Consider the following 54,742-nt stretch of genomic DNA (forward strand, 5'->3'; position numbering starts at 1 on the left):
TTAAAAATGCTGACTTAATAGATTTACTGGCCAAAGTTAAAATGGGTCTGGGTGTCTAGTATTTGAACAGTATCTAGGTGGGCTAGCAGAAGTTAAAAGTATTATTCTGGAATGAATAATAGAGGGTAAAATTTGATGAAAGAAAATGAGATTGTTGAGTATTACCGCGATATTCTAACGATGGCCGCTGATTTGATTCCGATTGAATGGGGGAAATTAGTTGTTGGAGCGAATATCAGTAGAGATGATACAAAGTTATTATTCTTTTTCTACAGTACAAAGGATGAGCCACAGAATTTTTTAGCGGGGTTAATGATTCCGGAAGAATTTGAAATAGACGGAGAAGATTTTAGCGAAGGAGTTTACCAGATACTACAAAAAATTGGCGACTTACAAGAATGGTTTGTTGACAACGGGCAGGAGCCGTTTTATGAATTAATGTTACAAATAAATAGTGAAGGCCATTTGGAAAGTGAGATTGGTTATATAGATTGGTTTGAGAGTGACTCATTTACTGATTCTGATCAACTTAAATTTTTAAAGGATAAGTATCTTGGTATTACACCTAAAAGTTTATATGCGAGAAATATACTGAGAAAAATGCAAAAGTACGAACAACAGCATAGTTTAAAATAAAAGATATGAATTGAGGCAGTTAATCGCTAATCGAATTGGTAAGATTAACTGCTTCAATTTTACATAGAAAAGCCATAAACTTTAATTAGAAATTGGTTGACTAAGGTTTAAGCTGGAGGAAAAGTCATGGCAGAAGATTTTCATGAAATGGATGAGAAAGAAATTGAAGTAGCGATGAGCAGGTTCTTTTCTATTACACATGGTGAGTATCTCAGAGATGTATTAAATTGTTTTGCTGAAAAAAGAGGCTATGCACAAGAGTACATCTATATTGGATTCTGTGATGATAGTGATGATGAAGAGGATGAGGAAAATAATGATCCGTTTCTAAAATTAGATGATAAGCATGTCTTAATAGAGCAAGATGCTTCAATTTCGTTTACAGGGAAAGATGAATTTGCCTACTTGGATTTTTCAACTTTCTATAAGTATATGGAAGAAGAGGTTAAAGATCTTGTTAAACGACGCCGAGAAAATGCTGACTTGTTAAACTTACTAGCCAAGGTTAAGGAAGGCCTGGGATTGTAGTAACTATCTAATTACACGCATGTTTTATTGCTCGGTTGGTTATGTGAATTAGGATAATGAACGTGCTAATACTTTCTGGCATGCTATGGAGAATATGTACTGAAAAGCTATTTAATGATTAAGATTAATAGTTTGGATTCTTTGGAAAGCAAACTTCGGTACGGTACCAAGCGTATCTGGCTTGAAGAAGAACATTAAAAATCTGAAGAAGTATAAAGATGAGCATAGATAGTGGTTTTATAAATGCGATAGGAGGTAGCAAGACAATGATAATTGTTAAACAGCTTGACCCGCCAGACCTGTCATATGAAGATCCATTCGTGTTACTCAGTGATGGTGTGATTGAAATCTGGGTTTATGCGGACGAATTTCATCATAAAGTCGGGGATGAATATGAGCAAATATTGTTGCCGCTGTCAGGTGATGATGCGTATACAAAAAATGATAATACTTATGCAGCCAAAAGATTGGAAAATGATGACTACGCTTATGACTTGGCTGGGGAGATAACGCCGGAATGGAACTTAAAAGTTGGTGAATTTGTCATTGATTCACCAAATGATACTTTTGAGGGCTTTGAGATCGGTGATTTTGTGCATGTGCAATTTGATAGATTAGATATCTGGGATTGTGAACAAGTGCTGCAAAAGCGGACGAACTAACAAGTGCGGATGAGACCTGAATGGAATTAAATGTTGGAAATATAAAATAATAAAAATAATGAGCAGTAATATTCATATGATGAACAAGAGTGAAATTGCTAACTATGATAGCGATGTATTTTCACGCGGTTCGGTATGGTCATTTAAGAGATGCGCTAAGTCTTTTTGCTAAAAAACAAGGATATGGACAAGAAGTTATCTTTGTCACGTTTTTGCCTGACTTGGATACCGAGGATTAAGCAGAGAGTCCCTGTGTTTTAGACGATAAACAAGTGTTGCTGGAATTAGATGCTCCAGCAGTGGACGTGGACCAGAGAGCCTATGTAGACTTTCCAACTTTTTACGGATATTTATCTAAGCGTATAACAAGAATAGTGAACAAATTTCCAGAAAAAAACAGATTTATTAGAGCTATTGGTCAAAGTTAAAGTAGGGCTGGGTATCTAGTGGTTTTTATGTTATCTAATCGGACTAACAGAGACTAAAACTATTATTTTAGTTATTAAATACTAGGGAGATATTATGAACGACAATTTTCATATGATGACAAAAGCAGAAACTGATGGAGTGATGTCAATGTATTTCAATGTAATTAGAGGCGGGTACATGCGCGATGCATTGAAATACTTTGCTGAAAAATAGGGGTACGGGCAAGAAGTTATCTTTGTGTCATTTCAGGATGATTTAGATGATGAGGATCAATCAAGGCTTCCCCAAAGATTAGATAATGACCATGTATTACTAGAATTCGATTATCCAGCTGCAGACGTTAACGAATATGCATATTTAGATTTTAAAAGTTTCTATCGGCTTCTGGATAAACATGCAAAAAAATTCGTGGAAGAATATCCAGAGGACAGCGAATTATTGAATTTACTAGTTAAAGTTAAAGCAGGACTGGGTGTTTAGTTTTTTAAGAATGGCTGCTGCACTATTTCAATTTTCAAAAGAACAAGGGGGATTAACTAGAATGCACAGATTATTATCAATCTCAAATGATGGAGTTACTCGTGATTTGGAATTAGAGAATGTTGATACTAAAAGGATTGACGTTTGTTTTGATGATTCGATGACGGTAAGCATCAATAATACTTTTGAATTTATGCAAATTGGGGAAGTTTATGACTGCAAAATAGCATTGTTTGGTGATACAGAAAATAGGCATATTGGTGAGTGGAATAAATACGTTATTCTGCAGGATAATATAAAGATTCGTGATGAAACGTTTGTTAAAGTTAGTTTAGAAAATAATATTTATTATATCTATCAAGAGCAAGTATTGCCGTATCTTACATCAGGGGATTTTATGTTTGAATGTATTAGAAAAGACTTGATACAAGTAAATGATATGATCAATCGAGATTTATATAAGTTAAATCGGGATTAATACAAAAAGATAATACTGGAGGATTAGGTAGTGGCTGAAGACTTTCCACAACTGAATGAGGGAGACACTAAAATAGCAATTTGGAGACTTTTCTCTGCAATGAACGCTAGACAACGTGAGCAAGCGTTGAAATCATTTGCCAAAAAGCAGGGATTTTCCCAAGAGTATCTATTTGTATGGTTTCAATCAGATTTCGATGAAGATGAAGAGAAAAGTAGCGTTCCTAAAAGATTGGATAATACTCATGTATTAGTAGAGCAAGATTATCCTTTATCGCCCGTAGATGAGTATGCGTACATAGATTTTCCGACTTTTTATAAATATGTGTCTTCAAAAATCCAAAAAATTGTTAAAGAAAGCCCAGAAGAAAGCTATCTTTTGGATCTGTTAGCTGCTTTGGAAGAAGCTCTGGACGAAAAGGAAGAGAACCATATTTTGATGGATAAAAGGGATGCAGCCTATCTTATCGGAGATCTTTTCAGTATGTTAGGTAGGCGTAGCTCAAGAAAAGCATTGGCTGGCTTTGCAAATAAAGAAGGCTGTGTCGAAGACGATATATTAATATCCTTTAAGGCTGACTTAGACGAATATGAGCAGACTCAGATTCCAAAAGTATTAGATGATAAACATATCTTGTTAGAATATGATGATGATGTCAATGAAATTGAATATGCGTATTTGGACTTTCCAACCTTTTATGAGTATCTTGCTAAAGAGGTTGCGGCTATGGTTAAGTCTCGTCCGAAAGATGTCGATTTATTAGACTTTTTAGCCCAGATTAGAATGAGCTTGCTTGTCAATCCAACTATCAAAAAACATGCTGTAGCTTTTGAAGTAGAAGATACTCCATAAGAAAGTGGTTCAATGTATGAGGTGATGAGCATTGGTGAAGGCTGGATGGACAGATTTATTTCATTAAGAAATGTGCGAACAAATGTCACTGAAGCATGTTTTGATTATTCCATGGCGATTGATGGAGATAATTTTGAATTCATGAAGGCTGGTAGTACTTATCATTGTAAAATAGTGCTGTTTGGCGATACTCATCTAAATGGAATTGGGGATCGAATTGAGTGCACCATTTTGGATAAAAGTGTAAAAATTGGCAATTGCATACTAATGAAAGTGTTGAGTGGCCAAGAAATCTATTACGTGTATCCAGATGATGTAAAGATATATAGTTCTGCTGAAAAGTTCATATTTGAGTACACTAGAAAAGATTTGGTTCAAGTTAATAATGTGATACATGCTGATCTCTTAGATTAATTGTTATAGAGAGTAGCGTTTTAGTTTTACTATGAATTTTTAAGATAAGACAATCTTGATGATGTGATTGTTGACTTAGACATGGAAATTCCAGTTGAATTTGCATCTGTTATTTAGTATGGAAAGGGGGCAAGCATGTTGATTGTTGTATTGATTTATATAATGTTGTTAGCCATTGTACTTGGATTAGGTTATTGGAGTTATGTCATAGGTAGGAGGGAATGGTCTGATGCAGCGGGAGACGTTATTCCGGTGACGTATTTTTTCGTTGGGCTACTCTTGGCAGGTATGATCCAAGGTTCTATGCAAGAGACGGTTACGCTGATAGTAGGCGGTTTGTTACTTAGCGTGGCTAACTTTGGTTTGTTTTTGTGGGGAAAGCATCGCGCTAGTAAAGCGTAATTACTAAATAAATAGCTGATACTCGATCATGCAAGTTTGGCGAGTATTGGCTATTTTAGAAAGATGAATTTTATCAAGTGTTTAAGTGGTATTGTTGTTGCTTTGGTTAGTTATAATATTTAATATAATGGTTTTTATAAGGGGAATACATAGGTCATGAGTGAAGAATATATTTTGATGGATAACAAGGAAGCGTCTGATTTTATCGGGACCTTTCTTAGTATATTTCAAGGTAGGTACGGATTAAGAAAATCATTGGCTAACTTTGCGATTAAAGAAGGCTTTGGTGAAGAAATAATATTTATATTCTTTAAGGCTGACTTGGGTGATTATGATCAAACCCAGATTCCTAAGATGCTGGATGATAAACACGTTTTGCTGGAGTATGATTCCGATGTGGATGAGATTAAATATGCCTATTTGGATTTTCCAACCTTCTATGAGTATCTAGCTAAAGAGATTACGGAAATTGTTAAAGCACATCGGAAAGACAGTGACTTATTGGGTTTCTTAGCCGAAATTAGAACGAACCTAATCGTTAACCTACAAGACGAAGTAGTGCCGCAATTACATTGGTATAACAGTGGATTTAGGTATATGGGAGATCGACATATAGTTGAAAATCATGCTGAGGCATTTGCGGCAGATGGTATACCGCAAGAAGAAATTGAAAGTTTGGTGAAAGCTGCGGTCGGTCCTGAAGGTCAACTAGTTAGTTACCCTGAACTAGGTGGAGGATTGCATAGAGTGTATGGAGTAATATATCAAGGACGCCAGCACTTTGTTGCAGTGGCAGTTGCTAAAAATGGTGATATTATTAGCGCCAGCCCGTCTGCACATACTCCAGAAGATGATCCGTATGAGATTAGGTTGATGTTGGATTACGATCGTTATCCAGCATGGCTATATGACTCGAAGGGAAATTTAATAACTGCTAACTTACCGATAGAATTAAAACAAAATAAAGTGTTAAGTAGTAAGTTAGCGGCACTTCAGGACCAGTATGATGCGCTATTCATAGATACGGAAGATGGATTTAAATGTAATGGTTTTGAATCTAAATATGATGAAGCGGTCTTTTTGGACGCGTTTTATGATATTCAAAAAGAGTTGGAAGCAACCAGTGAATACTTAATAACTAATAAAATAACTGGTAATTATGTCATTAAAAACGAAATTTCTTTAATTAGGAAAAATGAGGTTGCGGAAGTTAAAGCAGCTAGTATTGCCAAAGGATGGTATGTAGTTACGATCCAAGGAAAAGATATTAAAAATGAACATGCACTTTTTGATATTTTAGGACAGAAATTCAAGATGCCAGATAATGGAAATTGGAATGCAGTGGCTGATTGGATGACGGATTTAGGCTGGCTAGGAACTCCAGGAGTTGCTGTTATTATTGAAGACTATCCCAGTCTAAGAGCAAATAAGGATGCCAATGAAGCAGTTATAGAAATGTTTGCAGAGGATGTTTTGCCATTCTGGGAACGCGATGTCATAAAAATTACAGTTGGTGGTGAACGGCGACCATTCAATGTTTATTTGGTTGAATAAAAAGAACGAAGAGTAGGTTGTTGCTTGAAATAAAACTTTCAAAGATAGTGGGGCGATTCAAAATATGATATTTATGAAGCGGATTGATTGGCTGGATATTGATACCGGTGAGGCGTTTGTGCTTTTATCAGATGGTGTAATCGACCTTTATTGTTTTGCTGATCATTTGCCATCTGAACGGAAAGACGGCGACGCTTTTTCTGGCGAAATATTTGAATTTGAAGCAGGCTTTGCAAAGAGCCAATTCGATAATCAGAAAAAGAGTCACGCTGAATTAATTCAGAAGACCGATCATGCCTATAATCTGTTTGGAGTAATCGATAATGACTGGAATCTTCGAGTGGGTGAGTTTGTGATTGATATGCCTGATGAGATGTTTGAAGATTATCAGATTGGTGAGTACGTGGTCGTTGATGTGCCACGTTTGGATATGGAGTTTTGAATTCAAACTGTGTTAATTCAAACATCTGTCTAGTCCGAATATGAGGAGGAGCAGTTATGAAAATTGACCAGATAGCAAAGTATCAATTTCTTAATGCTGGTCTGTATTTACAGGAAACTACCAAAATTAGACCGGATAGATTGGTCATTGTGTTACATGCAATCAGCAGTGAGCGGGTTAGATTCTGGATTCAATTTAGTGGACACATCCTTGGCAGTCGCTCGGACTATCTCTATGTTAGAGAAAAAGACTTTGAGTATATTGAGGATAATGCAGGGCAGGATTTTCTCTATGAAACGATGATTGCCGAATGTAAAGAGTCTGCATATCTGCGAGAGGTTACTCAAAATGTGCAAGATGGTAAGCAGTATCACCATTTTATTGTCTGGACGGATGAAGACCGCTATTCAGAGGTTGTCACGACTAATCAGCCGACCATATTTATAATTAAAGTGAACCCCAAAAAGCATTATGTCAGCTATCATTGGAGGCGGATTTAGTGGAGCGATGGAAAATACTGTATCGACAACCGGATGGTGCTTCAGAGTACGGCAACATTGAATATGTTACTAACAATGGCTTTTGTCAGGTACAGCTCAAAGCGCTTGGAACGGTTGAACGGCTACCGTTGATGTTCAAATTTAAAGATCCAATCTATGCTGTACATGAGCATGACGATATTTTTCAGGAACATCAAAATAGTAAAGAAGCCTTAATATCACAGTTAGAGAATGATTCAGATACGATCCTTTTTGAAATTCGTAATTCTGAACTAAAGCATTGGTTGACGCAACATAAATTTGAAAACGAGGATACAGAACTGAAAGGCGTCCATCATTATGTCATTCGGACTAGAACGGGGAGTGTTGACGTACTCTGTGGTGGTATCAAAAAAGAGAAGGATAGCCGTGCCCAACATGATAAGCGCGTTAAACATGCTGTTCATATAACCTTGTATGGCTAGCAATTTAATGTGCAGTTATGATCTGAAAGCCTAATTAAACGAGGGGTGTTACTTTGAACGATAACTTGATTTTTAGCCGTAACTGGGAAGATACGTCCATGGTGGAACTTAAAGTGGAAGCGCAGAATGAGTATGTCCATGTTTGGCAAACTTGTTACACTCAGAACGAGTTTTTGGCTGAACAGGCCAGCAGAATAAAGCACTTTATGAGTGAAGCAATTCTGAGTTTGATGATTGTCTTTGGCCAGCTTGAGGGCAACGCAACGCCATCTTTTTCAATGAAGGTGATCAAAGTGGATCAGTCAGGTCACCTGCAAGTGGAACTAAATATGGAAAATGAAGATGATGATCAGCGCCGGCATCGTTGTCAGCTGTACGTTGCTACTGAAGTGGGGCAGGTGCTAGATTTCTGTCAGCACTTGTTAGCGTTTAGCGAGCATCAGACTGATAGGGTTGAATTGAATAAAAATAATTTTTAGGTGTAATGAAAGCTAGCGTAACTCATATAGAGTGAGGGGGGATTACAGATGGGAATCATGAAGGATGAGTTGTCAGAGATTTATAGGAACTCGCAGGGAAAAAGCTTGAACACTATGTTTAATGAATTCGTCCATTATGTGAATGCCCATCATCATATCTTTTTGAGGTACGCTACCGAGGAATACCTGGCAGTGATTGAGCGAGCGCAAGCAAAAGATTATATTCTAGGGACAGCGGATATTGATTTCGAGCGTGGATTCACCTATGAACGCAATGAATTGGAAAAAAGCCCGTTTGCAAAAACAATTTGCAGGCAAGTTAACTCAATCATTTTTGATATGGGTATTTATCGACTATCGGAGTCATGTCCCGCTTGCGATTATAATCTTCTACTAGGATCATCAGTAGACCACAAACGGCTAATGAAGTGCTGTGAAGAGTGTGCGGTTGTATACGCTGTACCGGGTAATGAAGCCATTCGGTATCAAGATAAGGAAGAGATTGTTCCGGCTAACAGATGGCAGGTAGCGGCATACTTGAATCAGGGTATAACCCTAACCCCATATGCAAGATTAGGTATAAATCAAGAAGACAAAATGGCGTTACATGATTTACAGGCTAACCATGTTAATTATAATTGGCAAACTATCTATGTTGGTGTGAAAGAAGCGCTTTTTACGTCTAAGTCCCTTACTGATTATGCAGTAGAGCTAATGGAAGCTGGATCAGATGACGACTGGATTATCGAGTTAGCTTGGGGTGTAGTCCCTGATGAATTACAGGCGAACCTGCAGCAACTAAAGGATTGCTACTTTCCAAACTTACAAGATAACGATGCAGAATATCAATTGGAACTGCGTAAGCTTAGATTTGTTGCATTATCACAGTTGAATAGCCGTGTCAGGGATGTTGATGAGTTACTGCTACAGATTGCGTATTTTTATGATAATCATGGCTATCCTACAGACATGGTAGATTTCATTTATTACATGCCATCATCAGAGCCACCGATGACAAAACGGGGACTTTTGGCACGGTTCCGACACTTTTTAGCGCTTGAAAAACGTAAGCTTAATTTGTAAGTGGAATTGTAACGATAATTTATAGAAAGTTACGAGTGCACACCGATGTTAGCAGTTAAAGTAGCTGGAGAATATTTCGATAAGCAAGCTAAAATTACGTATAATGGGCAAGTCATTCATGATGGCTATATTGAAGACCTGGTGACTTCGTTAGATGGGGAACTTGAATTAGAGTTTAACTATGGAGCACAGCAGGTTAGCTCGGTAATCGTCAAGCAGTTTACAAATAAAATTATTTTTATCCCAACTGAATTCGAAGCGTTCGATGCCGATTATCAGTATGTGCCGGTATGTCTTACAATTGGAGAATTTGGCAAGCTATGGCAAATAATGGGATATGGAGAAAGTCTTGAAGATAGTTTGAAGTTTGTTTCACCATTGACTAATAAGGATCTTGAACTGGTCTGGGTAGCCAATAGCGGTGTTAAAGGAAGATTCATGAGCAGCGTTGAAGAAGCAAAAAAACAGCTTAATGCGGACTGCTATTATGTAGATGATGAAGTGGTCGACACCGGTGTACTTTTTCAAGATAATCAGCTATTAGCGTCGTCCAAAATTGTCATTGTGGATCAGAAGACAGTACATACGATTACAATCTATCGTAAGCCATGGGAGGAGTGGCCTGCCTTGTTGCAGGATCAGACAGGGCACTTGTTTTTAAACACGATGATGCCTTGTACGTTAAAATTAGCTATGTGATTAGGGTTAAGCAGATAAAGTGACGCCAAAGGAGAAAAATGAAGGTCAAATATGAACCACTTGAAGATGAATTGGTATTGGATTACTATGTGCCAATTTCAATAGATTTTCCAGAAAATATACATCCACGGAATTCAATGCTCCATTATTATCGGTTTATCAATAAATGTGAGTCTCATATCGAGTTGGGTATTGATGTCGATAGTCAAAAAATTATCAGTATTGTGATTATTTCCATAAATGACATTAAAATGAGGATGTTTGAGTTTGATGGCAACGTTAATATTGTTAATCCTAATTTTAACTTAGAGGTCTTTAATAACAATCAGATAGTGGCTACTAATGAAAGTGATTTTGAAATGTGTCTCGGTGCGGGAGAACTATTCTTTCTTTTAAAGGATAGACAGGTTGCTACGATTATCCATCTTTCCAAACATGTTCAGCTTTTGTTAGATCATGATGATGATATTGTGGGATTACGGTTTATCAATTTTAATAATGAAGAGTGGCGTACCTTCATAAGTCATTTAAAAGAGGCGGGATGGCTTCAAGAGAAAGGTGGATAAGCATTGTTAAATAATATAGGTGTTAATGTAGTAGCAGCGGTGCTTACGGTCGGTGTTGGTTATTGGACGTATAGTGTAAAGAAAAATAATTATTATAATATGATTATTCCGATAGCGTATGTAGCCATGTTCTTTGTAGCAATGGAGGAAGCTTCTGGTATAAGCGTAAGGATCACACTAGTCGTTGCGTCTTTGATGATTGGGGTACTCAGTTATCTGTTGATTCAAGAGGAACAACCGAAAGTGCTGCAGTTAGAATGGCTAAAACTTGGCGATCACCAACGAGGTTACCGGCATATTGTTGCGAATCACGGTGCGGCATTTGCGGCAGATGGTATTTCAAAGACCGAGATTGATGGCCTAGTTAAACGGGCTTTCAACAGTTGGTGGAATATTGGTGACGGTGGTGATGGGAAGGGTAGTCGGTCTCATTTACGGCTTTCAGCTATTTATAAGTTTCGTCGGCACCGGATTGTGATTATTTCGTCTGTCGGGCACGGTATCATTACCGTTTATCCGGGTGAGCATAAAAACTGGCAGGGTAATCTGCAGGAAGTTCGTTTGATGTTAGATTATGGATGTTATCCAGTATGGCTGTACGATGAAAAAGGGCGACTGATCGTTAATGATTTGCCTAAGCAGTTAAGGCATAATCGCCGATTGGACGCAAAATTGTTGGCACTGCAAGAGCAGTATGATAATTTGTTCATTGATACCACGGATGAATTTAAATATAAAGGTTTTAAAGATCAGCGTGAAGAGCGTGAGTTTTTGCATGATTTTAGTAATATTCAGAGAGTGCTAGGGGTCAAGACCAAGGGTAAGTATGTTATTACGAATAAGATCAATGAAAAAGAGGTTGTTGAGCCAGCGAAGGCAAGGACAATTGTGAATGTTAAAAAAGCAGTTGTTAAGCCCAATAAAGCTGTAAATAGGGCTGCTAAACCAGTCGTAAGTTCAAAAAATCCTGTGACGAGAGTCAATCAAAACGGTCAAAATACTAGTGTTACGCTGGATACTGAGAAAACTGTAACGCCTATCAATAAACCGTTATTGAAGAAAATGCCGGTTTCTACTGTGGAAACGATGAATGAGGAGCTGGTTGTCCTCTATGATAGTTTCCGCATTGAGCATCTGGATACCTTCTTCGATAAGTTGGTTGCGTACATGGTACGTTATGAGGAAGAACTTTCGCCATTATATGATGTTAGTTTTCTTGAAGCTAAAGACTGCATTCTCGGTCATACGGATGAAGACCTCACAAAGCTGATTGCAAAAGATCGAAATTTAGTGGCACGTTGGACGATTCATAATACTACGATTCGGACACATGTTCTCCGGCTAATTAATGATATCGGGCTATACGTGTTGGAAGAAGACTGTCCCATTTGTCGAAAGAGTAAGTTACGATTAGCGACTACAACAGATCGGCAACGAGTGATTAAATATTGCCTTGAATGTAATTCGCAATTCTATGACGATCAATTTTTCAATGGCGACGGGGAATCCTTGCCAGCAAGTCGTGATCAGGTAATGACTTATTTGCAACATGCGGAGCAGTTGAAGCAGGAAAAACAGGTTGAAGAAGCTGCATTACCAAAACGTAAGATCAGAATGTTCATGAGCTACGGTAGCTCCTGTTTATGGGTTTATGATAAAGATAACAAGTTAGCGGTCAATGGCCTACCAGCTGAATTGAAGACAGATTCAGAATTACGTCAACGGATTAAAAAATTGGAGCAGTGGCATGCTAACCTGTTTTCAGATGGAAAGTATGACGGATTTGAAGATAAGCAGGATGAGCAAGCCTTTAATACTGAATTCAATGCGGTCTATGAAGAAATCGCTGAAAAGTTGAAGGGTAAGTATCGCGTGCTTGCGTAATAATGAGGGGTTAACGGGATGAAAGGGTATTAAGCGAGAAACTTTGTTGAAGCCCAATAAAAGTTTCTTTATGGATCGAAGCATCTATGATTATCCAGATGCCTATCATTAGTGTTGTTGTCGATATTGTCTATAGCTAAGTGATAAAAGTATTTTCAAAACAAACGCACACTGCCAGTCATATTTCTGAACTGGCAGTGTGCGTTTTATATAATCGTATTTTTATCCTTGTCCATCCTTAAAAGCCGGATACAAGGTCATCCCACCATCAACAAACAGGGTGATCCCAGTGACGTAGCTCGATTCGGCCGATGCGAGCCACGCCGCACCAGCTGCAACTTCGGCGGGTGTACCGATCCGATTCATGGGAATCATTGATACGGTCTTATCGTACTGCGCTTTGTCTGAAAACTTAGCTGCGTTGATTGGTGTGTTGATGGCGCCTGGGCCAATTGCGTTCACTCGAATATTATCCTTGGCATATTCCATGGCGATCGTCTGGGTAAAGAGCTTGACGCTCCCCTTAGCAGCTGCATAACTGGCAAAAGTCGGCCATGGAATCTTCTCGTGAACAGAAGACAGGTTGATGATATTTCCAGGCTTCCCCTGAGCTTTAAAATAGGCTAGGGCAATTCGTGATCCCAAGAATACGCCGGTCTGATCAACGGCCGTCACTTTATTCCAGTCGGCCAGGCTCAGTTCATGCGTAGGTGATTTGATTTCCATGCCAGCATTGTTGACCCAGACGTCTAAGCCACCAAAGTTGTCCACAGCGGTGGTTAGTAACTTTTGAGCTCCAGCTTCAGTACTGATGTCAGCTTGTACAGCGATGGCTTGACCGCCGTTATCAGTGACGGCTTTAACCGCGTTAGCGGCACCTTCTGGATCACTGTGATAATTGATGATGACGTGCATCCCTTCGCGACCAAAACGTTCAGCGATAGCGTGGCCGATACCTTTAGAGCCACCAGTGACGACGGCTACTTTACCTTTTAAATCCGTATACATAGATGAAAATCTCCTTTCAAAAAATAGTGGTAATAATTGCACCGAAAACAATCAAGCATAGCCCGGATAATGTTGTAATTACTTCGAGTCGGGCTTTGTGTTCGCCTAATAATGCGATTCCGCCTAACGTTGAAATGACGACTGAAAGCTGCGAAATGATGAATGCGGTATTTACCCCGTGTAATCTAACTGACAAAATATAGGTTATGGCGGCTACGGAAAAGATTAGGCCACCGATGACGTTAGCCCAACTCGCTTTTTCTGCTAGAATTTTCGGTTGACGTGTAATTAGCGTATAGATCAAGACGGTAAGCAACATCCCGATTGATTCGGGCAAAAAGATGTTCAATCCAGATGAAGATAAGGCCCGTGGAATGGTATTGTAAATCAGGTAGCCAAAAGTGGTTAGAACCAGCATTATAATCGTTTGGCGCTGGCCCTGTTGCTTGTTTTTCGCGTTAGTACTGCGAACAGCGGTCAGGATAACACCAATTATTAGGATTAAGATACCCAACGCGCCGATGATTTTAGCAGTAGGTGTGGGCCATTCGCCAAATAGGATGACCCCAATTAAGGCCGTGCCGGCTAATTGTAAGCCGGTTGAAATGGGCATTGTTTTTGAGACGCCGATCTTCTGGTAACCCTGATATTGCCCCAGTTGACCAATAATCCAAAAACCGCCAGCTAACGCGGCCAGCAGTGCCGTTTGCAAGTTTAACTGTGGTCGTTGAAATAGTAGTAGAATCAGACTAGCAAGAGCAGTCCCAACAGCGGTGCCAAAAATCTGGTTGAGTGGCTGGCCGCCAAGTTTAGTGACGGCAAGCGGCAACAGGCCCCAAGCCAAAGCTGGTAATAATAATATGACAATGGACACGTTTATCAGCTCCTTACTGACTCGAAGGATAGTGTAACGCTACTTCCATGCTTGAGGCCAAGCTTTCCATATGGTTAAGATAGTGACCTAATTGAGATGAGAATAATTGTGGATATAGGGCTGATAGTGGCGAATTAGTGAGGGTAAAATCATTTTGATAACTTGACTATTAGTAATGGCGCTTTCTAAAAATATTGATGAGAATCAATCAGTTACATTTGAGTGAAAAACGATAGGAGGCACTTGGAATGCTGCACTACTTTACGATACTTAAACATGAAGAAGAACCATTTGATTTACAGGAATTTACTAATTTTGCTGAATTTCACCAAACACACCGTCATATCACGATGGACGATGAGCTAATTCAGAGGATGTCAAATTCGTTTAACTGGTTAAAGTCAGAATGGCCAACGGAAAAGCAGCATCCTGGTTTAGCGTACTACGGGGATTCAGTGGTGCGAGGAGCCGACGTCGTGCAACTTCGGAAAATTATGATTGCTTGGCAGCGGATTTTTGAGTTAGCACCAACCAAGGTTCGCGGCAGTAGTTACTACGATTGGAAGAAGCAGCGAGTCGAATACGAAATACGTGATCAAAAGGATATCTTGGTGCAATATGCGGCGGCAATCGAACTATTAACCACTGCTTGTGACGAGCACCGGACGATTGTTTACGAGGGTATTTAACGGGTATGCGGCAGTGAGATAATCGACTGACTAAGAATTGAGGAGGAACAGCGATTTGCAACATTATTACTTTACGATGATTGCCGAAGAAAGCTACGCTACTTATGATGTTTTACATCGAGCAGAAGACTATCAAGCAGAACATGACACGGTTATGATGGGCATTAACTTAAATTATTTCATGCGCCAGTCGTTATTCTGGATTGATGCCTATTGGGAAGGCATCGGTACCCGGAATGGATTGCCAGATGACCGTGCTGCGGTGATTGATCATCGAAACTTACCATTGTTAACGAAGATAGTGGCTGCCTACCAACAGTTGTTTGAGTTAGCACCTGAGACAATTAGCTTTTACCAGCCACGTGATGATGAGGGCCATAGTTATGATTATCAACCAGAAGAGTCACGGACAGTTATTTTAGCGCAGCTCAATGATTTACAGCAATTGCTGCAGCAGGCTGGTGAACAGCAGTATGATCTTTTATATAGAGGAATCAACGAGTAACCAGGGAGTGTTTTAAAACATAGAAACGGCCGCAAACTGAACCTAGTTTGCGGCCGTTTTGAGATTAGTGACAAGCTAATTCGCGTAATTTCCGTGTGAAGCAGGCATAGCGTTTCACAATTCGCTACGCCTAAAGCTTGGTCATTACCGCACTCAACGTCATTGTGGCTGTCGTCATAATTTTGTCCGCATTGTCGTGGTAAGTGAATATGATGTCAGGACAACTCTCAATCAGTGGTACGAGTTCTTGCCACAATTGAAGGTCTTCGAGCGGCTTATCAGCCAATTGCCAGTTCTCTTGGCGCCAAGTTAGGTAGTGCTGCTTGGTGAGGTGTTCCGCAATTACTGGCGAAGTGGTGTGAATATGAATAGGCAAGTCATGGCGTTTTAACATCTTTAATGCGTGGATGATAGCGGTCAAGGTTAGCGCAGCTTCTGTCTGACCGTAGCCACCGTCAGTGAGCGCTTTTTGGTGCTGATCATAACAAAGGATCACAGCCCATGCTGAGGGAGTAGTGGCGGTGACCTGAGCGTCATGGTGATCGGTACTAGCCGTATAGATATGAATGGTTGACATTGACGGTCCTCCTGAGTTTGTCTGGACTTAGCAGCTGGTTACTAAGTAAGTTCGTAAAAGAAGTGGCCATTCATTTCAGTTTTTGTAAATCAGTAGCTTCAATCGAACATGAAACTATAAAAGTTACAATTATTTGCAAATTACGGGGCGTATTACTTTGATTTTAAATTCATTATGCTACGATTAAATACATGAATAATAAGGGTAACAGTAAATAAAGCGGGTAGAACCGGGAGGCAATTATGCAGACCTTGATACAGACATTTATGGAGCGGCGTGGTGATTTAGTGACCGCGCTGTGGCAACACTTAGGAATCTCACTGGCAGCGTTAGTACTCGCCATGATAATCGCAATTCCGTTAGCCATCTGGGCCGTACGGCGACCACGGTGGGCGGAGGGACTTTTACAGTTGACCAGTGTCTTACAGACGATCCCCTCGTTGGCACTATTGGGGTTACTGATTCCGCTAGTCGGAATTGGGACGGTGCCCGCAGTGATTGCGCTAGTCATCTACGCATTATTGCCAATTTTTCAAAATACTTACTTAGGGATTTCAGAAATCGATGCTTCAATTGAGGAAGCAGCCGATGCTTTTGGGATGTCGCGGATGCGTAAATTGTTCAAGGTGGAATTGCCGATTGCAATGCCACAAATTATTGCGGGGATTCGGACAGCTTTGGTACTGATTATCGGGACCGCAACCTTAGCAGCCTTGATTGGTGCTGGTGGTTTAGGGACCTTTATCATGCTTGGGATTGACCGTAATGATACGTCGTTACTGCTAATTGGGGCAATCTCATCAGCTTTACTAGCCATCTTGCTGAGTGCCTTGGTGCGCTGGTTCCAGACGGCCAAACCACGTCACGCGCTGATTGTTTTTGTCGGTATTCTAGCGTTACTTGGTGGTGGCGGAGCATATAGTGTCTACGCTAACCGAGTTGAAACGATCACGATTGCCGGTAAATTAGGTTCGGAACCTGAAATCCTGATCAATATGTATAAACAATTGATTGAGGCCGAAGACAGCCATGTCCACGTGACATTGAAGCCCAACTTTGGTAAGACGACATTCCTATTCAGTGCGCTCAAGCACGATCAGATCGACATTTATCCAGAGTTCACGGGTTCTGTTTTGGAGACGTTAGTGAAGGGTGAGAATCCTAAGAATCAAACGGCTAACCAGACGTACCAATTAGCTAAAAAGCGCCTTGCTAGTCAGGATCAAATGACTTACTTGAAACCAATGGCATACAACAACACTTACGCATTAGCAGTGACGAAGAAATTTAAGCAGGAACATCACTTAACTAATATCAGTGACTTAACGCAGGTCGAATCCATCCTCAAACCGGGGATGACCCTCGAATTTATTGATCGTGACGATGGCCTGAAAGGCTTGAAGAAGGCTTATGGATTAGACGTTACGGCTAAGTCAATGGAGCCGGCTTTGCGCTATGAAGCCATTAATAAGGGCCGAATCAACATGGTCGATGCCTATGCGACTGACAGTGAGTTACGGCAGTACAACTTAGCCTTGTTGAAGGATGATCAGCACTTCTTCCCAACTTACCAAGGGGCGCCTTTGATGAAGACCAGTTTTGCTAACAAGCATCCTAAGGTTGTCAAAGCTCTGAACAAGCTAGCCGGTAAGATTTCAGAAACGGATATGCAAGAGATGAATTATGAAGTTAACGTCAAGAACGAGTCAGCATCGACGGTAGCACATAACTACTTAGTCAAACACGGTTTATTGAAGGGAGGGCGTTAAGATGACCACTGCGATTGAATTTCAACACGTCAAGAAGACGTTTAACGACCAAACAGTGATTCCGGATTTGAACTTGACGATTGATCAGGGCGAGCTGTTCGTTTTAGTGGGGACGTCTGGGAGTGGTAAGACGACTTCCCTCAAAATGATTAACCGCTTGGAGCCGCTATCAGGCGGTAAGATTCTCGTTAATGGGACCGATGCAACGGCGGTTGGTGTCCGTGATCTGCGTTGGCAGATGGGCTACGTGCTCCAGCAGATTGCGCTCTTCCCAACCATGACGGTAGCGCAAAACATTGCGGTGATTCCTGAAATGAAGGGAACGCCTAAGAAGGAAATCAACCAGACCATTGATGAGTTGTTGGATGAAGTTGGCCTAGCACCAGCCGAATATCGCGACCGAATGCCATCAGAACTATCCGGTGGTGAACAACAACGAATCGGTATTTTACGGGCGATCGCGGCTCAACCTCAGATTGTTTTGATGGATGAACCGTTCAGTGCGCTTGATCCGCTGTCACGACAACAGTTACAGGAACTCGTGCTACGATTACATGCGCGCTATCACAATACGATCGTCTTTGTTACTCATGATATGAATGAAGCCTTAAAATTAGGTAATCGGATTGGGATTATGCGCCATGGTCAGTTACTTCAAGTGGATTCACCAGCTGAATTGGCGCAACATCCGGTCAATGACTTTGTCCGTGATTTTTTCAGTGCGAGTCGTGCTAAGAACGTCTATGATATTTACGTTGGTCGTGTCGGTCTGGTTCAGGGCTATTTGGACGCTAAGCCGGATGTCACGGCGGGAAAGATTCAGACGTTTGACCGCCAAGCGACCTTGCGAACGGCCTTTACCGCACTGGCCGACCACGATTACATTGCCGTAACGGAAGATAACAATGTGGTTGGTTACTTGGATCGTCAACGTATCATGGCCTACTTGAGCCAGCACGAGGAAGTTTAGTTAGTTCGGAATTAGATGACAGTCTGTGTATCGATTGAAGGAGGAATTCGGATGACGAAACAGTATGATGTGATCGTAATTGGTGGTGGACCAGCTGGGACCGCATTAGCAGGTGGCTTACACCAGCAGGGTAAATCAGTCTTGATTGTCGAGGCTGACTTGTGGGGCGGTACCTGCCCCAACCGTGGCTGTGATCCTAAAAAAATCTTACTGAGTGCCGTTGAAGCTCAGCAAGCAGCCCGGCACTTGCAATATCGCGGTTTGACCGGTGAGCCGCAACTTGATTGGCCAGCCCTGATGACCCATAAACGGGGTTATACCGATGGCATTAATGACGGCACTTTGAACGGACTCAAAGCCCAACAGATTGACACCTTACATGGTCAGGCGGTCTTTCAAACCGACGGGCAGTTAGCCGTGGATGGACAAGTGGTGAAGGCAACTGATTACGTGATTGCAACTGGTCAACGCCCCGCAATTCTACCAATCAAGGGGCAGGAATACTTTAAGACTAGTACGGACTTTTTAGACCTTGACCAGATGCCTAAACGGGTGACGTTTGTCGGTGGTGGCTACGTTGGTTTTGAGTTGGCAACGATTGCCAACGCGGCTGGAGCGGATGTTCATATCATCCATCACAATCAACGGCCATTAAAAGAATTTGACGCGGACCTCGTTCAAGCATTGATGAATAATCTGACGGCGGAGGGCATTACCTTTGATCTGGATACGGATCTTCAGGAAATCACGCGTGAAGATGATGGATTACACTTAAAGGCCGCTAACGGGTATGAGTTAACAACGGACCTCGTAATTAGTTCGGCTGGTCGGATACCAAATGCGGATCAACTCGGGTTGGACAATGTCGGTGTGACTTACGATCGTCATGGGATTCAGGTCAACGATCATTTGCAGACTGCCAATTCACATATCTATGCGATTGGTGATGTCAGTGATACGCCGGTGCCTAAACTAACGCCAGTAGCTGGATTTGAAGCACGTTATCTCGTCAAAGAATTGACTGATGCTAATGATGCCATCAAGTACCCTATGATTCCAACGCAGGTCTTTGCAGAACCTAAACTAGCGCAGGTTGGTATCAGCGCTAGTGTTGTGGCTAAGCAATCCGCACAGTACCGAGTACAGAGCCTTGATATGACCAAGTGGTTCACGTATTACCGTTTTGGTGCTCGCCAAGCTCTAGCTAAGGTCGTCATTGATCAGACTACCGGCAATGTTGTGGGTGCTACGTTCTTGAGTGATGTGGCGGACGAGATGATCAACTATGTCACGTTGCTGATTGAGAAAAACGTGACGTTACCAGAATTACAGCGACTGATTCTCGCTTACCCAACGCCAGCAAGCGACTTACAGTATTTATATTAAGTGAGTTAGGTGTGGGTCAGTAAATGGCACTGCGATTATTAATATTTAGTCTAAAAGGAGCTACGATTTTTTATCGCAGCTCCTTTTTTGTGATGTGTTGGTATTAGTAAGGTAATTATTTTTGGACGAGCTAGTAACAAGATTTGATCGTTGAAAGCCCATCAGAACGGTTGAATTTTTAGTTCACAGTACCAACTAGTCGTAAAGTGAATTCAATTGTGTAAAATTTAATTTGTTAAAACCTATTCACAAACGATTATCTACATGCTATGATGCCAATGTAAATAAAAGATAACGCTTCCATAAACGGAATTTAGTTAAGGAGTGACGTACAATGACCGAAAAATATATCATGGCAATCGATGAGGGGACGACCAGCACGCGGGCGATTATTTTTAATCACGCGGGGCAAAAGGTCGCGGACTCGCAACGTGAATTTCCACAGTACTTTCCACAACCGGGGTGGGTTGAACACAACGCTAACGAAATTTGGAATGCAGTCCTGTCCACAATCGCAAATGCGTTTATCGAATCAGGGATTAAACCTGCTCAGATTAGTGGAATCGGGATTACCAATCAGCGTGAAACCACGATTGTTTGGGATAAGCAGACTGGATTACCAATTCACAATGCCATCGTCTGGCAATCACGGCAAACGGCTTCCATTGCGGAAAAACTCGTTAAGGATGGTCACGGTGAACTGATTCACCAACATACCGGACTAGTGACCGATGCGTATTTTTCTGCGACCAAGATTCGGTGGATCTTAGACCATGTCAAGGGCGCACAGGAACGAGCTGAAAAAGGTGAATTACTATTCGGAACGATCGATACTTGGATCGTCTGGAAGCTGACTGGTGGGGCAACCCATGTCACGGACTACTCCAATGCCAGTCGGACGATGTTATTCAACATTCATGATTTGGCTTGGGATGACGAGATTCTCAAGTTACTCAATATTCCTAAAGTGATGCTACCTGAAGTAAAGACTAATTCTGAGGTTTACGGCAAGACGAAGGACTACCACTTCTTTGGTTCTGAAATTCCTATCAGTGGGATGGCTGGTGATCAGCAAGCCGCTCTATTTGGGCAGCTGGCCTTTGAACCAGGCACCGTTAAGAATACTTACGGGACTGGCGCCTTCATCGTGATGAACACCGGTGAAAAACCTCAGTTGTCAGATAACAACTTGCTGACAACGATTGGTTACGGAATTAACGGCAAGGTCTACTACGCATTGGAAGGTTCAATCTTCGTGGCGGGCTCAGCTATTCAGTGGTTACGCGATGGGATTCGCCTAGTCGAAAGTGCCCCAGATTCTGAACGCGCAGCGCGTGAATCGCACAATGAGAACGAAGTGTACGTGGTACCGGCGTTTACCGGACTTGGTGCTCCTTACTGGGATTCAGAAGCACGCGGCTCGGTCTTTGGCCTAACGCGCGGAACGACACGGGAAGACTTCATCAAAGCGACGTTACAAGCTTTAGCCTACCAGACGCGGGATGTAGTCGAAACGATGAAGAAGGATGCCGGAATCGACATTCCGGTCCTCAAAGTTGACGGTGGTGCCGCACGGAATGACTGGCTAATGCAGTTTCAAGCAGATATTTTAGACACCCAGATTATGCGCGCCGCTAACTTGGAAACCACCGCTCTAGGAGCCGCATTCTTGGCGGGCTTGAGCGTGGGCTATTGGAAAGATCTTGATGAATTAAAGGTATCTTATAAACCAGGAACAAGCTTTAAACCACAGATGGAAGAAGCACAGCGTACGAACTTGTATGAGGGATGGCAAGCAGCCGTTAAGGCGACCCAAGTCTTCAAGCACACCCCATATCACGCAGGTAAATAGAGGAGGACGAAATCATGGCATTTTCATCAACAACACGACAACAAAATATTAATCGTTTACAAAATGAAACTATGGATCTATTAATTATTGGTGGTGGGATTACCGGTGCTGGGGTTGCGATTAAAGCCAGTGCAATGAACATTAAGACCGGTTTGATCGACATGCAAGACTTTGCGGAGGGAACTTCTCCGCGGTCGACTAAGTTGGTTCACGGTGGGATTCGCTATTTGAAGACATTTGACGTCGGGGTAGTGGCTGATACGGTCAAGGAACGGGCAGTCGTTCAAGGGATTGCACCTCATATCCCTAAGCCAGATCCAATGTTGTTACCCATCTACAATGAAGGTGGCGCAACCTTTGATATGTTCTCAGTCAAAGTTGCCATGGACTTGTACGATCAATTGGCAGCGGTTACGGACCCTAACTATACGAATTACACGTTGTCACGTGACGAAGTTCTACAACGAGAACCACAACTAGACCCAACGAACCTAGTCGGTGGTGGTGTTTATCTCGATTACCGTAATAATGACGCGCGTTTAGTAATTGAAAACATCAAAAAAGCTCATGAAAATGGCGGTATCATTGCCAGTCACGTTAAGGCAACGGGACTCTTACATGACGCAGATGGCCGCGTGATTGGTGTGATGGCACATGATCAAGTAGCTGGTACTGATTTTGAGATTCATGCCCGGATCGTTATCAACACGACCGGTCCATGGTCAGATACGGTGCGGCAATACGATCAGGATGCTAATTTCAAACCACAGATGCGGCCAACTAAAGGGGTACATTTGGTGGTTGATGCGGCTAAATTACCAGTACCAAAACCAACTTACTTTGACTCTGGCGACCAGGATGGCCGGATGATCTTTGTTGTCCCTCGTGAGAACAAGACCTATTTTGGGACAACTGATACCGACTATCACGGTGATTTTGCCCACCCAACGGTTACCCAAGAAGATGTTGATTATCTACTAAGTATCATTAACCGCCGTTTTCCAAGTGTGAAGTTAGGTATTAATGATATTGAATCTAGCTGGGCTGGGTTACGACCACTGATTGCTGCTAACGGTAGCTCTGATTACAACGGTGGCAATTCCGGTAAAATCAGCGACAAGAGTTTTGACGATGTCATTGACGTTGTTGATCAATTCGAGAGTCAGAAAGCAAGTCGTGAAGACGTTGAAGAGGTCTTGAACGATCTTGAAAGTTCATTGGCAGAGGATCGGCTCAGCCCATCAGCAGTATCTCGTGGTAGTGCTTTAACTAGCAGTTCGGATGGCTTATTGACCTTAGCTGGTGGTAAGTTAACGGATTATCGGAAGATGGCTGCCGGTGCGATGGCACTGATCAGAAAATTATTGGCAGATCAATTCGATGAATCGTTTAATGCAATTAATTCTAAGAATTTACCCGTTTCAGGTGGAGATATTGATCCTAACAACGTAGCAGCGACGATTACTTTTTACGCTAAACAGGGAACAGATCACGGTTTGACCAATGATGAAGCCCTTCAGATTGCTAACCTATACGGCTCAAATGCAGCTCGGGTCTTCAGTCTGATTGGTAAAGTTGAACCAACCCACGGCTTGAGCGTCGCTGAAACCATCAGTCTACGCTATGCGTTGGACGAAGAAATGACGTTGACGCCAGTTGATTACTTACTGCGTCGAACGAACCACTTACTGTTCATGCGTGACAGTTTGGATAGCGTCAAGGATGGGGTCATTGCAACGATGGCCGACTACCTTGGTTGGGATGCAGCGACAACGCAAGCACAAACGGAATTATTGAATCAGACAATTGCAGAATCTGACTTGGCTGCCCTGAAGCAGGGATAACGAGGTGGTATGATGAAAGATCCATTGACGCTACAATTATTGGGGGAATTCTTAGGGACCTTTATCTTGATTTTACTCGGTGACGGGGTTGTTGCCGGTGTAACACTCAACAAATCGAAAGCGCAGAATGCTGGCTGGATTGCGATTGCACTCGGTTGGGGTCTTGCGGTGACGATGGGGGTTTACTCCTCGAGCTTTTTAAGCCCAGCACATTTGAATCCCGCAGTTTCGTTAGGGATGGCAATTGCCGGAAAGTTCCCTTGGGCTTACGTGTTACCGTATAGTGCGGCTCAGATTGCTGGTGGTGTTTTAGGTGGTATCGTTGTCTGGCTACACTATTACCCACATTGGCGTGAAACCAAGGACGCCGGGGCTATCCTGGGAATCTTCTCCACGGGACCTGGAATTCGGGCTTACTTCTGGAATTTTGTCAGTGAAGTGATTGGCACGTTCGTATTGGTCTTTGGCCTACTAGCCTTCACCAAAGGTCAATTCACAGCGGGACTCAATCCGTTAGTTGTCGGCATGTTAATTATTGCAATTGGTCTCTCACTAGGTGGGACGACTGGTTACGCGATCAACCCAGCACGGGACTTAGGTCCGCGGATCGCACATGCCATTTTACCGATTGCGAATAAGGGCACGTCCGACTGGGCATACAGTTGGGTACCGATTGTGGGACCACTGGTTGGTGGTGCGCTAGGTGCCGGTTTGTTTAACCTATTGCCATAACGAAGTTCTAGTAACTCAAATGATTGATAATAGCTTTACGAGAATAAGCAGTGTGTCGGATGATAAAAGCCCGGGGCGCCGCTTATTTTTGTGTCATTGAATAATTATTGAGGATTAATGTTGACAAGAATCCTCGGTGAGTATATACTCACTTTTGTAGATGAGTGAGTGGTTACTCACAAAGCAAGAATGACAATTGGGAGGTTCTAAAAATATGAAAAAAGCAATTATTGATTTACAACATTTAGCTAAAAACTTTGGCGATCAAACTGTTCTAAAAGACATCAACTTGACCGTTAATACTGGTGAGATTGTCGGTTTGATTGGACCATCCGGTGCTGGTAAGTCGACGGTTATCAAGGTCGCACTTGGGATGGAAGTCGCTGATGGTGGCTCCGCTAAGGTGTTCGACACAGCCCTACCTAACCGGCAACTGCTTGGTCGGATCGGTTATATGGCCCAGACGGATGCACTCTACGATTCCTTATCAGGTCGTGAAAATTTAAAGTTCTATGGTTTGATGAAGGGCATTGCCAAAGCTGATATGGAAGCAGCGGTTCAACACGTGGCTGAAGTCGTTGATTTGACGGATTATTTGGACAAACGGGTGGCCGGCTACTCTGGTGGGATGATGCGTCGGTTATCGTTAGCCATTGCCTTGCTGGGTGATCCAGATTTACTGATTCTCGATGAACCAACCGTTGGGATCGACCCCGCATTGCGGCGTCAAATCTGGGCTGAACTTGGCCGCTTGCGCGATGAAGGTCGTAGTATCTTAATCACGACTCACGTGATGGACGAAGCCGAACTAGTCGATCGGGTGGCCTTATTGCTCGATGGCAAGGTCATGGCGTTTGATGAACCGGGCGTACTGAAATACGAATACGGTGTGAACAGTATTGAAGATGTCTTTTTGAAAGCAGAGGGTGTTGAATAATGCGGACAATTGCAATTATGAATCGGGTTCTCAAAGAACTCTTCCGTGACAAACGGACGTTGGCGTTGATGTTTGTAGCCCCAATCTTAGTGATGCTACTGATGAGTGTGATTTTTAACACCAATTCTTCAACTGATGTCAGTGTCGGGACGATCGGCGTAACGAAATCGTTGAATAGTGAAATCGACGGTATCAAGCACGTGTCAGTCAAGAAGTATGACACTAAGACGGCCGCTAACAAGGCTTTGAAGGATGAAAAGATTGACGCCATTATTAAGAAGAATGGCAATAACTACCATTTAATTTATGCGAATACGGATTCTACGAAGACTGCGGCCGTTAAGATGGCGTTCAGCAACGCGTTGACAACCACAAGCGTGAATAAGCTGAAATCAGCGTTGAAGAAGAGTACCACGGCAACGGTTAAACTTCAGGCGCAGATACAGGCGATTCAGAAACAACAGGCGGCTGCAAGCACCAAGGGCGCTGCAACGAGTACCAAAGCGACTGCAACCAATCAGTCAACTAAGAGTAGTGGTCAAACCACGCCTAAGATTACCAACACGTACGTTTATGGCGACAAGAATACGGGCTACTTCGCTAAGATGTTACCAATCTTGATGGGCTTCTTCGTTTTCTTCTTTGTCTTCCTGATTTCTGGGATGGCGTTATTGAAGGAACGCACGACTGGGACGTTGGATCGACTATTAGCAACGCCGGTTAAACGGTCATCGATCGTCTTTGGTTACATGTTAAGTTACGGGATTTTAGCAGTAATGCAGACGATCGTCATTGTCTTAACGACGGTCTGGTTATTAGGGATTGAAGTTGTTGGGAGCATGGCTAGTGTAGTCGTGATTAACCTGTTATTAGCGCTAGTTGCTCTAGCGTTTGGGATCTTACTCTCAACGTTTGCAAACTCAGAATTCCAGATGATGCAGTTCATCCCACTGGTCGTTGTGCCACAGATTTTCTTCTCCGGTTTGATTCCACTGGATTCGATGGCAAGCTGGATCAAGGGTATTTCCTACATTATCCCGTTGAAATACTCGGGTGACGCCGTGGCAGCAATCATCACTCGTGGCACGTCATTGATGGATCTAGGATTTGATATCGGAATGTTACTCCTATTCTTAGTCGTTTTGACGACATTGAATATCGTTGGGTTACGCCGTTACCGGAAAGTTTAAGCAACTGAAGTCAGCTAAAAAGCGGTGCATGGTGGTATTGACGATTGATAGTCACCCCAGCATATCGCAATGCACAGGAAGGAGTTCACGGATGAAGATTAATAATGTGGAGACCTTGTTTGAAAAGACCTTACAAGACTCACAATTATCCTTGAAACAGCAGGACGTGTTAAAAGCTAGTCTGAAACTATTTGCCATTCAAGGCTTTGACCGCACCACTAGCAGTGAAATTGCTGCGCAAGCCGGCGTTTCGGAAGGTACTGTTTTTAAACAGTTTAAGACGGAGCAGGGGATTCTCAAAGCCTTGCTAGAACCCTTTATCGAGCAAGTTATTCCGATGGCTGCTACGGAATTTCTAAGTGAAATTAAGCTAAATCAATTCAGCGACTTTGAATCGTTCTTACACTATGTGATTCAGGATCGGATGACCTTTGCGGTGGCAAATTTGCAACAACTTAAAGTGTTCTTGCAGGAGATTATTCATAATCCAAAGGTACTAGAGACACTGTCAACCAAATGGGCAACGATGGTTAGAGGTAATATTAATCGTTTGCTAGGTTACTTCAAGCAGCAGGGCCAGTTGGTCGATTGGCCAGATGAGCGCATTATTCGTTACTTTGTTAGCACTGTCTTGGGGTACATCCTGCCGTTAGTCCTGTTTGATGTGACGGGGGCGTTTGATGTTGAACAGAAGAGTGCCGAAGCAACGGAATTTCTCGTTTGCGGGCTAACCCCTAAATCAGAATAGTTTAAAATGGCTGAAACAGCTGATACTTGATTCAATGACTACTTTGTTAGCGAGTATTCAACTAGCAATCTTCTCGAACTAATATTTATGATGCTTATCATAAGTATTAACCAGTCTAGCCGGACGTTCTTGATACTTGGTGATGTTTGCCAAGGATCAAGACGAGGGTTAAGACCGCTTCTCAGGCTTAACCCGGTCCCAAGCTGAGCTAGTACTGACTACCGGAGGCGAAAGCTATGAATAATTTTGGCTTTTCAATCTTTAAATAGGATTAATAACTACAAAAATAACCGCTTGGAATATGTATTCCAAGCGGTTATTTTTGCATGTTCAATGTAGGCCATAAGTAATTAGGCCACGCTAATTTGTGGTTACGATAAGATTTCTGGATCAATACGGCGATCCTTAAAGTAGTATTCCCGGTCGTGTTCATTGACTGAACGCAGAATGTGAGCTGGATTACCGACAGCTACGACGTTATCTGGTAAGTCCTTGGTCACAATACTACCAGCACCAATGACGACATTATCGCCAATCGTAATGCCAGGTAGGACGATGACGCCCGCGCCAAGCCAACAGTTAGCCCCGATATGAACGGGAGCATTATATTGATAACCCTGTTCACGGAGTTCTGGGATGATGGGGTGGCCAGCTGTAGCAATCGTTACGTTAGGTCCGAACATGGTCCGGTCGCCGACGTAGATGTGGGTATCGTCAACCATCGTTAGATTGAAATTGGCGTAAATACCAGTTCCAAAGTGGACGTGATGGCCACCGAAGTTACTGTGAAACGGTGGTTCGATGTAGCAGTCAGGTCCGATTTCAGCAAACATCTTGCTGAGTAAGACTTGTCGCTTAGTCATTTCAGTTGGCCGAGTCTGATTGAAATCGTACAGTTGATCGAGACAGGCCTCCTGTCGTTTAACTAGGTCTGGATCTTCTGGTAAATACAATTCGCCGGTGTGTAAACGTTCATTGTTAGTTGTCATTAGCTCAGATTCCTTTCGGGTTTATGCAGCGCAGTAATCAGCGCAAGTCCGCTTAAAATCAGTGTGATCCAAATCAAAACGTTGGCGGTTAAAGTTTGTGGTCCGATTTTCCCCAGCTGATTCCAAACGAGTGGTGCGAAGAAAGCACTGATAATCGTGGCAATCGTCAAATAGCTGCTCAACGTATTGACTTGGCTGGCGTCAAGATTCGCATTACTCGTGAAGACGAGGTACGGACCAGTGTACGAATAGATAAAGTTGAAAAAGATGGCAGCACCAATGGCCCAATTAGCGTTGGGCGCTAACCATAACAATAATACGGATACCGCTGCTCCGGCATAACCTAGCGTTAACGTGAAACGGTGTAAGTAGCGGTAAAGGTAACCAAACGTTAGCCCAGCCAGCAAGCCACCGAGATTCATCGCCGCTAAGGTTAGGTTGATCGTAGCCGAGCCACCAAAGTGCCGGTTAGCGAAGTAACTCGGCAGCTTTAATTGGACACCCCAGATCAATAGGTAGGTGATAAAGGTTAAGCCTAACAAAATCCATTGACGTTTTGGTAATGGTGTTGAGCGGGTTATTTTAGTGGTATTGGCCTCTGGTTGAGCAGGTTCTGGCACGAATCGGGCGACTAACAGTGCGATTCCTAGCAATAAACTGTATAGCCAGAAGACGGCGTGCCAACTGAGTGCGGTCAGCAGCCCAGCTAATCCTAGTAACACGGCGTTACCTAATGCGGACAAACCAGTCTGATAACCTAATAACCGTGCCCGCAAGTCACCCGTAAAACTGTGGGTGATCAAGCTAATGGCGTGTGGTGAAAAGAGCCCGATACCTAGTCCCAACAGCACGCGACTAGCCATGATGAGGCTAAAACTAGTTGTCATGGCAGGAATACAGCCCATGATGGCACTCAGAATCAGTCCGCTGATGACAACGCGCCGTAAGCCCCATTTGCTAGTTAGCCATGGGTTCAGCAGCAGTGTGAGCAGCGCACTACAATTAGCAATCGTCACAACCCATTCGATTAAAGTCGTAGGGACTTGTGGAAAAGCTTGTTTGAGCTGTGGAATAATTCCCGTGACAATCGTCGTTATCCCGGTGACTGTGGATAAACTAAGAATGCTGACGGTTGTCGTTAACCGTGGTTGCATCTTAAGCATCCAGCCAGTTGGTTAACCACTGGAGAACACCTTGTTCTTGATTGTTGCCAGTAGTCTGATCGGCAACGGCGGTCACGGCTGGTTGAGCGTTTGCCATGGCAACGCCGCAGCCGACTTCGCGTAACATTTCAAGGTCGTTGCCGCCATCGCCAAAGGCTGCCATGTCAGCTAAATCAATGTTCAGCACTTGTCCAAGTTCCTTTAAGCCAGCAGCTTTGTTGGTGCCTGGTTGGATCAAGTCAATGTCGCCGTGACCACTACTAGTAGGTTCTGCTAGACCGTCCAGAGCTGTCCGTAGTTTAGCGACAATCGTATCGGTCTGTTCTGGTGGGCAACTGATGGCGAATTTGAGCATGTCGTCATCGACTGTTTCAAAATCAGCGACAACCTCGAGATGGTGGTAATAGTGACGCATGTTTTCCACATGTTGTGGATCAGTTGTGGTTAACGTGTAGGCACTCTTGGCCCCACAGACCAGAATCTTGAGATCAGGCATTGCTTGAATGATCGTCAGGATCTTAGCGACTGTCTCTGGCTGGAAGGCGTGTAGTGCGTAAACTTGGTTAGCATCACGGATGTAGGCGCCATTTTCAGCTAAGTAGATCATCTCAGGATAGTCCTTGAAGAATGACCGTAGTTGGAAGTATTGGTTGCCACTGGCGATTACGAAGCGTGTGCCTTGAAGCTGAAGTCGTTGGTGTAGCATGGCGAATTTGGCTTCGTCGTAAGTCATATCATCCCGTAGAAAGGTGCCGTCCATATCTGTTGCAATTAATTTAATCATGTTGTATTCCCCCGTAATTTAGTTGATGGCCGTAGCTTACCACGGAAATTTAGGGGTGAACGGACATTTTTACAGGCAACTAGTATCAATTCGGTGATAGCGAGCAAAAGCCTGCCGGTAATCAGTCGGAGTCAGCCCTTTCCACGCCTTGAAATTACGGTTGAAGGTCTTCCCATTCGCAAAGCCACAGCTAGCGGCAATGTATTCAATCTTGCGGTCTGTCTCTAATAATAAGCGGCGGGCATTCATCAAACGAATCAGCCGGATGTAACGGTTGACCGACATTTGAACGTTGGCATTGAACTGCTGATTGAGGGTCGTTAATGAGACGTGAAACTCGTCAGCCAACGTATTGCCCGTAATGGCTTCCGCGTAGTGTTGATTAATAGCACTCATGACCCCATCGGTTAAGGTTAAGTTGGGATTGACATCGGTTTCATCCAGCGGCACCGTAAACGTCTGCCCAAGCGTTGCTAAGAGACTGTAGAAATGACTCAAAATGCGTAAACGCAGCAGGTCATTCGTGGGTGTTGCCAGCAACTCATGAATCGCAACGAGGTGCTCGCGTACTTCGGCGTAGGCTTGTGGGTGGGCGGTCGCAGATTCAGCGCCATTTAACGTTAATTGCCAGTTGGCGCTGGCGGGAATTCGGTTCTGTAAGAAGTCGTCGTCAATAATTAGGCCGAATTCGACCCAGTCGACTTGTTCGGGACCGGTCGCGCTGTGGACAACCCGCCGATTAACCGTCCAGAGGTCACCAGGGCGGTATTCGGTCGTGTGTCCGTCCGTAATGAACTTGAGCGTGGTACCGTTAACGAGGTAGTTCAGTTCGATTCCTTGATGCCAGTGTGGTGCCACCGTAATGGCAGTTAGTGGATCGTGTTCGTAATATTTGAATGGCAGACGCGGAATCGTCTGGACCGTTTCATGGACAATTTGCATAATTCTTCCTCACTCTTATGATTAAAATCTTGAAAAATCGCACTGGTTACTTTCAAAAATCGGCCTTACTCGCTGGTGGAACATGCTATATTGAGATTAAATAAGTAAGGCGTAACGGTGGCATACTATAATTGTAACCGTATTCGCGAATGAAAGGAACTATAACTAATGAACATTCGACTAATTGCAATTGATATTGATGACACGCTCCTCAACTCTGACGGTAAATTATTGCCAAGTACGGTCAGCATGGTGCACCGCGCAACGGAACAGGGTATCAAAGTAGTGCTGTGTACAGGACGGCCCTTAGCCGGTGTTAAGCCATATTTAGATGAATTAGGTATTGCTGGCGATGACCAGTACGTAATCACCTACAATGGTGCTGTTATCGAAAGTGTTGCCGGTCGAGTCGTTGCCAAACACCTCGTTGAAAATCAGTACTATCGCCAAATGACGGCGTTTAGTAAGGAACATCACGTGCCATTTAACGTGTTGGATGCGGATAGTACCATCTATACGGCTGATCGTGATGTTAACTGGGTGACCGTTGTGCAGGCGTGGGAAAATAAGGCTGGATTGCTAATTCGTGACCCAGACGATTTGCCGGATGACTTCCAGATTGCTAAAGGATTATTTGTCGGCGAAGGGCCACAGTTGGATGCGGTCGAATCCTTAGTTAAGGAAACGTTTGGCGATCAACTCTACGTTGTGCGGGCAGCAACTAACTTCCTTGAATTAATGCATGAAAACGTGAATAAGGGTCAAGCTTTAAAAGATTTGGCCGGTGTTTTGAACTTTAAGGCTGAAGAAGTTATGGCCTTAGGTGATGAACGTAACGATTTGCCAATGTTCGACTTTGCGGGTACCGCTGTGGCGATGGGCAACGGTAGCGAAGTTGCTAAATCACATGCAGACTACGTGACCGGCACCAATGATGAAGGCGGCGTGGCGGATGCGATTCGGAAGTTAGCACTGACGGATTAAGGGATTGAAAATAGATTAGTTATCATTGAATATAACGGGAAAATGGTTGCCAGTTGTTTTGGCGGCCATTTTTTTGATAGAGGCGATTTATTGAAAGAGAAAGTTATGGCGCTGACTACATGAAAATAGTGGTTTAATTCGTATTTTGTAGTAACTAAATAATTGACAACTACGAACAGATGGTATACTATCTGTTCGTAGTTCATAAGGAGTTATGGTGATGAATTCCATTGAAGTCAGGATTACTTACACCAAGACATTCAATAAACAGTGGGCTAAGTGCAAGTTAACCGTGGAAGATAAAGTCGATTTGGAGTCACAGATACAGGATTTTTTAAATCAATCACCAGAAAACTCACATGGCAAGCGGTATCCCGGTGAATTTATTCAGCAAACTGGTGGTGCACTTAAATTGCGTTATACACCCGTTGCTGATAATCAAGGAAAGAGCGGGGCATACCGAACGATTTATTTTGTTGCCGCAAGGGATCATCTCATATTTCTGATGGTCTATCCTAAGAATAAAAAAGTAACCTTATCGAATAGCGAAAAAGCTGATTTGAAGAAACTAACTGAAGTATTCAAGAATTGAGGTAGGAAGATGTTAAATAAAAAGACAGCTCTCCAACAAAGTATTGATGAGGCACGAGCATTTTTGAACGGTGACGAAACTCAGGCTGAAACGCATATAATTAAAGTGATGCCCGCACCTCAATATGATGCGGAGATGATAAAAGCGGTTCGGCGTGACTTGGATGTGACCCAACGAACCTTTGCGAGCTACTTGTCAGTATCTACAAGAACGGTCGAATCTTGGGAAACGGGCAAGTCATTTCCGAATCGTAGTGCCAGTCGGTTGATTGAATTGATTGTGAAAGACCCCAATATTATTAAATTGATCGAAGTTTAGTGAAATGCGATATAAAGTAAGTCAGTTAAAGTAGTTTTAAATGAATAGACTAAAAAATCCGTAGTAGGCGCTAAGCGAGCGCTACTACGGATTTTTATAATGGATTATTTAAACGCGTACCTGATGCTCAATCGTAAATAACGTTGGATCTAAATGGGCAATCAAAGGTGACACGTCATCAACGCTGAGTAGCGTCAAGTGGTGCATGGCCCGCGACGCAATCGTATAGAGAATCCCGACTGAAGCGTCGTCTGGATAATTAACGGCTGAGACATCGTAGGCGATCACGGCGTCGAATTCCAACCCCTTAGCAAGGTAGATCGGCATGACGATTACACCCTGTGGCATCGTGCGATCACTATCAGTCATTAAAGTCGTGATAGTGTGGTGCTTCAGGTATTGGTAGACACGTTTGCTCTCTGTTAGGTCCTTAGTTAGGACAGCTACGGTGTGAGTCGTCTTCAGCTGATGTTCGACCTCTGTTAACAAGCCAGTTAAGGCGGCATCTTCGCCGTATCGAATCATCACTTTAGGCAGGTCACCTTCACGAGTAAAGGCTTGAATCTGGTCGCCGTCAGGTAGTAGGGCTTTGGCGAAATTTGTAATCTGTTTAGTTGAGCGGTAACTCTTGTTCAACGTAATTAGGTTAGCGCGGCGAACGTTGAACGCGTTCTTCAACCGTTCCAATAATTGTTGTGGCAACTCGATATCCTTGAACAAGGCTTGTTCACTGTCACCCAACAACGTGAACTTAGCGAGTGGAAAGGCGTGCTTGATGTAGAGTAGTTGCGCTAATGAGTAGTCCTGCATCTCATCGACGAAGATGTACTGCATGCGACGATTCTGACCACTACCAGTCAAGACGTCGCGCATCATTAAGAGTGGGGCGCAGTCAACCAGTGCCATCTGGTGATATTCAACGGCAGTTTGGAATGCCTGGCAACGTGCCTGCCACTGTTCAGCCGTGATGTCACTTGGTTGGTCCACTTGGTTGAGAAAGTCATTGTACTGTTCATAGGTGTCCAAGAAGTAACCGTTATAGATGGCATCGTAGACTTGGCGCAAGCGTTTGTTCACAATTTCTTTACCGATGTAAAAGACCTCATCGTCTAAAGATTGAAAATCGCCGCGATGTTTGCCGGCTAACAAGTCATGGTAATCCTCATCGCTTAGCTGATCGATGATATCGTTGACCCAGTCTGATTGGGCTTCGTCATCAATGCGGTGTTTAAGCTGTTTGATCAGGGTGTTCTTGATTGCTAAGAAGCGGTCAGCTGGTTGCATGGCTTTCGGTAGGTCAGTCGCAATCGTAGTAATACTTTCCTTGGTGAAGAAGGTCTCACCGTTGAAAACGATATTACTGAAACGTAACTGATCAGCGGGTAAGTTGTGACAATAGTCAGTTACTTGTGCCATAAACGCGGCGCTTTCCTGATACGTTCGGATTGCAGGTGCCAATTGGTCAGCTTGCCGATCGTTTTCGTAGCGCTCAAACAAACTTTCAACGGTCAAGCCTTGGAAGCGGGCGTTCAGAAATTCGGCTAGCGTGACCTGGCGCATGTTACGTTCACCCAGACTAGGCAGCACTTCTGAGATATAGTGGCTGAATAAGCGGTTTGGTGAAAATAGAACCATCTGATCTGCTTCTAATGAAGCCCGTGAGTGGTAAAGCAAGAAGGCAATCCGTTGTAAAATTGCGGAAGTCTTGCCAGAACCCGCGACACCTTGGACGACTAATAAATCGCTGACGGTATCACGAATAATATCATTTTGTTCCTTTTGGATCGTTGCAACGATATTTTGCATGTAAGAGTCGTTTTGTTCGCCAAGAACGGATTGGAGAATTTCGTCACCAACCGTTTCGTTAGTATCGAACATATTCTTAATCTGACCCTCGTTAATCTGAAATTGCCGTTTTTTAGTTAGTTCAGTTGTTTGTTGTCCGGCTGGCGTCTGGTATTCGACATCGCCCAACGTCCCGTTATAGTAAACGGATGAGATCGGGGCGCGCCAGTCGTAGACTAAAAAGTTTTGCTTGTTGTCGACAAAAGATGCTGTCCCGATATACAACTTTTCAGTGTCTTCATCGGCACCGTCTTGAATATCGATTCGACCAAAGTATGGCGAGTTGCGCAAGTCTTTTAGGACCCCGACTTGCCGTTTTAAGATGGCTTCGGATTCAACTGCCCGCTCAACCATTTGTTTCTGTTGTTGTAACGCAGCGTTAGTTTCGATACGGTCATCGACTTCAAACGTATTGACGGAGTTATTATCACCATAGTTTTTCTGAATCACGTCGGTGTCACGATGGGCCTTGGAAAGTAAGTTATCGGTCTGTTTGGACCGTTGCTTAACTTGCTCAATGACCTGATCGACTCGCCGCTGTTCTCGTTGTTGTTCCTGATCTGATATTGTCACTAGAATGGGCCTCCCGTCGGATAATCGTCTGAATAGCTTGAACAATTTTAGGCGGATTTAGGGGCGCTGTCAATCAAAGGGCTCGTAGTTTGGGCATAAATTTTAATAACACCTACTTTAATGATTAAATCAGGTTAAATGAAGGTCTGAAAGGCTATGATTGATAACAGGGTACTTGCAACTATTGCTAAACTATTCTAATATAATTTTAATAATTCTAATGAAAGTGGGTGATTTAGATGCGAGTAACATTGGCACAGCTTGATATTCAGTTTGGTGATCCGGATGCGAATTACGATCAAGTTGAGATAGCGATTCAAAAAGCAATGGAGCAGACGGTTGACGTAATCGTTCTACCTGAGATGTGGAATACCGGCTACGCACTCAACCGGCTAAACGTCCTAGCCGATGATGACGGTCAACGAACGCTGCAATTTCTAAGTCAGCTGGCCCGACAATTCAAGGTCAATATTGTCGGTGGCTCAGTGGCGGTTGCGCGCGACGGCCATTACTATAATGAAATGCTGGTTGTTGATCGGCAAGGCGAGCTAATCAGTCGCTATGACAAGGTGCACCGCTTTGGCTTGATGGCAGAAGATCAGGTCATTACGGCGGGGCGGACCGAAAACGTGTTTACGCTGGGTGACGTTTCAGCTATGGGAGCAATCTGTTATGATATTCGCTTCCCAGAATGGTTACGCAAACAAGCTGCGCGGGGACCACAAGTCATCTTTGTGAGCGCGGAGTGGCCGACTAGTCGTTTGCCACAGTGGCGCTTATTACTGCAGGCGCGAGCAATCGAGAATCAAGCGTTTGTCGTAGCGGTCAACCGGGTTGGCAGTGATCCAGAGAATGACTTCGGTGGTCAGTCGTTAGTGATTGATCCACTAGGACAGATTATGGCGATTGCCGGTGCGCATGCCCAGTTAGTGACGGCGCAACTAGACCTAGATCAAGTCAAACACGTTCGCGGACAGATACCGGTGTTTGATGATCGGCGGCCGGAGTTATATTAAGCAGTTTAGTGTGAGCAAGTATTCAGAGAAAGTGGTGGTTTGATGGAGTTTCCAGAGTCACAGGTGTTGCAGCAATTACCGAAACAGTTCTTCGCTAGTCTCGTACAAAAGGTCAATGCCAAGGTCGCCAGTGGGGCGGATATCATCAATCTCGGTCAGGGTAATCCTGATCAACCGACACCTGAATTTGTTGTGGATGCACTCGCGCAAGCGGCTAAAGATCCGGCAACGCATAAGTACGCTCAGTTTCGTGGACAGCCTGAATTTAAACAGGCTTGTGCAGATTTCTATAAACGTGAATATGGGGTACAACTTGACCCAGAGAAGGAAATTGCGGTCCTCGGTGGAACTAAGATTGGCTTAGTCGAATTACCCTTTGCCCTGATGAATCCCGGTGAGACGATTCTGTTACCTGATCCGGGTTATCCTGATTACTTCTCGGGTGTCGCCTTGGCGCAGGTCAAATTGGCGACCTATCCATTACTAGAACAGAATAACTTTTTGCCAGATTACAGCAGTTTTGATCCGGATGTAGCGGCTGCGGCCAAATTGCTGTACCTTAATTATCCGAATAATCCAACCGGTGCGGTAGCCAACACTGACTTCTATGATCAAACCGTGACTTATGCGCGTGACCATCAGATTGGGGTAGTCAGTGACTTTGCGTATGGTGCCATTGGTTTTGATGGGCAACGCCCCGTTAGTTTCTTGCAGAGTGAAGGTGCCAAGGACGTCGGTATTGAAATGTACTCATTTTCCAAGACGTACAACATGGCCGGTTGACGCTTAGGCTTTGTGGCCGGTAATGCAGACATGATTGAAGCCATCAATTTGATTCAAGATCACCTATTTGTCAGTGTCTTTCCGGCGCTTCAAAGAGCGGGGATGGCGGCGTTGAATAGTGATCAACGAGCAGCGCAAGCCATCAGTGATCGTTATGAAGGTCGTCGCAATGCGTTATTAGCGGCAGCAACTAAGATCAACTGGCCCGCATATCGCCCGGGTGGCACTTTCTATGCGTTGATGAAAGTACCAGCAGGATACACTAGTGAGCAGTTTGCTGACTTATTATTAGACCAAGCAAGTGTAGCGGTGGCGCCATGTAACGGTTTCGGTGCTCATGGTGAGGGCTACGTGCGGATCGGCTTATTGGTCTCGGAAGAACGGTTAGTTGAAGCGGTGGAACGGGTCGGCCAACTGAATTTATTTTGACAGTGTGCGCGCGAACCTTTACACTAGACTTAAATAATCGTTGAAGAAAAGAACAGTAAGACGTCCAACAACAGAGACTTAGTGAGTGCTGAAAGCTAGGGTGGACTGATGAAATGGCTTTTTGGAGATTCGGTGTAGACCGGGAACCCACCCTTATCGGTTAATGAGTGGCAGGAACAAGTTTTCTGCAATTTAGGTGGTACCACGGTAATGCGTCCTAATTGACTAGTTGTTAGTTGATGGGGCGCTTTTTTAGTGCCGACAGAAAGGAATCTTAATATGACAAAAAAAGTAATTTTAACGGGTGACCGCCCAACTGGTAAGCTTCACATTGGCCATTACGTGGGTTCATTACGGAACCGTGTGGCTTTACAAAACTCTGGTGAATACGATTCTTTCATTATGATCGCTGATAACCAAGCTTTGACCGATAACGCCCATGACCCTGAAAAGATTCGTAAGAGCTTGTTACAGGTTGCGATGGATTACTTGGCCGTTGGGATTGACCCTAACAAGTCAACCATCCTAGTTCAATCACAGATTCCTGCTTTAACGGACATGATGAACCAATACTTGAACTTAGTAACGGTGGCGCGTTTGAACCGGAACCCTACTGTTAAGACTGAAATCAAGCAGAAGGCGTTTGGCGAAAGTGTTCCTGCCGGATTCTTTGTTTACCCAGTCAGTCAAGCTGCGGATATTACAGCGTTCAAGGCAACGACAGTTCCAGTTGGTGATGACCAAGAACCAATGTTGGAACAGACTCGTGAAATCGTGCGGAGTTTTAACAAGACTTACCAAACTAACACGTTGGTTGAACCAGAAGGCTACTTCCCACCAAAAGGTTTGGGCCGGATTCCTGGTTTAGATGGTAACGCTAAGATGAGTAAGTCATTGGGCAATGCCATCTACTTATCTGATGATGCGGATGTCTTGAAGAAAAAGGTCATGTCAATGTATACCGACCCAGATCACATTCACGTTGAAGATCCTGGTAAGGTTGAAGGCAACGTTGTCTTCACATACCTCGATATCTTTGATGATGACAAAGCTAAGGTCGCTGACTTGAAGGCCGAATACCAACACGGTGGCCTAGGTGACGTGAAGATCAAACGTTACTTGATGGAAGTTCTGGACGGCGTGTTACGCCCAATCCGCGAACAACGTGCTATCTACGAAGCTGATCCAGCCCAAGTCTTACAGATCTTGAAGGACGGAACGGCTAAAGCTAACGTGGTTGCTGAACAAACTTGGCAAGAGATGCAAGATGCCATTGGGATTAACTACTTTAAATAGTTTGTAATTGAGTTTAAATGACGCTGAATGACCATTGATGATGGTGATTTGGCGTTTTTTAGTTTAAGTTAGGTGTTTTTTACGTAAATCATATTGTTGTATGTATTTTTTTTGAAACGTACAATTGTTGGAGTAGTTTATTAGTTATTTGAAATATGCTAGTGTATACTAAAGATACACAGGAAGGGTGATGCAAAATGAAAGTACGTACTGTCGGAAATTCAACAACTATAACGATTCCCAAAGATTTTAAGGTTGCAAAGGGAACCGAGTTTGAAGCTGAACAGCTTAGCGATGGTTCGATTCTTTTTAAAATAAAGCATCGAAATCCGTTTGAAGGCACCTGGTTTAACGACGACCTTAGTCAAATTGATGTAACGAGTCAAGCGGAGGAACTGGACAGTGAATGGAACTAGTTCATATATTCCGCACAAAGGTGATTTGGTATTAATTAATTTTAATCCAAGTACTGGTCAGGAAATTCAAAAATACCGTCCTGCGTTGGTAATTAGTAACCAGAAGTATGCTAAGTTAACCAATTTAGCCGTGGTCTGCCCCATAACACACGCTGAAAATAATCGATTGGCGAGTTCTGGACTGTTGATTGCTATCGATGTGGAACGTGTAAGTGGATTTGTTAACCCATTACAGTTTCATACCTTTGATTTTAAAGGGCGTGATATGCGATTAATTGGCAAAGCTGATGATGTGCTTTTGAATTCAGTGGTACAAACAGTTAATGATATTGTTAGTGCGCGCGAGTTAGATGGCTAAGAACTAACTTTGAGTTGAATTGATTAATTTAAAATAATAAATAAGTATGAGCCTCAATCAACTTTATCGTAAAAGTAAAGTCGGTTGGGACTTTTTTTTTATTGCTTAAAATCTGAATAATTACGAGTGAAAAGATAAATTATAGTGCTAATTTCTGGCGGTCGAGCTGTCCTGAATCCATACCATTAGTGGCGTTAAGCCCGATATAAATTCATTGGTATAAAATTACGTAAAATAAAGCGTTTTCATAAATTCTGTGATAATATTATTTGTGGGCACAAGTTTTAAAAGCACCTACTAATTATTTGAGAAAGGAGGTCCAAAAATGTATCAGTCAATTGCGCAGGACATTATTAAATCGATCATGGCTGACGAGTATGAAATCAAGTTGCCAACGGAAAAAGTGTTGATGGCACGTTTTGATGCGAGCCGCAATACCATCCGTAAGGCGATCGACGTCGTGTTTCGGCACGGGTTGTTACGCCGCGTTCAGGGAAGCGGCAATTTCATTATCAAGCAACCGCAAACCGACAAGAAAGTTTTAAACTTATCGATTGGATTTGATCAGTCAGCGATGGTTGAAGGCGGGCCGCTGGTTTCAAAGGTGGTCACGTTTGATAAGGTGACGGCGGATGAAGCGTTAGCTAAGCAGGGTAACATTGAAGTTGGCGAAGAGTTATACCGTGTCATTCGCTTACGATATTTACGTGACGTGTTATATGATTTGGAAGAATCGTATTTTCCACGGTCAGTCGTCCCGTTCTTATCAAGCGATAGTGTTCAGCATTCCGTCTTTGAATTCATCCGTGAAGCGTATGGCATCATCGGGAGCACCACGGAAAATTACGTGCATCAAGTACGAGTCAACACGGAACGCGCAAAGCTGATCGGTTGTCCAGACGGTGACAAAACAGTGTGCTTAGATGCAATCAACTATTTGACGAATGGGACGGTATTCAACTTCTCGAAGACGTTCTTCGTCTATCCAGATTTGGAACTGTATTACCATACCGAGAATATTGATTTGCAACAGTAGTACGGGAACGTATCAGGGGGGATACTGATACAACTTGTCAGATACTTAATACATTAGGAGTGAGGGGTCAATTATGAATCGTTTTATCGAATGGCTTAATAAATATTTGGTACCAATCGCAGCTAAGATTAGTACAGTACGGTGGTTGGTCGCATTACGTGACGCGTTTATTGCAATTATGCCGGCAATGATGGCCGGGTCGATCGCCACGGTACTCAACGCCTTAGTACGTGATATTCCAACTAAGTTTGGTTGGATGGGATTTGTTAACTCAATGCAATGGTTGATTGGGATCAACGCGATGGTCTGGACGGGGACGTTGGCTATCTTAGGGCTGATCTTCGCCTTTACCTTTGGCTACCAATTAGCAATCCAATACAAGGTTGAACCTGTGACCGGTGGGATTGTCACGTTGGGAACCTTCATCATGAGTTTGCCACAAAACTTTACGGGAACGTTGACGCAAGGTTTGAGCAAGGGTGCTACCAAAATCTTAACGGATTCAGGTATGGCTGTTGCTGGTAAGAAAGTAACGGCCTGGGGCTACTTTAACTTTGGGACTTACTTTGGCTCATATGGTTTCTTTACCGTAATGATTTTAGGTGCCATCGCAAGTACCGTTTACATTATGTTAATGAAGAAACACATTACGATTAAGATGCCTGATTCAGTGCCACCAGCAGTTGCTAACGCCTTTACTGGGGTTATTCCAGCCGCCGCTGCCTTCTACGTAGTTGGGATTATCAACTGGATCTTCAGTAAGTTCAACACAACGGTGATCGAATGGATCGCCAAAGTTATCCAAGAACCACTCTTAAATATGAGTCAAGGTTATGGCGCCGTCTTGCTATTGACCTTACTAGTTCAGATTTTCTGGTTCTTCGGGATTCACGGTTCCAACGTCTTAGCACCAATCTTGGATGGAATTTGGTTAACCGCACAATTAGCTAACGTTAATGCATTCCAAGCTGGTAAGACGCTTCCATACATGTGGACGCGTAACTGTTTCGACTTGTATGCTTGGATTGGTGGAGCCGGTTCGACTTTGCTATTATTAGTTGCTATTCTAATGTTCAGTAAGCGTGATGATCAGCGTTCTGTGGCTAAATTAGCTATTGGACCCGGTTTCTTCAACATTAACGAACCCGTTATGTTTGGGATGCCGATCGTCCTCGATCCAATCTATTTCTTACCATTTGTTTTAGCACCAGTTGTAACCGTATCCATCGCTTATGCTGCGTTGTCAGCAGGATGGGTTTCACCAATTACCAACAACATTGTTTGGTCAATGCCACCTATTATGAATGCTTTAGTTGCTACGATGGATTGGCGTTCAGTTGTCTTACAACTATTTAATGCCGCCGTTGCTTTTGCAATCTACGTGCCATTTGTTAAGGCTGCCAACAAGATTAAGTTAACAGAGATCGGAGACTAAATTGTCATGAAAAGCTTAAAGCAGTGTTTACTCATCGGGATGAACCTAGGATTATTAGCTGTCGTTTTGAGTCCCCTGGCCGGTACAACTGGCCAATGGGTGACACTCGGACTAGGCTTAGTGATTAGCGCAGCCCTCTTCGTTGTTTATCGACGCGTGGGCCAACTGGAAAGGAGCCAGAAGCATGCAGATTAAATTGAGTTTAAATGCACCAGTTGATTATCTGTACCAACAGCTGATTGACTCAGCGCGAGCAGATATTCACCAACAGACTGGACGACCAGCACCTAAACAGTCGCTGCGCGGCTACCAGTATGCTAAGAAATGGTCTAACGGAATGACCGGCAGTTTGAAAATCACGCACGCTGAACAGGGTGAACGCTACGCCTACGAGTTGGAAACGCCACGAGATCATTATGTGGTCGACTACCAATTCACGGTAGAAGCGGATCACCAGACAACTTTGGAATATGCTGAAACCTTTTTGGGCAAGGACAAGAAGGTTACTGCGAATAACAAGTTGGGCGTGACGTTCCTTGGTTGGTTCCGAAAACGCCGCTTTAAGAAAATGATGACACAGATGGCGGCCGCTTATTATCAATGAGAGTTGCTAACTGCTAATTAGTGAAGGATTTTGAGAAGTCGATGGGACTTTCTTGAGATCCTTTTTTGTGATTCTATGAACTGAAAAAGTTAGATTTGGTTGTGGTACACAGCGTTCCAAGCGAGGTCATGATACCAAGACGATGGAACAAGTATGCAAGGACTTTGAAAGCCCTTTCAAGTAGTGTGAGGTTCTCGTATACTAGCACTTGTAGGTTAAATAAAAGGAGGAACAACTTATGATGAATGGTTTTAACGTCTTCATGGAAAAACACATTGTACCATTTGCGGTTAAGCTCAATGAGCAACGACACGTTGCCGCAATCCGTGATGCGTTCATGTATACATTTCCAATCACAATGGCTGCTTCGTTAGTTATTTTGATTAACAACTTAGTCTTTTCCAAAACGGGGTTCATTGCACAGATATTATTCTTACCAAAATTCTTTCCCCACTTGGAAAATGCACAAAAGCTATTAACTTCTGTTACTAATGGGACGATGAACATCCTGTCGATTTTCATTGCTTACTTAGTGGCTCGCAACTTGGCGAAGTATTTCAAGGCTGACGATATGTTAGTCGGGATGACGGGGATCGCCTGCTTCATGATTCTCTATTCACCATCAATCGTCAAAGATGGCGTGACTTATCTACCAACCACTTACTTAGGCGCTCAAGGTCTATTCGTTGCGATGATCGTCGGGGGACTGGTCGGAGAATTCTTGCCACGTTTGACGAGAATTAAAAAGACGCAGATCAAGATGCCTGATATGGTGCCACCAGCCGTTGCGCGTTCTTTTAACGGCTTGATTCCAATTGTTATTATTATCATGCTATTTTCAATGCTCAACTATGGTTTATCACTTATTTCACCACAAGGAATTAACGATATTATTTACAAAACAATTCAGACACCATTGACGCACGTCGGGGTGAACTTGTTCGGGGTTATCATTATCGCAATCGTTCAAAATCTTCTATGGTTAGTCGGGATTCATGGGCCAAATACGCTAAACGCTTTACGCTCAATTATCTTTACTGAAGCTGATTTGAAGAACCAGGTCTTTGTTAATGCTCACGGAACAACTTGGGGCGTTCCTAACCGTGCCACTTGGAGCGTCTTGAATGACGTTTTTGCCAACATGGGTGGTAGTGGGATGACACTTGGTTTGATCATTGCGATCTTCTTAGTTTCACGACGGAAAGATTATCGTGAAATTGCTAAGTTAGCGTTGGTTCCAGGACTATTCAATATCAACGAACCACTGATGTTTGGGTTACCGATCGTGTTGAATCCAATTATGGCGATTCCATTCGTCTTAACACCAGTCATTAACATCTTAGTTGGTTATACGGTAACGGTTGTTTTCAATTGGATACCAACTCCAGCTATTGGGATGACATGGACAACACCGGGGCCACTGATGCCGTTCTTGGGTACTGGTGGGAACTTGTTAGGTTTGATTATTGGCTTCGTTTGCCTTGGAATTTCAGTGCTCACTTACATGCCATTTGTTTTAGCCGCTAATAAGATGATGGCGATGGAAAACGATTCAAAGAAAGAAAATGATGGCGCGGCCGATGATGCAGTTGCAACAACGGAAGCTTAATAAGAGATTGGAGAATTGATGATGACGATTAAAGATAGACCGTTCCCAGACGGCTTTCTCTGGGGTGGTGCGGTAGCAGCTCACCAATTAGAAGGTGGCTACGATCAAGGCGGTAAGGGTCTAAGCACGGCCGATGTGATGACGCTAGGGACTAATGAGCAACCTCGTGAAATTACGGACGGCGTGGTTGGTGGAAAGTATTATCCGAACCATCAGGCTATCGATTTTTACCACCGCTATCCAGAAGATATTAAGGTGTTTGCGGGAATGGGGTTTAAATGTTTTCGGACGTCGATTGCTTGGACCCGCATTTTCCCCAATGGCGATGAGACCGAACCAAACGAGGAAGGCTTACAGTTCTACGATGACCTCTTTGATGAATGTCTAAAGTACGGTATTCAACCAGTAGTGACCTTGGCTCATTTTGAGATGCCGTACCACCTCGTTAAACAGTATGGCGGCTGGCGGAATCGGAAGGTGATCAAGTTCTACATGAACTTTTCACAAGCTTGTTTTGAACGTTATCGCGACAAAGTTACTTATTGGATGACGTTTAACGAAATCAACAACCAGACGAACTTCGAATCGGATGGGGCGATGTTGACTGACTCCGGCATCATTCATCAGCCGGGCGAGAATCGGGAAAAGTGGATGTATCAAGCAGCTCACTACGAATTAGTAGCCAGCGCGGAAGCAGTCAAATTAGGACATCAAATCAATCCTGATTTCCAGATTGGGGCAATGATTGCGATGTGCCCAATTTATCCACTAACATCTAATCCTGCCGATGTGTTGTTTGCGCAACGGGCGATGCAGACGCGCTTCTACTTTGCCGACGTGCACGCCAATGGCTTTTATCCGCAATGGTTGCTGAACCGATTTGAAACGGAACACTTTAACATTGACATCACGGAAGCCGATTTGGCCACGTTAAAGGCTGGAACGGTCGACTACATTGGCTTTAGCTACTACATGTCGTTTACGGTGCAGGGTACCGGCACGCTTGCTTACAATGAAGAACATGACTTAGTGAAGAATCCGTACGTCAAAGCTAGTGACTGGGGTTGGCAAGTTGATCCAATAGGCTTGCGCTACGCCTTGAATTGGTTTACGGATCGTTACCACTTACCACTATTCATTGTTGAAAATGGGTTGGGCGCAGTTGATCAAAAGACAGCTGATAACCAGATTCACGATGATTATCGGATTGATTATTTAACGGATCATTTGCGGCAAGTGAAAAAAGCAGTGTTAGAAGACGGCGTCAACTTACTAGGCTATACGCCTTGGGGCTGTATCGATCTGGTTGCCGCTAGTACCGGGCAGATGTCGAAACGCTATGGCTTTATCTACGTAGATGAGAACGATGATGGTAGTGGCTCACTGAAACGCTATAAGAAAGATTCGTTTGAGTGGTATCAAAACGTTATTGCCACGAATGGCTCAGAAATCGAATAGTGAGGAGTGAGCAATAAGATGACAATGTATATTGGAATTGATGTCGGCGGGACATCGATTAAGTGCGGTTTGGTCGATGAACACGGCCAGATTGGTCGCAAGGTTAACCGGCCGACCGCTAAGGATAAACAGTCGATCTTGCAAGATATCCTGGCTATGGTTCAGGATTTACAACAAGATGGATCAGTTGCCGGAATCGGTGTTAGTATGCCGGGCGTCGTTCAAAGCGATGGCTTTCTAACTACAGCGGGTGCGATCGAAGCCTTTACGGAGATTAATCTACGTGAGGAACTACAAGCATTGACGAAATTACCCGTGATTATTGAAAATGACGCGAATGCGGCGGCGATTGCTGAACAGTGGTTAGGAGCCGCTCAAAATGTGCCTAACTATCTCAGCTTGGTGCTCGGTACCGGAGTTGGTGGCGCACTGGTCATCAATAATCAGATCTATCGTGGTGCGCATGCTCGCTCTGGTGAATTTGGCTGGATGGTCGTTGATGATGACGACGTCGATGTTGAGATGGGAACGTTGAATTTCCGTGGTGCCACGGTGATTGGTTTGATCCGCCGGTACAATCAGTTTAGTGATGAACCAGTCGACGACGCGCGTGAGATTTTTAAACGGGCGGCAACCGGTGAGGTATTAGCTAACAATATTTTTAACAGTTACTACTACAGTCTAGCTAAAGGTATTGTTAATTTGATCGTATCGTTTGATCCAGAAATCGTGGTCATCGGCGGCGGAATTAGTGCCAACGAAACGTTTATCACGCGGCTGAATGAAGCAATCGCTGATTTACAAGCACGGCACAACAGCATTAACACGTTAACGTTGCCGCCAGTGGTACCAGCCAAGTTGCGGAATGATGCTGGGATGATTGGTGCGGTTTACCAGTTAATTAAACGAGGATAGTCAAGAAAATAGCATTGAGATTGCGTATTGTAATCTCATTGCTATTTTTGTGGTTTTTATAAAAGACGTTAACGCTAACATTGCCATCAGTCATGGTTAGTTTTGTGGTAATCTAGGTGATAGATTACCAGTGAGGATGGTGGGGACCCGTGGCCTTTTTTGGGTATAAAGATATTGATAAACTTTCAGGTGTTGATTTAGCAATTTATCGGTTTATCGTTGAACATGACGAACAGATTCCATACATGCGAGTACGCGAATTGGCACGTGGCGCCCACGTCTCTAATTCATCCGTGATGCGCTTTATTCGTAAGATCGGCTACGATAGTTTTCCTGAATTTAAAATTTCACTACGCAGTGAGACCCCAATTCGAACGACCGATGAGGCGGGGATTCAACTCGTGCAAGCAGACGCTTTTCCATCAGATATTACTAGAATTATCGGGTTAGCCGCACAATTGATGGTTAATGCTGACAACATTGTGTTCGTGGGGATTGGGGCTTCGGCAGCTTTAGGCGAATACGCCTCACGTCAAACTTCATCACTAGGTTTCAATAGTTACGTCGTCAAAGATCCCTTTTACCCGTTGTTACCACAACTCCGAAATACGAGTAACAATGTGTTGGTGGCCGTTTCGGTTTCTGGCCAAACAACTGAATTAGTCGAGATGTTGAATGATTTTGTGAACAATCCAGAAGTGAATATTATCAGTATTACGGGCAATATTGAAAGTACGATTGCGCGGATGAGTCGCTATGCGCTGACGTACAAGGCATCTGAAGAACGGATTCATCAGTATTACGATCTGACCAGTCAGGTGCCGTGTCTTTACATCATTGAAGCGTTGTTACGTGAACTACGCCATCAAGAGCGGGCACAACACCGTTTTGAACGGGTGTAAGTGTTGGGTCGCAAGCCTGCAATCTGTGATTATCAATGATAGAATGAATTTCATATCATTAAAATTAGCATTTTAACTACTGAACGAACTTAAATTAAACAGATAAGGAAGTAACTATCGTGACAGTCACACCTTTTTGGTCGCAAATTGCGACTCGTGCTAAAACTGAACAGCGCCCATTCTTCACTATGGCACCCATGGAAGCCGTCAGTAACACGGTCTTTCGACAAGTGATTACGCATGCGGCTGCGCCAGATACGTTCTTTAGTGAATTCGTCTATGCGAAGAGCATTACTGATCCCAACACCAAGTTTCCGGTACACGGCCGGTTGTACGTGGCGGATGCTGAAAAACGGAAACCAGTCGTCCAGTTATGGGGCAACGAAGCAGCGGACTTTGCAACGGCTGCAGCTGAACTGCGTGACCGTGGTTTTGAAGCGGTCGATATCAATATGGGATGTCCTGATGGTACGGTCATCAAGAATCACGGTGGTAGCGATTTGATTCGTAATCCCCAGTGGGCGATTGACGCCATTGCAGCCGCTAAGACTTCTGGATTAGCCGTTAGTGCCAAGACTCGATTAGGCTACAGTCAGTTAGCTGAATTTCGTGAATGGATTCCAACGTTACTGGCGCAAAATGTCGCCGTACTGACAGTCCATTTGCGAACTAAACAGGAGATGAGCAAGGTTGACGCTCATTTTGAAGTGATCGATGAATTGATTGCGATGCGCGATGCGATTGCACCGGATACGTTGTTGCAGATCAACGGTGACATTCCAGATTATCAGGCAGGACTAGCGTTAGCTAAAGCTCATCCTGGTCTGGACGGAATCATGATTGGTCGGGGCGTGTTTGCGAATCCCTTTGCGTTTGAATCTCAACCACAGCCACATTCACTTGATGAATTATTAGGATTGTTAGGAATGCAGCTAGATTTGTTTGATGATTTTGCAACCCGCTATGACATGCCACGCTTCCCGTCATTAAAGCGATTCTTCAAAATTTATGCGCGACCAGAGTTAGGTGCCACCGACTTACGTAATACAATGATGGATGCGAAATCCACGGATCAGGTTCGGCAGATATTGGCCGATTATCAATCTAAATAAGTTAAATTAACGGGTCTGGAAGCTAATTTCCAGATCCGTTTTATAGTTCCAACGATTTAAAATAAAGGCTAAGCTGTAACTTTCACTTACGGTGATCGTCATTAGCTTAGTTGTGGATCAGGTTAAATCTAAAAAGCAGTTCTAACCCGATTTTTGGCACAATTTGTGGATGGACTTTTTAGTAAGTATTACATTAACTGAGCAATTATTTTCTAAATGAATTAAGTAATTACGACAAAAAATGGGTGCGTACATATAGTCATTTCAACTACTATCTAGCCGTGAGGGGCGTCCTGACAATGTTCAGTGGTGAAATTATCCTTGGCTGAGCGAGCTTCTCGGCTTAGGATAAGGCCAACCTTAAAGATTGCAGTTTTTTTGCTGTAATCTTTAAGTTGTGCCCCACCACTCCAACATTGTCAGGATGCCCCGGTAGGCGGAATTGGAAGCATATATTACCTACATGATGATAACTTTATCAGTGGAACCAGGGCCCAACGCCGCAGTTGGCCGGCATAAATGTTAAAATAAAAACAACTAATCTTTTGCAAAGTGAGCGTGGCGTTATGAATAATTTAGCAATCGTGGATCTGGGTTCCAATTCGGCACGGATGGCCGTCAGTCGGCTCCACGCAAACGGTAGCTCAAAGGAAATCAAGCGGGTCAAAGAAGACACCCGTTTGTCAGAAGGCATGGGCGCGACCCATGTCCTGCAACCGGCAGCGATTGAACGGACCATTAAAGCGTTACAAAACTTCCGTCGGCTCTATGAAAAGATGCCTAATACGGACGTGATCGGCATTACGACCGCAGCAGTTCGCATGGCGAAGAATCAATCCGCTTTTTTAGCCCAAGTTAAACAGGAAGTTGGACTTGATCTTAAGGTGCTATCTGGTGATGATGAAGCCTACTATGATTATTTGGGCGTCGCAAATTCACTAGTAGTCAATGACTGCTTGATCTTAGATACGGGCGGTGCCAGTTGCGAGTTGATTCTGGTTAAGAATGGTCGCAAACAGCAATTGATCAGTATTCCATTCGGAGCAGTGACGTTATCTGAGCAGTTTGGTTTGGACGATTTAGTGCCATCTGACAGTCTCTTCCGGGCACAGATGTTTCTGCGTAATCGCTTAGCCGATGTTTGGTGGCTAGCCGAGGCGCTCCATTACCCAATCGTTTTACTGGGTGGTGCGAATCGCACCTTAGCACGCATCAATCGTCGGCATCAACAAAAGCTCAAGGTGGAGGATATTCACGGCTACCGTTTGAAGACGGAGACGGTCTACAGTACTTTTATAGACCTGCTATCGCGTTCCAAACAGGGGCGTCAAGAAATCTCGGGCATGGAGTATGATCGGGCAGACATTATTATTGGCGGGATGTTGCCATTAGTGACGCTGTTGCAGATGCTGGATAGTGACCGGGTGATCTTTTCTGAGAGTGGTGTTCGCGAGGGTATCATTTCAGAACACCTTAATCGGTAGTTGAAAGCTAACAAATTGAATCCAGAGATAGGAATGAGTATATGACAGCTGATTTTCGTCATTTTTACCAGAAGACGTGGGCAGAACGGACGGATATTGTCGCGCAACAGGCGCACTTAACGCCGGCTGAACAAGCCCTCTTTAAACAGTATTATTTAGAGCAACACCATGAGATTATTGAAAACTATTTAACGGACTACCCGCTACCAATGGGGCTAGCCGTCAACTTTGTGGTCGATGGGGTTAACCGAATTATTCCGATGGTAACCGAGGAACCTTCCGTGATTGCAGCGGCTAGTAACGGTGCTAAGATCGTCAAACGGGCCGGTGGCTTCACCACGACTTTAAATCAACGAGAAATGATTGGGCAGATTGTCTTAGAACATTTGGCTGATCCCGAACAAACGGCAACAATCATTGAACAACACGCTGCAGCGTTATTGGATGTGGCGGATGCGGCTCACCCGAGCTTGAAGAAACGTGGCGGCGGTGCCCGTAGTTTGCGGACCCGGGTGCTCGGCCAAGGCTACCTGTCAATCGACTTATTTGTCGACGTACAGGCTGCGATGGGCGCTAACATGCTGAATAGTATGTTAGAAGCTGTTGCGAAGTCGATTGGCGTCATGACTAAAACCGACGCGTTAATGAGCATCCTATCGAATTACGCGACGGCCAGTCTAGTCAAAGCTGAGTGTGATATTCCAGTCGGCTTGTTACAAGCTGGTCGCTATTCTGGCGAATTAGTGGCGCAAAAGATGGCGTCAGCTAGTACCGTGGCACAACTCGATCCTTACCGCGCCACGACCCATAATAAGGGCATTATGAACGGTATTGACGCCTTAGCAATTGCTAGTGGCAACGACTGGCGCGCACTTGAAAGTGGTGCGCATGCGTATGCGGCTAAGGACGGTCAGTACCGTGGTATGAGTAAGTGGACAACTGACGGAACGACGCTTCATGGCGAATTAGAATTGCCATTGCCAGTCGGTATCGTTGGTGGCTCCATCAAGATCAACGAATTAGCCCAGTTGAATCAGCGTTTATTGGGTATTCAAACGGCTGGCGATCTTGAACGCATCATGATTGCGGTTGGTTTGGCTCAGAACTTGGCCGCATTAAGGGCTTTAGTGACGACGGGGATTCAGCAGGGACACATGCACCTACAATTGAAATCATTAGCCATGGCAGCGGGAGCAACCGCTGCGGAACTACCTAAAATTCTCCAACAATTAGAATTAGCACCACAACAAGACTTGGCAACGACGCAACGACTGATTGCAGATATGCGGCAGATAAAGGAAGAAACTGATGACTGAAATTAAATTAAATCAAACTTTAACGGATCTATTAAGTACGGCCAACTCACTCTATCCAGGTAACATCAACGTGAGCTTTGGCAGTGATAAGGCTGGTTATGTTCGCCATGATCAGGCGCAACAAGTCTTACATGATGGCGATATTACGGTACAGGTGAATGACGTGACGGCACCTAATTACACGGCATCACATGAAATCCTACACCTGTTGTTATTATTACAAGGTTTCCCACAGGTGACGTTTAACTTAACGACCCGTGATCAACAACTCGATGAACAGTTGATGGCGATTGCGATGGAACTCTACGATACGATCAGCCACATCTTAGTTGTTCGTAAACAACGGCAACATGACTTGATTGATTCACAGATTGAAGACTGGTACCTGCAGGGTGTTGCGGCCACCATTGATCCAGAAGTGGCGGGTCAATCGGATGCCATGATGACGTTACGGTTGTTGACCTTAACGGACTTACTAGTCTTCTTTGAAGGTCACCTAACGACGGAACAAGAACAACAAGTTGTTACAGCCTATCCACAAGCATGGCCCGCTGCGCAGAAGTTATACGAAGTGATCAGCCAAAAAGCGGTTGATACACCATTTGCGATGCGTCGTGCTGTCGTTAAGTTGTTCAAGGCGTTTGACGACCAAATGACTGACTGGGAACTACCAGTCTTACATGCTAACGAATTCGTTACGGTGCAAAGCGTCCTGAGTGAACGTCAGGAACGGTTGGAAGTTCGCCAGTTATTTGATGTCTACCATTCAGATTTATTAGATAAAGATAAACATACCAGAGCGTATATCGGGCTTTATAAGAGTGACCGTCAGAATGCCTTTGTGCTACCCGCACCAGCTCAAAAGGATAGCGACACTTTCTTTAAAGAAATCTACGGCAAGACGGTCAAAGAATTATTCCAAACGATGGATGTACCCTATACGCTACGGTAATTAGCTTGAGGGGGCGTTTTTATGAATGACGTAGCTGCTGCACAGGAAAAGATTCAACAAGCCCAGCACGTGGTTTTTATGACGGGAGCGGGGGTTTCCACACCGTCGGGAATTCCGGATTATCGTTCTAAAAATGGCTTATATACGGCGCATCAGAATGCTGAGTACTATTTAAGTCACGCTTTTTTAGCTCAGCACCCAACGGAATTTTATCAGTATTTACAACAGAATTTATATTATCCAGAGGCACGACCAAACGTCATTCACGAAAAAATGGCGGCGTTGACGCGCCAAGGCCGTGCGAGTGTCATTACGCAAAACATCGATAACTTGTACAACGTTGCGCATACGGATCATTTGGTGGAGTTTCACGGAAACTTGTTTCAAATCTACTGTACCAAATGTGGTCAGTCAGTCGCTTGGCAGGATTATCTAAAATCACCATATCATCAGGCAGATCAAGGGTACTTACGCCCGAACGTCGTGCTATATGATGAAGGGATTGCGAGTGACAGTATTGAGCGAGCCGTTCAGTATTTAGAACAGGCTGATTTAGTTGTAATCTGCGGGACATCCATGCGAGTTTACCCGTTTGCAGGGTTACTGGATTACCGCAATCCACAAGCACAGGTGATGGCCATTAACGCGGAACCACTTCAATTACCAATTGAGTTTACGATGGTCCAACAAGATGCTGTCGATTTCTTTAAGGGGGTGTAGATTTCATGATTACGATTGGCTTAACCACTTGGACCGAACACCCCAGTTTACTTGGGGGTACTGATAAATTAACGTTAACTGAATATTCAGGCGTCCTACCAGTTGTCGAAGTCGACACGCCATTTTATGGGATTCCCAGGGTGACGACGGTCGCTAAGTGGCAAAAGGAAGTGCCTGCCAAATTTCAGTTCATTCTCAAAGCGAACCAAGTGATGACCCTCCATGATACTGCCGAGGAGGGCGTTTCGATGGATGCGCTAAAAGCGGCGTACCGCGAATATCGGGCAATGATCAAGCCATTAACACAGCATCATCAATTAAAAGCAATCCTGTTTCAATTCCCACCATTTTTTGAACGCTCAACCCGCAATTTCCATTACTTACAACGGATGGTGGATTGGTTACCAGGACTTCCGATTGCGGTGGAATTTCGCAATCAGAGTTGGTACGAGGAGGGTGTGAAGGATTCCGTGTTTAGCTTCTTGAAGGATCTGGGTGTGACCCACGTGATGGTTGATGAGCCGCACGCCTTAAATGATGGGGTTAGTTTTGAACCAGTTGTTACGAATCCCAAGTTAGCAATCTTACGACTCCATGGCCGTAACCAACAGGGCTGGTCAACAAAGGGAGCTGATTGGCGTGGACAACGGACCTTGTATCGTTATAGTGACCAAGAACTAACGGAATTTAAGCAGACGGTTGAACAGGCCCAGACACAAGCAGAAGAAGTCTGTGTTATCTTCAACAATAATTCTGGTGGTGATGCGGCGGACAACGCGTTAGCCTTGAAAAACATGTTGGGGGTTTCGTTCGGTGATTTGGGGCCACAACAACTGGATTTGTTTTAAACGTTAAGATTAAACTGTTAGGGATATTGATATTTGGAATCTAAAGGTTGAAAGTTCTAAAACAACTGTGATACCAGTGATACTTGCTTAGAAATTATGATTTTTTCCGAATTCATCGCTCCGCCAGCCAGGGAAATAGGCCATGGGGACCGGTCCTAGCCAAAAAGCGGTCTAGGACCTCGCTTTTGAGCCTGAAATTCAAGTCTCAAAAGACGTCCCGCAATCTAAGG

Annotated in this window: 57 protein-coding genes and 1 pseudogene; 50 read left to right on the top strand and 8 right to left on the bottom strand. The window is 43.8% G+C overall.

What is annotated here, in order from left to right; genetic code table 11:
• Positions 1 to 135: 135 nt before the first annotated feature.
• From ACG95_RS13050 to ACG95_RS14675, 17 genes are all read left to right on the top strand, one after another.
• Entirely contained in the window at positions 136 to 636 is a 501-nt protein-coding gene (locus ACG95_RS13050) for an immunity protein YezG family protein (RefSeq protein WP_048000953.1), read from the top strand.
• Between the two features lie 126 nt (positions 637 to 762).
• Positions 763 to 1,164: a hypothetical protein gene (locus ACG95_RS13055; RefSeq protein ID WP_048000954.1), complete on the top strand. Its 402-nt coding sequence runs from the start codon at positions 763 to 765 to the stop codon at positions 1,162 to 1,164.
• 266 nt (positions 1,165 to 1,430) lie between these two features.
• Complete coding sequence (locus ACG95_RS13060) at positions 1,431 to 1,826, top strand: hypothetical protein (protein ID WP_048000955.1); 396 nt, start codon at positions 1,431 to 1,433, stop codon at positions 1,824 to 1,826.
• 666 nt (positions 1,827 to 2,492) lie between these two features.
• On the top strand, positions 2,493 to 2,735 hold the full coding sequence (locus ACG95_RS14100) for a hypothetical protein (protein ID WP_053072822.1): 243 nt from the start codon (positions 2,493 to 2,495) through the stop codon (positions 2,733 to 2,735).
• Positions 2,728 to 3,213, top strand: a complete 486-nt coding sequence (locus ACG95_RS13075) for a hypothetical protein (protein WP_152668351.1) — start codon at positions 2,728 to 2,730, stop codon at positions 3,211 to 3,213. The genes ACG95_RS14100 and ACG95_RS13075 overlap by 8 nt, the downstream gene beginning before the upstream one ends.
• A gap of 30 nt (positions 3,214 to 3,243) precedes the next feature.
• Positions 3,244 to 4,065, top strand: a complete 822-nt coding sequence (locus ACG95_RS13080; protein WP_048000957.1) for a hypothetical protein — start codon at positions 3,244 to 3,246, stop codon at positions 4,063 to 4,065.
• Positions 4,066 to 4,077: 12 nt separating this feature from the next.
• A complete protein-coding gene (locus ACG95_RS13085) occupies positions 4,078 to 4,479 on the top strand; it encodes a hypothetical protein (RefSeq protein ID WP_048000958.1) in 402 nt (133 codons plus the stop codon).
• 135 nt (positions 4,480 to 4,614) lie between these two features.
• On the top strand, positions 4,615 to 4,881 hold the full coding sequence (locus ACG95_RS13090) for a hypothetical protein (RefSeq protein WP_048000959.1): 267 nt from the start codon (positions 4,615 to 4,617) through the stop codon (positions 4,879 to 4,881).
• 156 nt (positions 4,882 to 5,037) lie between these two features.
• A complete protein-coding gene (locus tag ACG95_RS14855; protein WP_237756527.1) occupies positions 5,038 to 6,435 on the top strand; it encodes a barstar family protein in 1,398 nt (465 codons plus the stop codon).
• A 64-nt stretch (positions 6,436 to 6,499) separates the two neighbouring features.
• A complete protein-coding gene (locus ACG95_RS13110; RefSeq protein ID WP_048000960.1) occupies positions 6,500 to 6,877 on the top strand; it encodes a hypothetical protein in 378 nt (125 codons plus the stop codon).
• 56 nt (positions 6,878 to 6,933) lie between these two features.
• Entirely contained in the window at positions 6,934 to 7,377 is a 444-nt protein-coding gene (locus ACG95_RS13115; RefSeq protein ID WP_048000961.1) for a hypothetical protein, read from the top strand.
• Positions 7,377 to 7,841 carry a hypothetical protein gene (locus tag ACG95_RS13120; RefSeq protein ID WP_048000962.1) on the top strand — a complete coding sequence of 155 codons (465 nt, stop codon included), beginning with the start codon at positions 7,377 to 7,379 and terminating at the stop codon, positions 7,839 to 7,841. The genes ACG95_RS13115 and ACG95_RS13120 overlap by 1 nt, the downstream gene beginning before the upstream one ends.
• A 53-nt stretch (positions 7,842 to 7,894) precedes the next feature.
• Positions 7,895 to 8,320 (top strand): hypothetical protein, encoded by a 426-nt coding sequence (locus tag ACG95_RS13125; protein ID WP_048000963.1) that lies wholly within the window; start codon positions 7,895 to 7,897, stop codon positions 8,318 to 8,320.
• Positions 8,321 to 8,368: 48 nt separating this feature from the next.
• A complete protein-coding gene (locus tag ACG95_RS14670; protein WP_202812195.1) occupies positions 8,369 to 9,403 on the top strand; it encodes a DUF2247 family protein in 1,035 nt (344 codons plus the stop codon).
• Positions 9,404 to 9,448: 45 nt separating this feature from the next.
• Entirely contained in the window at positions 9,449 to 10,102 is a 654-nt protein-coding gene (locus ACG95_RS13135; RefSeq protein ID WP_048000964.1) for a hypothetical protein, read from the top strand.
• Between the two features lie 38 nt (positions 10,103 to 10,140).
• Positions 10,141 to 10,668, top strand: coding sequence for a hypothetical protein (locus ACG95_RS13140; RefSeq protein WP_048000965.1), 528 nt, complete (start codon positions 10,141 to 10,143; stop codon positions 10,666 to 10,668).
• Between the two features lie 3 nt (positions 10,669 to 10,671).
• Positions 10,672 to 12,552, top strand: coding sequence for a hypothetical protein (locus ACG95_RS14675; protein ID WP_202812196.1), 1,881 nt, complete (start codon positions 10,672 to 10,674; stop codon positions 12,550 to 12,552).
• 222 nt (positions 12,553 to 12,774) lie between these two features.
• Here ACG95_RS14675 and ACG95_RS13155 read toward each other — a convergent pair whose 3' ends face one another.
• Together ACG95_RS13155 and ACG95_RS13160 are read right to left on the bottom strand one after the other, a co-directional pair.
• The gene (locus tag ACG95_RS13155; protein ID WP_048000966.1) at positions 12,775 to 13,560 is read right to left on the bottom strand and encodes a glucose-1-dehydrogenase; all 786 of its coding nucleotides are present in this window, start codon (positions 13,558 to 13,560) and stop codon (positions 12,775 to 12,777) included.
• 16 nt (positions 13,561 to 13,576) lie between these two features.
• Positions 13,577 to 14,434, bottom strand: a complete 858-nt coding sequence (locus tag ACG95_RS13160) for a GRP family sugar transporter (RefSeq protein ID WP_048000967.1) — start codon at positions 14,432 to 14,434, stop codon at positions 13,577 to 13,579.
• Between the two features lie 248 nt (positions 14,435 to 14,682).
• Between ACG95_RS13160 and ACG95_RS13165 the strand changes: the two genes are divergently transcribed.
• Positions 14,683 to 15,123, top strand: a complete 441-nt coding sequence (locus tag ACG95_RS13165; RefSeq protein WP_048000968.1) for a hypothetical protein — start codon at positions 14,683 to 14,685, stop codon at positions 15,121 to 15,123.
• A 55-nt stretch (positions 15,124 to 15,178) separates the two neighbouring features.
• Complete coding sequence (locus ACG95_RS13170; RefSeq protein WP_048000969.1) at positions 15,179 to 15,628, top strand: hypothetical protein; 450 nt, start codon at positions 15,179 to 15,181, stop codon at positions 15,626 to 15,628.
• 130 nt (positions 15,629 to 15,758) lie between these two features.
• Here the strand turns inward: ACG95_RS13170 and ACG95_RS13175 are convergent, their stop codons facing one another.
• The gene (locus ACG95_RS13175) at positions 15,759 to 16,205 is read right to left on the bottom strand and encodes an RNase H family protein (RefSeq protein WP_048000970.1); all 447 of its coding nucleotides are present in this window, start codon (positions 16,203 to 16,205) and stop codon (positions 15,759 to 15,761) included.
• A 242-nt stretch (positions 16,206 to 16,447) separates the two neighbouring features.
• Between ACG95_RS13175 and ACG95_RS13180 the strand changes: the two genes are divergently transcribed.
• From ACG95_RS13180 to ACG95_RS13220, 9 genes are all read left to right on the top strand, one after another.
• On the top strand, positions 16,448 to 17,974 hold the full coding sequence (locus tag ACG95_RS13180; protein ID WP_048000971.1) for an ABC transporter permease/substrate-binding protein: 1,527 nt from the start codon (positions 16,448 to 16,450) through the stop codon (positions 17,972 to 17,974).
• Between the two features lies 1 nt (position 17,975).
• Positions 17,976 to 18,944 carry an ABC transporter ATP-binding protein gene (locus ACG95_RS13185; protein ID WP_048000972.1) on the top strand — a complete coding sequence of 323 codons (969 nt, stop codon included), beginning with the start codon at positions 17,976 to 17,978 and terminating at the stop codon, positions 18,942 to 18,944.
• A gap of 51 nt (positions 18,945 to 18,995) precedes the next feature.
• Positions 18,996 to 20,330: a dihydrolipoyl dehydrogenase family protein gene (locus ACG95_RS13190; protein WP_048000973.1), complete on the top strand. Its 1,335-nt coding sequence runs from the start codon at positions 18,996 to 18,998 to the stop codon at positions 20,328 to 20,330.
• Positions 20,331 to 20,664: 334 nt separating this feature from the next.
• On the top strand, positions 20,665 to 22,182 hold the full coding sequence (gene glpK / locus ACG95_RS13195) for a glycerol kinase GlpK (RefSeq protein ID WP_048000974.1): 1,518 nt from the start codon (positions 20,665 to 20,667) through the stop codon (positions 22,180 to 22,182).
• Between the two features lie 14 nt (positions 22,183 to 22,196).
• Complete coding sequence (gene glpO, locus ACG95_RS13200; RefSeq protein WP_048000975.1) at positions 22,197 to 24,026, top strand: type 1 glycerol-3-phosphate oxidase; 1,830 nt, start codon at positions 22,197 to 22,199, stop codon at positions 24,024 to 24,026.
• A 9-nt stretch (positions 24,027 to 24,035) separates the two neighbouring features.
• Complete coding sequence (locus ACG95_RS13205) at positions 24,036 to 24,758, top strand: MIP/aquaporin family protein (RefSeq protein ID WP_152668353.1); 723 nt, start codon at positions 24,036 to 24,038, stop codon at positions 24,756 to 24,758.
• A gap of 214 nt (positions 24,759 to 24,972) precedes the next feature.
• Positions 24,973 to 25,695, top strand: coding sequence for an ABC transporter ATP-binding protein (locus ACG95_RS13210; protein WP_048000977.1), 723 nt, complete (start codon positions 24,973 to 24,975; stop codon positions 25,693 to 25,695).
• Positions 25,695 to 26,885, top strand: coding sequence for an ABC transporter permease (locus ACG95_RS13215; RefSeq protein ID WP_048000978.1), 1,191 nt, complete (start codon positions 25,695 to 25,697; stop codon positions 26,883 to 26,885). Before ACG95_RS13210 ends, ACG95_RS13215 begins: the two co-directional genes overlap by 1 nt.
• Before the next feature lie 91 nt (positions 26,886 to 26,976).
• On the top strand, positions 26,977 to 27,633 hold the full coding sequence (locus tag ACG95_RS13220; protein ID WP_048000979.1) for a TetR/AcrR family transcriptional regulator: 657 nt from the start codon (positions 26,977 to 26,979) through the stop codon (positions 27,631 to 27,633).
• Positions 27,634 to 28,004: 371 nt separating this feature from the next.
• Here the strand turns inward: ACG95_RS13220 and ACG95_RS13225 are convergent, their stop codons facing one another.
• The 4 genes from ACG95_RS13225 to ACG95_RS13240 all read right to left on the bottom strand — a co-directional run bounded on the left by ACG95_RS13225 (position 28,005) and on the right by ACG95_RS13240 (position 31,511).
• Entirely contained in the window at positions 28,005 to 28,622 is a 618-nt protein-coding gene (locus ACG95_RS13225) for a sugar O-acetyltransferase (RefSeq protein WP_048000980.1), read from the bottom strand.
• Complete coding sequence (locus ACG95_RS13230) at positions 28,622 to 29,776, bottom strand: MFS transporter (RefSeq protein WP_048000981.1); 1,155 nt, start codon at positions 29,774 to 29,776, stop codon at positions 28,622 to 28,624. The genes ACG95_RS13225 and ACG95_RS13230 overlap by 1 nt, the downstream gene beginning before the upstream one ends.
• 1 nt (position 29,777) lies before the next feature.
• Positions 29,778 to 30,569 (bottom strand): Cof-type HAD-IIB family hydrolase, encoded by a 792-nt coding sequence (locus tag ACG95_RS13235; protein ID WP_048000982.1) that lies wholly within the window; start codon positions 30,567 to 30,569, stop codon positions 29,778 to 29,780.
• Positions 30,570 to 30,638: 69 nt separating this feature from the next.
• A complete protein-coding gene (locus ACG95_RS13240; protein WP_048000983.1) occupies positions 30,639 to 31,511 on the bottom strand; it encodes a helix-turn-helix domain-containing protein in 873 nt (290 codons plus the stop codon).
• 168 nt (positions 31,512 to 31,679) lie between these two features.
• Here ACG95_RS13240 and ACG95_RS13245 point away from each other — a divergent pair, with 168 nt between their 5' ends.
• The 3 genes from ACG95_RS13245 (at position 31,680) to ACG95_RS13255 (ending at position 33,405) form a co-directional block, all read left to right on the top strand.
• Complete coding sequence (locus ACG95_RS13245; RefSeq protein ID WP_048000984.1) at positions 31,680 to 32,495, top strand: Cof-type HAD-IIB family hydrolase; 816 nt, start codon at positions 31,680 to 31,682, stop codon at positions 32,493 to 32,495.
• 220 nt (positions 32,496 to 32,715) lie between these two features.
• On the top strand, positions 32,716 to 33,087 hold the full coding sequence (locus ACG95_RS13250; protein WP_048000985.1) for a type II toxin-antitoxin system RelE/ParE family toxin: 372 nt from the start codon (positions 32,716 to 32,718) through the stop codon (positions 33,085 to 33,087).
• A 9-nt stretch (positions 33,088 to 33,096) separates the two neighbouring features.
• Positions 33,097 to 33,405 carry a helix-turn-helix domain-containing protein gene (locus ACG95_RS13255; RefSeq protein WP_048000986.1) on the top strand — a complete coding sequence of 103 codons (309 nt, stop codon included), beginning with the start codon at positions 33,097 to 33,099 and terminating at the stop codon, positions 33,403 to 33,405.
• Between the two features lie 108 nt (positions 33,406 to 33,513).
• On the opposite strand, the gene helD is transcribed toward ACG95_RS13255, so the two are convergent.
• Positions 33,514 to 35,823, bottom strand: coding sequence for an RNA polymerase recycling motor HelD (gene helD, locus ACG95_RS13260; protein ID WP_152668354.1), 2,310 nt, complete (start codon positions 35,821 to 35,823; stop codon positions 33,514 to 33,516).
• Between the two features lie 239 nt (positions 35,824 to 36,062).
• Here helD and ACG95_RS13265 point away from each other — a divergent pair, with 239 nt between their 5' ends.
• The 19 genes and pseudogenes from ACG95_RS13265 to ACG95_RS13355 all read left to right on the top strand — a co-directional run bounded on the left by ACG95_RS13265 (position 36,063) and on the right by ACG95_RS13355 (position 54,512).
• The gene (locus ACG95_RS13265; RefSeq protein ID WP_048000987.1) at positions 36,063 to 36,839 is read left to right on the top strand and encodes a carbon-nitrogen family hydrolase; all 777 of its coding nucleotides are present in this window, start codon (positions 36,063 to 36,065) and stop codon (positions 36,837 to 36,839) included.
• A 42-nt stretch (positions 36,840 to 36,881) separates the two neighbouring features.
• A pseudogene (locus tag ACG95_RS13270) lies at positions 36,882 to 38,051 on the top strand (aminotransferase class I/II-fold pyridoxal phosphate-dependent enzyme).
• A 279-nt stretch (positions 38,052 to 38,330) separates the two neighbouring features.
• The gene (trpS, locus tag ACG95_RS13275; RefSeq protein ID WP_048000988.1) at positions 38,331 to 39,347 is read left to right on the top strand and encodes a tryptophan--tRNA ligase; all 1,017 of its coding nucleotides are present in this window, start codon (positions 38,331 to 38,333) and stop codon (positions 39,345 to 39,347) included.
• Positions 39,348 to 39,544: 197 nt separating this feature from the next.
• Complete coding sequence (gene mazE / locus ACG95_RS13280) at positions 39,545 to 39,763, top strand: type II toxin-antitoxin system PemI/MazE family antitoxin (RefSeq protein ID WP_048000989.1); 219 nt, start codon at positions 39,545 to 39,547, stop codon at positions 39,761 to 39,763.
• On the top strand, positions 39,750 to 40,121 hold the full coding sequence (locus tag ACG95_RS13285) for a type II toxin-antitoxin system PemK/MazF family toxin (protein WP_048000990.1): 372 nt from the start codon (positions 39,750 to 39,752) through the stop codon (positions 40,119 to 40,121). The genes mazE and ACG95_RS13285 overlap by 14 nt, the downstream gene beginning before the upstream one ends.
• A gap of 325 nt (positions 40,122 to 40,446) precedes the next feature.
• On the top strand, positions 40,447 to 41,157 hold the full coding sequence (locus ACG95_RS13290) for a GntR family transcriptional regulator (RefSeq protein ID WP_048000991.1): 711 nt from the start codon (positions 40,447 to 40,449) through the stop codon (positions 41,155 to 41,157).
• A gap of 73 nt (positions 41,158 to 41,230) precedes the next feature.
• Positions 41,231 to 42,592, top strand: coding sequence for a PTS sugar transporter subunit IIC (locus tag ACG95_RS13295; protein ID WP_048000992.1), 1,362 nt, complete (start codon positions 41,231 to 41,233; stop codon positions 42,590 to 42,592).
• Between the two features lie 6 nt (positions 42,593 to 42,598).
• Positions 42,599 to 42,787 (top strand): hypothetical protein, encoded by a 189-nt coding sequence (locus ACG95_RS13300; RefSeq protein WP_048000993.1) that lies wholly within the window; start codon positions 42,599 to 42,601, stop codon positions 42,785 to 42,787.
• Positions 42,777 to 43,196, top strand: coding sequence for a DUF3284 domain-containing protein (locus ACG95_RS13305; protein ID WP_048000994.1), 420 nt, complete (start codon positions 42,777 to 42,779; stop codon positions 43,194 to 43,196). The genes ACG95_RS13300 and ACG95_RS13305 overlap by 11 nt, the downstream gene beginning before the upstream one ends.
• 241 nt (positions 43,197 to 43,437) lie before the next feature.
• Positions 43,438 to 44,805: a PTS sugar transporter subunit IIC gene (locus ACG95_RS13310; RefSeq protein WP_048001013.1), complete on the top strand. Its 1,368-nt coding sequence runs from the start codon at positions 43,438 to 43,440 to the stop codon at positions 44,803 to 44,805.
• Positions 44,806 to 44,826: 21 nt separating this feature from the next.
• On the top strand, positions 44,827 to 46,263 hold the full coding sequence (locus ACG95_RS13315; protein WP_048000995.1) for a 6-phospho-beta-glucosidase: 1,437 nt from the start codon (positions 44,827 to 44,829) through the stop codon (positions 46,261 to 46,263).
• A gap of 18 nt (positions 46,264 to 46,281) precedes the next feature.
• Positions 46,282 to 47,178: an ROK family protein gene (locus tag ACG95_RS13320; protein WP_082137376.1), complete on the top strand. Its 897-nt coding sequence runs from the start codon at positions 46,282 to 46,284 to the stop codon at positions 47,176 to 47,178.
• 149 nt (positions 47,179 to 47,327) lie between these two features.
• On the top strand, positions 47,328 to 48,080 hold the full coding sequence (locus ACG95_RS13325; protein WP_048000996.1) for a MurR/RpiR family transcriptional regulator: 753 nt from the start codon (positions 47,328 to 47,330) through the stop codon (positions 48,078 to 48,080).
• Positions 48,081 to 48,199: 119 nt separating this feature from the next.
• Positions 48,200 to 49,192 (top strand): tRNA dihydrouridine synthase, encoded by a 993-nt coding sequence (locus ACG95_RS13330; protein ID WP_048000997.1) that lies wholly within the window; start codon positions 48,200 to 48,202, stop codon positions 49,190 to 49,192.
• A 566-nt stretch (positions 49,193 to 49,758) separates the two neighbouring features.
• Positions 49,759 to 50,676 (top strand): Ppx/GppA family phosphatase, encoded by a 918-nt coding sequence (locus tag ACG95_RS13335; protein ID WP_048000998.1) that lies wholly within the window; start codon positions 49,759 to 49,761, stop codon positions 50,674 to 50,676.
• 41 nt (positions 50,677 to 50,717) lie between these two features.
• On the top strand, positions 50,718 to 51,992 hold the full coding sequence (locus tag ACG95_RS13340; protein ID WP_048000999.1) for a hydroxymethylglutaryl-CoA reductase, degradative: 1,275 nt from the start codon (positions 50,718 to 50,720) through the stop codon (positions 51,990 to 51,992).
• Positions 51,985 to 52,944, top strand: a complete 960-nt coding sequence (locus tag ACG95_RS13345; protein ID WP_048001000.1) for a hypothetical protein — start codon at positions 51,985 to 51,987, stop codon at positions 52,942 to 52,944. Before ACG95_RS13340 ends, ACG95_RS13345 begins: the two co-directional genes overlap by 8 nt.
• 21 nt (positions 52,945 to 52,965) lie before the next feature.
• Positions 52,966 to 53,664: an NAD-dependent protein deacylase gene (locus tag ACG95_RS13350; protein ID WP_048001001.1), complete on the top strand. Its 699-nt coding sequence runs from the start codon at positions 52,966 to 52,968 to the stop codon at positions 53,662 to 53,664.
• A 5-nt stretch (positions 53,665 to 53,669) separates the two neighbouring features.
• Positions 53,670 to 54,512: a DUF72 domain-containing protein gene (locus ACG95_RS13355; protein WP_048001002.1), complete on the top strand. Its 843-nt coding sequence runs from the start codon at positions 53,670 to 53,672 to the stop codon at positions 54,510 to 54,512.
• The last annotated feature ends 230 nt before the right edge of the window (positions 54,513 to 54,742 follow it).

This window comes from Lactiplantibacillus herbarum, from assembly GCF_001039045.1.
GTDB classification, from domain to species: Bacteria; Bacillota; Bacilli; order Lactobacillales; family Lactobacillaceae; genus Lactiplantibacillus; species Lactiplantibacillus herbarum.

What these genes read in the sequence shown, in the direction of transcription:
- mazE (WP_048000989.1), top strand. Translation starts at nt 39,545, where the DNA reads ATGAAAGTACGTACTGTCGGAAATTCAACAACTATAACGATTCCCAAA.
- ACG95_RS13310 (WP_048001013.1), top strand. Translation starts at nt 43,438, where the DNA reads ATGAATGGTTTTAACGTCTTCATGGAAAAACACATTGTACCATTTGCG.
- ACG95_RS13180 (WP_048000971.1), top strand. Translation starts at nt 16,448, where the DNA reads ATGCAGACCTTGATACAGACATTTATGGAGCGGCGTGGTGATTTAGTG.
- ACG95_RS13050 (WP_048000953.1), top strand. Translation starts at nt 136, where the DNA reads ATGAAAGAAAATGAGATTGTTGAGTATTACCGCGATATTCTAACGATG.
- ACG95_RS13215 (WP_048000978.1), top strand. Translation starts at nt 25,695, where the DNA reads ATGCGGACAATTGCAATTATGAATCGGGTTCTCAAAGAACTCTTCCGT.
- glpK (WP_048000974.1), top strand. Translation starts at nt 20,665, where the DNA reads ATGACCGAAAAATATATCATGGCAATCGATGAGGGGACGACCAGCACG.
- ACG95_RS13225 (WP_048000980.1), bottom strand. Translation starts at nt 28,622, where the DNA reads ATGACAACTAACAATGAACGTTTACACACCGGCGAATTGTATTTACCA.
- ACG95_RS13220 (WP_048000979.1), top strand. Translation starts at nt 26,977, where the DNA reads ATGAAGATTAATAATGTGGAGACCTTGTTTGAAAAGACCTTACAAGAC.
- trpS (WP_048000988.1), top strand. Translation starts at nt 38,331, where the DNA reads ATGACAAAAAAAGTAATTTTAACGGGTGACCGCCCAACTGGTAAGCTT.
- ACG95_RS13140 (WP_048000965.1), top strand. Translation starts at nt 10,141, where the DNA reads ATGAAGGTCAAATATGAACCACTTGAAGATGAATTGGTATTGGATTAC.
- ACG95_RS13110 (WP_048000960.1), top strand. Translation starts at nt 6,500, where the DNA reads ATGATATTTATGAAGCGGATTGATTGGCTGGATATTGATACCGGTGAG.
- ACG95_RS13185 (WP_048000972.1), top strand. Translation starts at nt 17,976, where the DNA reads ATGACCACTGCGATTGAATTTCAACACGTCAAGAAGACGTTTAACGAC.
- glpO (WP_048000975.1), top strand. Translation starts at nt 22,197, where the DNA reads ATGGCATTTTCATCAACAACACGACAACAAAATATTAATCGTTTACAA.
- ACG95_RS13255 (WP_048000986.1), top strand. Translation starts at nt 33,097, where the DNA reads ATGTTAAATAAAAAGACAGCTCTCCAACAAAGTATTGATGAGGCACGA.
- ACG95_RS14670 (WP_202812195.1), top strand. Translation starts at nt 8,369, where the DNA reads ATGGGAATCATGAAGGATGAGTTGTCAGAGATTTATAGGAACTCGCAG.
- ACG95_RS13190 (WP_048000973.1), top strand. Translation starts at nt 18,996, where the DNA reads ATGACGAAACAGTATGATGTGATCGTAATTGGTGGTGGACCAGCTGGG.
- ACG95_RS13320 (WP_082137376.1), top strand. Translation starts at nt 46,282, where the DNA reads ATGACAATGTATATTGGAATTGATGTCGGCGGGACATCGATTAAGTGC.
- ACG95_RS13340 (WP_048000999.1), top strand. Translation starts at nt 50,718, where the DNA reads ATGACAGCTGATTTTCGTCATTTTTACCAGAAGACGTGGGCAGAACGG.
- ACG95_RS13090 (WP_048000959.1), top strand. Translation starts at nt 4,615, where the DNA reads ATGTTGATTGTTGTATTGATTTATATAATGTTGTTAGCCATTGTACTT.
- ACG95_RS13345 (WP_048001000.1), top strand. Translation starts at nt 51,985, where the DNA reads ATGACTGAAATTAAATTAAATCAAACTTTAACGGATCTATTAAGTACG.
- ACG95_RS13135 (WP_048000964.1), top strand. Translation starts at nt 9,449, where the DNA reads ATGTTAGCAGTTAAAGTAGCTGGAGAATATTTCGATAAGCAAGCTAAA.
- ACG95_RS13155 (WP_048000966.1), bottom strand. Translation starts at nt 13,560, where the DNA reads ATGTATACGGATTTAAAAGGTAAAGTAGCCGTCGTCACTGGTGGCTCT.
- ACG95_RS13240 (WP_048000983.1), bottom strand. Translation starts at nt 31,511, where the DNA reads ATGCAAATTGTCCATGAAACGGTCCAGACGATTCCGCGTCTGCCATTC.
- ACG95_RS13305 (WP_048000994.1), top strand. Translation starts at nt 42,777, where the DNA reads ATGCAGATTAAATTGAGTTTAAATGCACCAGTTGATTATCTGTACCAA.
- ACG95_RS13350 (WP_048001001.1), top strand. Translation starts at nt 52,966, where the DNA reads ATGAATGACGTAGCTGCTGCACAGGAAAAGATTCAACAAGCCCAGCAC.
- ACG95_RS13175 (WP_048000970.1), bottom strand. Translation starts at nt 16,205, where the DNA reads ATGTCAACCATTCATATCTATACGGCTAGTACCGATCACCATGACGCT.
- ACG95_RS13055 (WP_048000954.1), top strand. Translation starts at nt 763, where the DNA reads ATGGCAGAAGATTTTCATGAAATGGATGAGAAAGAAATTGAAGTAGCG.
- ACG95_RS13205 (WP_152668353.1), top strand. Translation starts at nt 24,036, where the DNA reads ATGATGAAAGATCCATTGACGCTACAATTATTGGGGGAATTCTTAGGG.
- ACG95_RS13335 (WP_048000998.1), top strand. Translation starts at nt 49,759, where the DNA reads ATGAATAATTTAGCAATCGTGGATCTGGGTTCCAATTCGGCACGGATG.
- ACG95_RS13165 (WP_048000968.1), top strand. Translation starts at nt 14,683, where the DNA reads ATGCTGCACTACTTTACGATACTTAAACATGAAGAAGAACCATTTGAT.
- ACG95_RS13290 (WP_048000991.1), top strand. Translation starts at nt 40,447, where the DNA reads ATGTATCAGTCAATTGCGCAGGACATTATTAAATCGATCATGGCTGAC.
- ACG95_RS13060 (WP_048000955.1), top strand. Translation starts at nt 1,431, where the DNA reads ATGATAATTGTTAAACAGCTTGACCCGCCAGACCTGTCATATGAAGAT.
- ACG95_RS13295 (WP_048000992.1), top strand. Translation starts at nt 41,231, where the DNA reads ATGAATCGTTTTATCGAATGGCTTAATAAATATTTGGTACCAATCGCA.
- ACG95_RS14855 (WP_237756527.1), top strand. Translation starts at nt 5,038, where the DNA reads ATGAGTGAAGAATATATTTTGATGGATAACAAGGAAGCGTCTGATTTT.
- ACG95_RS13355 (WP_048001002.1), top strand. Translation starts at nt 53,670, where the DNA reads ATGATTACGATTGGCTTAACCACTTGGACCGAACACCCCAGTTTACTT.
- ACG95_RS13235 (WP_048000982.1), bottom strand. Translation starts at nt 30,569, where the DNA reads ATGATTAAATTAATTGCAACAGATATGGACGGCACCTTTCTACGGGAT.
- ACG95_RS13230 (WP_048000981.1), bottom strand. Translation starts at nt 29,776, where the DNA reads ATGCAACCACGGTTAACGACAACCGTCAGCATTCTTAGTTTATCCACA.
- ACG95_RS13315 (WP_048000995.1), top strand. Translation starts at nt 44,827, where the DNA reads ATGACGATTAAAGATAGACCGTTCCCAGACGGCTTTCTCTGGGGTGGT.
- ACG95_RS13210 (WP_048000977.1), top strand. Translation starts at nt 24,973, where the DNA reads ATGAAAAAAGCAATTATTGATTTACAACATTTAGCTAAAAACTTTGGC.
- ACG95_RS13085 (WP_048000958.1), top strand. Translation starts at nt 4,078, where the DNA reads ATGTATGAGGTGATGAGCATTGGTGAAGGCTGGATGGACAGATTTATT.
- ACG95_RS13300 (WP_048000993.1), top strand. Translation starts at nt 42,599, where the DNA reads ATGAAAAGCTTAAAGCAGTGTTTACTCATCGGGATGAACCTAGGATTA.
- ACG95_RS13250 (WP_048000985.1), top strand. Translation starts at nt 32,716, where the DNA reads ATGAATTCCATTGAAGTCAGGATTACTTACACCAAGACATTCAATAAA.
- ACG95_RS13115 (WP_048000961.1), top strand. Translation starts at nt 6,934, where the DNA reads ATGAAAATTGACCAGATAGCAAAGTATCAATTTCTTAATGCTGGTCTG.
- ACG95_RS13265 (WP_048000987.1), top strand. Translation starts at nt 36,063, where the DNA reads ATGCGAGTAACATTGGCACAGCTTGATATTCAGTTTGGTGATCCGGAT.
- ACG95_RS13245 (WP_048000984.1), top strand. Translation starts at nt 31,680, where the DNA reads ATGAACATTCGACTAATTGCAATTGATATTGATGACACGCTCCTCAAC.